Origin of the sequence: Paenibacillus sp. FSL H8-0548 (assembly GCF_038630985.1) — a bacterium.
Taxonomy (GTDB): Bacteria; Bacillota; Bacilli; order Paenibacillales; family Paenibacillaceae; genus Pristimantibacillus.
In genome coordinates this window covers 2,428,344-2,486,014 of sequence record NZ_CP152049.1, presented here as the reverse complement: position 1 = coordinate 2,486,014, position 57,671 = coordinate 2,428,344, and the positions used below count along the sequence as shown (strand labels likewise).

35 protein-coding genes and 2 pseudogenes (2 of these 37 cut by a window edge) are annotated in these 57,671 nt (G+C 46.5%); 8 read left to right on the top strand and 29 right to left on the bottom strand.

What is annotated here, in order from left to right; genetic code table 11:
- Together MHI37_RS10410 and MHI37_RS10405 are read right to left on the bottom strand one after the other, a co-directional pair.
- Positions 1 to 542: the 5' portion of a sugar phosphate isomerase/epimerase family protein gene (locus tag MHI37_RS10410; protein ID WP_076334908.1), read on the bottom strand. The gene continues 307 nt to the left of window position 1, outside the view; the window shows 542 of its 849 coding nt (coding positions 1-542); it begins with the start codon at positions 540 to 542; the stop codon falls past the left edge of the window.
- Between the two features lie 32 nt (positions 543 to 574).
- Complete coding sequence (locus MHI37_RS10405; RefSeq protein WP_076334907.1) at positions 575 to 1,213, bottom strand: carbohydrate-binding family 9-like protein; 639 nt, start codon at positions 1,211 to 1,213, stop codon at positions 575 to 577.
- A gap of 169 nt (positions 1,214 to 1,382) precedes the next feature.
- Here MHI37_RS10405 and MHI37_RS10400 point away from each other — a divergent pair, with 169 nt between their 5' ends.
- A complete protein-coding gene (locus MHI37_RS10400) occupies positions 1,383 to 2,288 on the top strand; it encodes an AraC family transcriptional regulator (RefSeq protein ID WP_256709633.1) in 906 nt (301 codons plus the stop codon).
- 628 nt (positions 2,289 to 2,916) lie between these two features.
- Here the strand turns inward: MHI37_RS10400 and MHI37_RS10395 are convergent.
- Positions 2,917 to 3,082, bottom strand: a pseudogene (locus tag MHI37_RS10395) (sigma factor-like helix-turn-helix DNA-binding protein); the annotation flags it as partial.
- A 327-nt stretch (positions 3,083 to 3,409) separates the two neighbouring features.
- On the opposite strand from MHI37_RS10395, the gene MHI37_RS10390 reads away from it, so the two are divergent.
- Positions 3,410 to 8,332 carry a chondroitinase-B domain-containing protein gene (locus MHI37_RS10390; RefSeq protein WP_076334905.1) on the top strand — a complete coding sequence of 1,641 codons (4,923 nt, stop codon included), beginning with the start codon at positions 3,410 to 3,412 and terminating at the stop codon, positions 8,330 to 8,332.
- 161 nt (positions 8,333 to 8,493) lie between these two features.
- Here MHI37_RS10390 and MHI37_RS10385 read toward each other — a convergent pair whose 3' ends face one another.
- The 16 genes and pseudogenes from MHI37_RS10385 to MHI37_RS10310 form a co-directional block, all read right to left on the bottom strand.
- Positions 8,494 to 9,588: a glycoside hydrolase family 88 protein gene (locus MHI37_RS10385; protein WP_076334904.1), complete on the bottom strand. Its 1,095-nt coding sequence runs from the start codon at positions 9,586 to 9,588 to the stop codon at positions 8,494 to 8,496.
- The gene (locus MHI37_RS10380; RefSeq protein ID WP_076335025.1) at positions 9,561 to 11,804 is read right to left on the bottom strand and encodes a glycoside hydrolase family 95-like protein; all 2,244 of its coding nucleotides are present in this window, start codon (positions 11,802 to 11,804) and stop codon (positions 9,561 to 9,563) included. Before MHI37_RS10380 ends, MHI37_RS10385 begins: the two co-directional genes overlap by 28 nt.
- A gap of 42 nt (positions 11,805 to 11,846) precedes the next feature.
- On the bottom strand, positions 11,847 to 12,728 hold the full coding sequence (locus MHI37_RS10375) for a carbohydrate ABC transporter permease (protein ID WP_076334903.1): 882 nt from the start codon (positions 12,726 to 12,728) through the stop codon (positions 11,847 to 11,849).
- Positions 12,729 to 12,741: 13 nt separating this feature from the next.
- Positions 12,742 to 13,659: an ABC transporter permease subunit gene (locus tag MHI37_RS10370; RefSeq protein ID WP_076334902.1), complete on the bottom strand. Its 918-nt coding sequence runs from the start codon at positions 13,657 to 13,659 to the stop codon at positions 12,742 to 12,744.
- A 110-nt stretch (positions 13,660 to 13,769) separates the two neighbouring features.
- Positions 13,770 to 15,422: an extracellular solute-binding protein gene (locus MHI37_RS10365; protein WP_076334901.1), complete on the bottom strand. Its 1,653-nt coding sequence runs from the start codon at positions 15,420 to 15,422 to the stop codon at positions 13,770 to 13,772.
- Between the two features lie 155 nt (positions 15,423 to 15,577).
- Positions 15,578 to 17,878, bottom strand: coding sequence for a helix-turn-helix domain-containing protein (locus MHI37_RS10360; RefSeq protein ID WP_256709628.1), 2,301 nt, complete (start codon positions 17,876 to 17,878; stop codon positions 15,578 to 15,580).
- A 79-nt stretch (positions 17,879 to 17,957) separates the two neighbouring features.
- Positions 17,958 to 18,590, bottom strand: coding sequence for an SGNH/GDSL hydrolase family protein (locus MHI37_RS10355; protein WP_076334899.1), 633 nt, complete (start codon positions 18,588 to 18,590; stop codon positions 17,958 to 17,960).
- A 238-nt stretch (positions 18,591 to 18,828) separates the two neighbouring features.
- Positions 18,829 to 20,148 (bottom strand): right-handed parallel beta-helix repeat-containing protein, encoded by a 1,320-nt coding sequence (locus MHI37_RS10350; RefSeq protein WP_076334898.1) that lies wholly within the window; start codon positions 20,146 to 20,148, stop codon positions 18,829 to 18,831.
- Between the two features lie 20 nt (positions 20,149 to 20,168).
- A complete protein-coding gene (locus MHI37_RS10345; protein ID WP_076334897.1) occupies positions 20,169 to 22,082 on the bottom strand; it encodes a hypothetical protein in 1,914 nt (637 codons plus the stop codon).
- 47 nt (positions 22,083 to 22,129) lie between these two features.
- Entirely contained in the window at positions 22,130 to 23,050 is a 921-nt protein-coding gene (locus MHI37_RS10340) for a carbohydrate ABC transporter permease (protein ID WP_076334896.1), read from the bottom strand.
- A 12-nt stretch (positions 23,051 to 23,062) separates the two neighbouring features.
- The gene (locus tag MHI37_RS10335; RefSeq protein ID WP_076334895.1) at positions 23,063 to 23,965 is read right to left on the bottom strand and encodes an ABC transporter permease subunit; all 903 of its coding nucleotides are present in this window, start codon (positions 23,963 to 23,965) and stop codon (positions 23,063 to 23,065) included.
- A 77-nt stretch (positions 23,966 to 24,042) separates the two neighbouring features.
- The gene (locus MHI37_RS10330; protein WP_076334894.1) at positions 24,043 to 25,743 is read right to left on the bottom strand and encodes an extracellular solute-binding protein; all 1,701 of its coding nucleotides are present in this window, start codon (positions 25,741 to 25,743) and stop codon (positions 24,043 to 24,045) included.
- 123 nt (positions 25,744 to 25,866) lie between these two features.
- On the bottom strand, positions 25,867 to 27,504 hold the full coding sequence (locus MHI37_RS10325) for a response regulator (RefSeq protein WP_076334893.1): 1,638 nt from the start codon (positions 27,502 to 27,504) through the stop codon (positions 25,867 to 25,869).
- The gene (locus tag MHI37_RS10320) at positions 27,497 to 29,251 is read right to left on the bottom strand and encodes a histidine kinase (RefSeq protein ID WP_076334892.1); all 1,755 of its coding nucleotides are present in this window, start codon (positions 29,249 to 29,251) and stop codon (positions 27,497 to 27,499) included. The genes MHI37_RS10325 and MHI37_RS10320 overlap by 8 nt, the downstream gene beginning before the upstream one ends.
- Before the next feature lie 525 nt (positions 29,252 to 29,776).
- Positions 29,777 to 31,828 carry a hypothetical protein gene (locus tag MHI37_RS10315; protein WP_076334891.1) on the bottom strand — a complete coding sequence of 684 codons (2,052 nt, stop codon included), beginning with the start codon at positions 31,826 to 31,828 and terminating at the stop codon, positions 29,777 to 29,779.
- Positions 31,828 to 33,228 (bottom strand): annotated as a pseudogene (locus tag MHI37_RS10310) (glycoside-pentoside-hexuronide (GPH):cation symporter). Before MHI37_RS10310 ends, MHI37_RS10315 begins: the two are co-directional and overlap by 1 nt.
- A 115-nt stretch (positions 33,229 to 33,343) precedes the next feature.
- On the opposite strand from MHI37_RS10310, the gene MHI37_RS10305 reads away from it, so the two are divergent.
- Positions 33,344 to 34,579 carry a helix-turn-helix domain-containing protein gene (locus MHI37_RS10305; protein WP_076334888.1) on the top strand — a complete coding sequence of 412 codons (1,236 nt, stop codon included), beginning with the start codon at positions 33,344 to 33,346 and terminating at the stop codon, positions 34,577 to 34,579.
- Positions 34,580 to 34,708: 129 nt separating this feature from the next.
- Here MHI37_RS10305 and MHI37_RS10300 read toward each other — a convergent pair whose 3' ends face one another.
- Complete coding sequence (locus MHI37_RS10300; protein ID WP_076334887.1) at positions 34,709 to 35,740, bottom strand: glycoside hydrolase family 88 protein; 1,032 nt, start codon at positions 35,738 to 35,740, stop codon at positions 34,709 to 34,711.
- A 237-nt stretch (positions 35,741 to 35,977) separates the two neighbouring features.
- Between MHI37_RS10300 and MHI37_RS10295 the strand changes: the two genes are divergently transcribed.
- Positions 35,978 to 36,841: an AraC family transcriptional regulator gene (locus MHI37_RS10295; RefSeq protein WP_076334886.1), complete on the top strand. Its 864-nt coding sequence runs from the start codon at positions 35,978 to 35,980 to the stop codon at positions 36,839 to 36,841.
- 244 nt (positions 36,842 to 37,085) lie between these two features.
- Here the strand turns inward: MHI37_RS10295 and MHI37_RS10290 are convergent, their stop codons facing one another.
- The 5 genes from MHI37_RS10290 to MHI37_RS10270 form a co-directional block, all read right to left on the bottom strand.
- Positions 37,086 to 38,312 carry a Ger(x)C family spore germination protein gene (locus MHI37_RS10290; protein ID WP_144023587.1) on the bottom strand — a complete coding sequence of 409 codons (1,227 nt, stop codon included), beginning with the start codon at positions 38,310 to 38,312 and terminating at the stop codon, positions 37,086 to 37,088.
- 45 nt (positions 38,313 to 38,357) lie between these two features.
- Entirely contained in the window at positions 38,358 to 38,570 is a 213-nt protein-coding gene (locus MHI37_RS10285; RefSeq protein ID WP_083676041.1) for a CLC_0170 family protein, read from the bottom strand.
- Positions 38,571 to 38,609: 39 nt separating this feature from the next.
- Positions 38,610 to 39,731, bottom strand: a complete 1,122-nt coding sequence (locus MHI37_RS10280) for an endospore germination permease (protein ID WP_076334885.1) — start codon at positions 39,729 to 39,731, stop codon at positions 38,610 to 38,612.
- Positions 39,679 to 41,301 carry a spore germination protein gene (locus tag MHI37_RS10275; protein WP_256709706.1) on the bottom strand — a complete coding sequence of 541 codons (1,623 nt, stop codon included), beginning with the start codon at positions 41,299 to 41,301 and terminating at the stop codon, positions 39,679 to 39,681. The genes MHI37_RS10280 and MHI37_RS10275 overlap by 53 nt, the downstream gene beginning before the upstream one ends.
- 696 nt (positions 41,302 to 41,997) lie before the next feature.
- The gene (locus tag MHI37_RS10270; RefSeq protein ID WP_256709618.1) at positions 41,998 to 43,278 is read right to left on the bottom strand and encodes a multicopper oxidase domain-containing protein; all 1,281 of its coding nucleotides are present in this window, start codon (positions 43,276 to 43,278) and stop codon (positions 41,998 to 42,000) included.
- 189 nt (positions 43,279 to 43,467) lie between these two features.
- Here MHI37_RS10270 and MHI37_RS10265 point away from each other — a divergent pair, with 189 nt between their 5' ends.
- Genes MHI37_RS10265 through MHI37_RS10255 form a run of 3 tightly spaced genes read left to right on the top strand, consistent with a single transcriptional unit; the run spans position 43,468 to position 44,612 of the window.
- The gene (locus MHI37_RS10265; RefSeq protein ID WP_179090128.1) at positions 43,468 to 43,620 is read left to right on the top strand and encodes a hypothetical protein; all 153 of its coding nucleotides are present in this window, start codon (positions 43,468 to 43,470) and stop codon (positions 43,618 to 43,620) included.
- Positions 43,621 to 44,250, top strand: a complete 630-nt coding sequence (locus MHI37_RS10260) for a HAMP domain-containing protein (protein ID WP_076334882.1) — start codon at positions 43,621 to 43,623, stop codon at positions 44,248 to 44,250. It begins immediately after the preceding gene.
- Positions 44,247 to 44,612, top strand: a complete 366-nt coding sequence (locus MHI37_RS10255) for an ATP-binding protein (protein ID WP_076334881.1) — start codon at positions 44,247 to 44,249, stop codon at positions 44,610 to 44,612. The genes MHI37_RS10260 and MHI37_RS10255 overlap by 4 nt, the downstream gene beginning before the upstream one ends.
- A gap of 963 nt (positions 44,613 to 45,575) precedes the next feature.
- Here the strand turns inward: MHI37_RS10255 and MHI37_RS10250 are convergent.
- On the bottom strand, positions 45,576 to 46,145 hold the full coding sequence (locus tag MHI37_RS10250; protein ID WP_076334880.1) for a YdeI/OmpD-associated family protein: 570 nt from the start codon (positions 46,143 to 46,145) through the stop codon (positions 45,576 to 45,578).
- An 80-nt stretch (positions 46,146 to 46,225) separates the two neighbouring features.
- The gene (locus MHI37_RS10245) at positions 46,226 to 46,690 is read right to left on the bottom strand and encodes a VOC family protein (RefSeq protein ID WP_076334879.1); all 465 of its coding nucleotides are present in this window, start codon (positions 46,688 to 46,690) and stop codon (positions 46,226 to 46,228) included.
- A 102-nt stretch (positions 46,691 to 46,792) separates the two neighbouring features.
- Between MHI37_RS10245 and MHI37_RS10240 the strand changes: the two genes are divergently transcribed.
- Entirely contained in the window at positions 46,793 to 47,704 is a 912-nt protein-coding gene (locus MHI37_RS10240; RefSeq protein WP_076334878.1) for a YafY family protein, read from the top strand.
- A gap of 86 nt (positions 47,705 to 47,790) precedes the next feature.
- On the opposite strand, the gene MHI37_RS10235 is transcribed toward MHI37_RS10240, so the two are convergent.
- On the bottom strand, positions 47,791 to 56,394 hold the full coding sequence (locus MHI37_RS10235) for an immunoglobulin-like domain-containing protein (RefSeq protein WP_076334877.1): 8,604 nt from the start codon (positions 56,392 to 56,394) through the stop codon (positions 47,791 to 47,793).
- Between the two features lie 689 nt (positions 56,395 to 57,083).
- A protein-coding gene (locus MHI37_RS10230) for a YitT family protein (RefSeq protein WP_076334876.1) crosses the window boundary here: on the bottom strand, positions 57,084 to 57,671 show its 3' portion. It continues 282 nt past the right edge of the window; the window shows 588 of its 870 coding nt (coding positions 283-870); its start codon lies beyond the right edge, outside the window; it ends in the stop codon at positions 57,084 to 57,086.

Below are 57,671 nucleotides of genomic sequence, written 5' to 3'. Positions count from 1 at the left end.
CCTACGAAGCTCGACTGATGTGCATCGATAAAGGTGCGCAGCTCAAGCGGCGAGAGCAGGAATTTGTTCCACACATTTTCAATACCGATGGATACGCCAGCGCTTTCTGCATATGGAACCAGCTTACTGATGGATTCTAGCGCACGCTCATAGGCATGCTCATAATCCGTCACCTCACTGCCCGGGATAAAATCTACGCCGACGGCTCCAGGAATGACCAGAATAGTATCCACACCAAGTGCTGCTGCAAGCTCCAACTGCTTCTTGCCCACATCGACTGCTTTCTCACGAATAGCTGCATCCCCACTCGTCATCGGATACGACCAATACAAGCCAGTAGCAAGTCCTGCGATTTCCAGCTCAGAATCCGTGAGTCTAGCTTTTATTTCGTTGATTTCCTTGTCCGTTGCAGCAAGGCTAAGCTCCCCCGTTTCATTCAACGAAAGCTCAATGCCATCAAAGCCGGCCTTTTTGGCCGTTTGGATGCAATCGGCAATCTTCGCGCCGTCTTTGAATGACCAAATATTAATTCCTTTTTTCATAAATAGACCTCCTGTATATTAAAATAACTAGTTCAGACAAATGTCAGCCTGCCAAATTTGCTGGGGAGATGGTAATTAATAGCCCCAGTTGGTTGCCATGCCTGAAATTCCCGAAATCCCTGCTCATCTTCATCTATGCGGTAAAAATTAACTCGCCAGCTTACTCCCGGTTCAATTGGGAGCTTAAAGTTTTCAACCGGAATGTGAATAAAATACATGAGTATGTCCTCGTCAAGCCTCTCGACCGATGTCGTCATTCCCTCAAATCGCCACGCCAAATCCAAATTGGTAACTGCTTCGCCATCATGTGTGACCAACGCGTCAAATACGATGTTATTCGGGCTAATCTCCAGTTCCATGTATCGGGTGCCCGCCCCTGTCTCATCAATAAACATCTCGACGACATCCTGCTCATACAGCGGATCATCCCGCTTCGTAAAGGTAGAATGAGCATATGAGTCGCTGCATCTAAAACGAATATGCAAATGCGACCGACTCCAGCATATCCGCACTTCAGTCCGTTCCTTCGGATGGATACCCGTTACCGTTTCCACCAGCTCCAGCGCCTCAAATGCTTCCCAGTTGATAGCAGAGAGGGACGAATTGCCCGTATCGTCCTGAACCTGCTTGCAAACATACGTTTTATTGTCCTGAACCGTGACATCCTCCATTGGTGAAAAAGCTCCTTTTTAGCTAATTACGTGATATTGAATCTTGACCACTCACATGTGATAATACATATAATAAACGATTTGTTATTCATTTTATTTAGTTAAAAAAGCGATTATTTGGACAATTCCGTGCAGTTATAAATGAATGATCAGGAAGGAATGCTGTCTCTTGGAAAACTCATCCACCTGCTATCCGCAGCAGCGTTCGGCAGCCTTAAGAGAATGGTCGCCAAGCGTGCATTATGCTCAGTTTCAACGCCTGCCTACAGGCAAGCTTCCCGAGCGGAGATTGTATGATTTTGAGCTGCTGTACGTCTGCCAAGGCGAGGCCGCTACGTTCATGGAGGGACAGCGTTATAAGCTCGATGCTGGACAGCTTATCCTACTGCCTTCAGGCGTCTTTCATCAGAATGAAGTCGTGTCTGCCCCTAATACTCGTTTTCTTGGCATTCATTTCGACTTTTTTGATGAATTGGACGTTCAGACCGAGGCGGATATGATCGTTAATGAATCAACCGTTTGGCCCCAAAAGTTTTGCTATGAAGCCATTGCAGAAGGCCAGTCGCCTTTAACGGAACATCCGGTTTATACGCCTCCGCTTGCCTGCGTCCAGCTTATGGAACAGCTTGTCGAAGAATTTACAATGCGCCCGCTGGGATATGAGCTGGCTTGCAAAGGGCTAATGCTGCAAATTCTTACCACGCTGCTTCGCACGCCCTTAGCGCGCACTCTCTCGCAAGCTACCGTACACGGCGCACGTCTAGCGGAGCTGCTGGAACAAATAGAAGCGGCCCCTTCCTTGCAGTGGAGCAACTCCGCCATTGCCAAAAAAATGAATATGAGCGTCGATCATGCAGCAAAGCTGTTCAAGCAAATCGCAGGCATGCCGCCAAGCGAATTCGTGCAATCCGTCCGTCACAGGGAAGCAAGAAAATGGCTGCGCGAATCCGATTTGTCCATTGAGCAGATCGGCGATCTCGTTGGCTACTCGGATATTCACTATTTCAGCCGCATTTTCCGGCGTCATGAGGGCATTTCCCCACGTGAATACAGAAAGCTGTCTAAAATTTTATAACGGTGTTCAAAACCAAACACAGAGACGATCAATAATGGAAGTGGTGGGAGTTTTCATTATTTCGTTCATAAACTTCCCGACGTTCTTGCGAATTTCGGTTGCTGTATGATAAGACACGTGGTTGATCACATGTCGCTGTTTCATCCTCATTTTTGACATATTGAGCGATGTCCACCCAATAATCCATTTGCTTCATTCCTCGGTTATTTGTATGATCAAGTTCTTTATCTCAGCGTAGAACAAAATCACCCTTACGGATGATTGCACATCGCAGACGCGTCAGCTCACACTTCTAACGGAAACCACAGACGCTAAATCGCCTTTATTTTTCGTTTCAAGATTCTAACGGAAGCACAGGCCTCTATTTGCCCCCTACATGCCCGATCTCGCTTCATTTCTGCGGAATAGCGTCTCCCTGTTCCGTTAAAATGTGAGGCTAACCCAAAATGCAACTTTAGCGTCGCTGGCTTCCGTTAGCTTTCGTTATCTCCTCACTGGCTGCTGCCGAAGCATCATGATCAACAGATTCGGAGAATGTATAGTTTCCTATACAACAAAAAAACACGTTGAATTCTAGCGTGTTTAAAGTATTTTTCCTGTGAATGATAAGAAAGCCTTCGCCTTTATCTCATCGCTTCGCCATATAAAACTCATGATACAGCTTCATCAGCGCCCTCTTCTCAATCCGCAACACATAACTCCGCGAGAACCCCCACTCCTTCGCTCTCTCCCGCTACCGTCCGCTCATCCCCGCCAAGTGCTCGCCCAAAGCAGCTAATGACAGCTTCCTTCTCATTGGACATCTGGCGGGCTTCGTGCCTCTATCAATCCGGAAACTCTCAACCGCCTTTACGAAATAACACCTATCTGTTAGCGAACATTCATTCCTCTAAAGCTAGTTTTTGAGTATACATTTCACTTTCTAACGAGCCGGATTTACGGTTGCGAATACTGTTTTTACATTTTGACAATATCACCCTCCAGCTGTATATAAGACAATGGAATGGGCGTGAGTATAGCGTAGAAGGATGGTGATATTCACAGCAGTATAGTTGTAAGCGCATGCTTTTTTTTATTAATGAAAAGAAAAGGTTTGAGAAAGGTGGGCTACTGTGAGAACCATGTTTAAACGAGCACGTGGTCGTTCATTGTCAAAATCAGTTCATATCGGACTCTCTTTATTATTAGTCTTAAGTGTGCTGCCGTTGATGTCGCAACCGTTACAGATTGCGCAGGCTTCCCCTGCAGAGACGGGAACGCCCGGCGGTGTAAACAAAAATGTGAAGCTGTGGCTGAATGCCGATTCGGGCAACGTTACTGCAGCGGAAAATCAAGAAATCAGCAGATGGGAGGATAGCAGCGGCAATGGCAATCATTTTATTAATGACGGTACGATCACAAATATAGCGGATCGACCTAAGCCGCAATATATAACCTCGCATGAAGGGCTCAATTATCAGCCTGCAGTTCAATTTGTACGCAGCGGAGGCAGCATTCTTCAAGACAGCGACGGTATTTTCAGTAATATGGAGGAGGTCGACTCGGCTAATGTTTTTCTAGTGTCTGGCGGGACTCCATCGATCGCCAACTCATCGGTATTCTCCGAATCACTGACATCTGGCTCCTTCAATGCGCATATTCCGCATACATCTGGTTCAACCCTCGGTAAAGGTACCGTGTTTTGGGATGCAGGAACAATGCCCAGCGGCACAGGCATCCCTCGCGCACAAGCGGTTAATCAGGTTCTTCCTTCTGAATACAATCTGTGGGGTCTTCATTTTGAAGCCAATCCGACAATCTCGCAATCCGTCTACCAATCGATCTATCGCGATGGAACAGCCGTACTGCAATCGACATCTCCTCGTCTGCCTATTATAGGAAAATCAAATGGAGAAATGTCTCTCGGATCGGCGGCGGCGGGAGGATCAGGCTACAACGGACTCGTTAGTGAGTTAATCGTCTACGCCTCAGCGCTAACAGAAATTGAACGAAGGCAGGTAGATTCTTACTTAGCTATCAAATACGGTCTTGCACTAGAATCCGGCAGCTACTTATCTGCAGGCAACGCGCCTCTGAGCGTATGGGATTCAACTATTAACGCAGGCTTCACAAATAATGTCGCAGGTATTGCAACGGATCAAGAAGGCGCGCTCAGCCTTGCCCAGAGCCGCAGCAGCAAGGGAGTACCCGGCGAACAAATTATCGTCACTGCAGCCGAGCCCCTATCCGACAAGCAATATTTAATGTGGGGAGATAACGGCGACACTGGTCCGAGAATTCCTTACGGGAACGGCTACTTGCGATTGGCGCGCACATGGAAAGCTCAAAACACTAACAGCACAGGCCAAGTTCAAATCGCTGTGCCCCAAAGCATGGTTCCGCTTGGCGGCGTGCTGATCACAAGCAATGACAGCAGCTTTGCAAATGGAAGCACTGCAATCCTCTCCCCTATTACACTGCATGGCAATTCCTATTACGCTGCTACTATCTCTTTAGCAGACGGACTATATTTTACTTTCGCTGAGATGCTTCCTGAGACTCAGCTATCATCACTAGAGATATGGAATGGCGGTGTTCAAATACCGATGAATAAAACCTTTGATCCAAATGAGACAAGCGGCTACTCAGCTATTGTGACACATGACACAAGCAGCATACGGCTTAATTCAACAACAAGCTCTCCAGCTAGTGTTGCGATCAAGCTTTCCAACTATGAAAACATCAATACAGTGATAGCCGATGCAGCCAATATTCCTTTGCTGCCCGGCGTTAATCGACTATCCATCCAGCTCGATAACGGCAATGGAGCAATGAACCAGTACAGCTTGGAAGTTATTCGCTCGCTTGTGATTGAACCAAGCGGCAAACTTATTTTGCATGCAGGCAGTGTTGCAGCAAGCAGTTTTCAGCCTAATACGAGCTTCGCTCCAACTAACCTAGTTGACGGCATTTGGGGCGAGGATGAAGCTGCCATGGAGAGCCGCTGGTCGGCATCAGGAAGTGGTCAATGGGTCCAATTCGACCTTGGGCAGCCACAGACCATCACTTATGTACAAATCGCATTTCTAAATGCCAGAGAGCGCAACTCCAGCTTTGAGCTGCTGGCTTCCAATGACAGCAGCTTCACGCAAAGCACTGTCGTGATGAAGAAACGTGACAGCAGATTGCTTCAGTCTAACGATTCCATTATGCAGCCTTACGTTGCAGAACAGCCTGTAGCTGCTCGCTATTTTCGGTTAGTTGGCTATGGGAACAATGCCAGCGGCAGCAGCGGGAATTGGAATAGTATGATGGAAATGGAGCTGTATATCGGAACGCCTCCAGAAATTGATGAGCCGGATGAACCGGGAGGGCCTCCTCAAGCGGGAGATAACGATGAGGACGATTTTCCTTTGCCGGATATGACGCATGTATCAGTCAATACGGCAGTTGAATTGCAGCAAGCGCTCGATCAGGCTGCGCCTGGTATGATTATCGAGCTTCAAAACGGTCAATACGAGCAAGCTGGCCCATTTGTAATTTTGAATAAGCACGGAAGCGCTGCTCTTCCAATTAAGATTACCGCCGCAGAAATTGGAGGAGCAGTCATAACCGGAGACAGCTACTTCCATATTGAAGGCTCCAGCTATATTGAAGTGTCTGGTCTTACCTTCAACAACGGAATCGGCTCCGCGGCAGGCGCACAGTCACTGAATGATCGAGGTCTAGGCAGCCGAGTGCTGACAGGCGTTCATCCCGGTGTACAGCTGTACAGCAGCAGCTACACCTCCATCATGCGCAATACATTTGCGCTCAATGACACAGGACAGCCTTATCAATTCACATCGAATGAGGGCAATGTTTGGTGCTTAATCGGCATAGATGGCAGCTGTAGAATAAGCGGCTCCGAGTACAACCCAGAAGCTCCAGTCTATACTGGCGATACACCTTACACGAACGATTCACTTCTTATCACTAATGGAACGCATCGTCATTTTATTCGTGTGGAGGGCGTCAGCAGTCATAATCGAATCAGCTATAATGAAATCGGTCCTAAACGCGGATTTGGAGCCGTTGTTATTTACGACGGAGCAGGCCATAGCGGCGAATCCATTTCTCAATACGATATTATAGAATACAATTACTTTCACAGCATTGGTCCACGAGTCAGCAACGGTCTTGAGGCGATTCGTCTTGGACTTTCGAGCCTTTCGTTAAATTCCGGCTTCGTCACCATTCAACACAATTTATTCGACGGACTGGACGGCGAGGATGAAATCATTTCGGTCAAAAGCAGTGACAATATCGTAAGGTACAATACGATACTTAATTCATACGGCGGTATCGTGTCACGTCACGGCAACCGCAACAGCTTCTACGGCAACTTCATTATCGGCGACGGTATAACGCCAGGACGAAGCGGTTTCCGCATTTACGGCAATGGCCATAAAATATACAACAATTACATGGAGGCATTAACCGACCGGATCATCCGTCTTGACGGCGGCACGCACGACGACAGCGGAGACGGGGGTACTAATCCGATCGTTCGATGGGGAGGCGCTTCCGAGCAATCTGCACGCCTTAACGATCTTCCGGTTGCTGAACGCACAGAGCTGCTGCGCGGCCATTGGCGGCAATACAATGTCGAGATCTATCACAATACGATCGTCAACGTAGGCAATGGCACGACAGGCATAGCGCTTGGAGGACGAACCTATCAGCCTGTCGGCACCAAAATTTACAATAATATTGTATTTAGCAACGCAGGCAATATTTTTAACGAAACTAATGCAGTCATGGGAATGTCGCCTAATGAGCGTCCGCAATATGCAGGAAATATTGTAGACGGAATTGCTGCCGTCTCCAATAATGCGCTTGTGACAAACGCTGTTCGTCATGAGGCGCTGAAGCTTATCCGCAGCAATGATGGTCTAATCCGACTCTCGGCGCTTAGCCCTGCGGTTGATGCGGCAGTCGCTCCTCATTATGCATGGGAGGATATCGACGGGCAGCCTAGATATATTCCTGACGCAGGTGCAGATGAATATAACCCAGGCCTCCGTGTGATGAACAGGCCGTTGACGGCAGCAGACGTCGGACCGCAAGCTTCGACTACACCGCCAGTCGTCATCGAGAAAACAGGTCTTAGCAGCATAACCATTCATTCTAGCGCAGCGCTTCAACCGAGCTTCGACAGCGACACTGCCTATTATACGATGACATTGCCTGCTGAGATCAGCAGCTTGTCTATCACCCCGACCGCTGTTTCCGCAACAGCACAAATAACGGTCAGCGTGGACGGAAGCCAGCCTAAACCTGTCATCAGCGGACAGCCAAGCGAGCAGCTCACTATTGCCCAGAATGGCAGCGTCATTACGATTCAAGTATCAGTCCCGATTTCTGGAAGCAAGCTCTATACGATTATGGTTAAGCGCCCAGTATCAACCGGCGGCGGTAGCGGTAATCCAGGTGGCAGCATCCCCACCCTTCCGGATTCTGGTGAATCAGCAGAAGAAGAAGAGACAGCTAGCCATCTGAACGATATCAGCAAGCATTGGGCTGAAGCAGCGATAATAAAAGCCGCTGCGCTAGGTATTTCAAGCGGATTTCCAGATGGAGCCTTTAAGCCAGACGAGCCAATTACACGAGCTCAATTCGCAGTATTTCTAGTGAGAGCCTTAGGTTTGGAACCGACAGCATCAGCAGTGAAATTTGCGGATCAGCAGGACATTCCAAGCTGGGCAGCAGAGCAGCTGCTGACTGCGGTTGAAGCAGGCATTTTAAAGGGCTATGAGGATCAGACCCTTCGTCCTCATGCAAAGATCAGCCGTGCTGAAATGGCCGTGATGATGATGCGCGCTTATCCTGCAGACACCGCATCTAACCCTACGCCTAATTTCAGCGATACAGCCGACATTCCAAGCTGGGCTTTAGAAGCAGTAGGTATTTTACAAGAGCTGAAGCTATTCGTGGGACGTAATCATAACAGCTTTGCCCCTAACGAAACCGCTACACGTGCCGAGGCCATTACTGTTCTCATCCGTCTGCTCGAGCTTCAATGAATCAAAGGGAGGCCATCCCGCAGCAGCATTCGAATGCTTGCTCGGGATGGCCTCCCTTTCTTTTGAAACGGATGGACTGTTTATTTTTCCATTGTTGCTAAGGTATCCGTTGATTCTACGTGTTCTTCGCATCGGCGAAGCCTTGTGTCCCATTCGCTCCTTCAGAAGATTCGGTTTCTCCAGCCATTCTGTTTCGCGAGTGCTTCTACATAAAAATAATCGCCGTATATTAAGGAAACATTTACGTTTTGACCGGCAGGCCGATGGCCTGTCCCCTGTCTCAGCAGCCCTTGCTCATCCTCCTGCGTCCATGTCGTATATCGTGAAGTCAATGATTGCAATATGCGATCTGCCGCATCCGCATAAAGCAGCGCTTCAGGCTCCTGCAGGCATGCCGCGATTTCCAGCAAGCCAGAGGCAGCACAGGCTGCCGCCGAAGTATCCTTCGGCTCTCGGTCAGTATCAGGCACTCGAAAATCCCAGGGCGGAACATGATCCCCCGGCAACGCAGCTAGAAAATAATGGGCGATTCTTTGAGCAGCATGCAAAAACCTCTGCTCACCCGTGTAACGATAGCTATTCGCCAAACCGTGCAAAGCCCATGCCTGCCCTCTGCTCCAAGCTGATTGAGGAGCATAGCCCTGGCCGCCAAGCTCTTCCACAAATGCGCCTGACTCCGCATCAAAGCTTGCGATATGACAGACGGAGCCATCCGCCCGCATAAATTTTTCAAGCACGGTATCTGCATGAGCGACCGCAATATGTCTGTATCTTGGATCTCCTGTTTGCTCGGAGGCCCAGAATAATAACGATAGATTCATCGTGGAGTCGATAATCGCCCAGCCTGTAAACTCTTGATTCCACGCCTTTAAGTACCGCCCGGCCAAGTTAAACCTTCCCGCTAAGAAGTTCGCGGCCGCCAGCCCTCTTCGAAGCGCATCCGCATCTCCGGTAAGCTTATATTTAATCACAGCTGTCGGCAAAAATTGAAAGCCAACATCATGATGCAAATTGGATTCCGTTACAAAGCATTGCTCCAGCTTCCCGTCCCATCCCCATGCATGCTCGCGATACCGCTCATCGCCAGTCATATCATACATAATCCATAGAATGCCAGGCCAAAATCCAGAAGTCCACCAATCCAGCCGCATATGATCATATACGCCATCAATTGTTTTATGCGGAGACTTGTCTCCGATCTGCTCCATCATTCTCTCTACCCGCGGAATTAGAAGACTATCCCATATTGCCGCCATGGCGTACGCCCCCCATAATAATTGTAAATTGGCTTGCTGTGTTTTACCGCCGCAATCGTCAACTGAGGCATCTGATCGCCGCTATATAGAACGATCTCATCTCCTGCTTGCATGTGCAGACGAACGAGCTTATTGTCCTCGCAGTCCATCACATAGGCATCACCAAGCGCTGTCCCGTTTACCACTCGAATCGCCCTCACGGCACCTTGCTCCGGCAAATCTGATTGAATCAAACACGGCTCTCCCGCCAAGCTCTTTACTCGAACGAAGCTGGTCTTCCCTTCTTTTCTAACCGCGCTGACTAGAAATCCGCCTTCAGCCCGTAAATTATGAAAGGCTGCATCCTGCCATTCCTTTGGCACAGCTGGAAATACGCGAATGCGATCCCCCCAGCTTTGCAGCAGCATATCCTGTAATGCTTCCGCTCCTGCAAGCGGTGTCTCAATTACGGGTCCCGCTTCCTTATACATCGTGTTCGGCGTAATCATGAGCAGCAGCGTCTGCAAACATTGCAGCGCCACATCCCCAAGTCCCAATGTCGCTGCAATAGAAGCTGCGCCGGTGAAGCTAAAGCCGCGCAGATCCCCCTCTAGACTTAGCCAATGCTGCAGCGACCTGTAAATAAGCTCCCATTCCCCTTCCTTCTCGCCCGAGACGAGATGGAGCGGAAATACGGCCAGCATATGGCTGAAATGTCGATGCCCGAAGGCCATTGGCATATCCTTGCCCACTTGAAAGCCGGTATCGTCGATCGGCAGCGGCGCTAATCGATCGAGCACATCTCTCCAGCAATCTGCTCTGCTGTCCTCTAGCTGCAGCCGCTCACAAGCAGCAAGCAGCGTCGTGCAGCCCCAGCGCAGAAGAGCAAGATCATAATGACAATCTGCAGCTTTTAAACTTTTGAAGGAGCCGTACTCCGGTGATATTGTCGGCGGCAGATGCAGCTTGCCGTCCTCGCCTTCCTTAAGCAGATGCAAATAATAATTAACGCTTCTCTTTAGCAGGGGATACAGCATATCCCGCAGCAGCGACTCATCCATCGAATAACGGTAATGCCGCCATATATTATGACAAATCCAGGTCAAATTGCCGATCTCATCATCAACTTCACTTCTCATATCAGGACCGCTGCTTCTGCCCAGACCAGCGCTGTCGAATCGATAAGGCTCTGCTACATTCGCAATCAAGCTCTCTTCATTGCGTTTCAGTGCTCCGATAAGCGATTCGCCCAGCTCTAGACGATTAGCCGTATATACCGGAGAATAGCTCATCTGCACATTCATATTGAACCAAGCGCCCGGCCAAGGTGTAGTCGTCAGCCATGGACCTGTATTATCAAGCAGCGGCGCATCCGCCCTCACAGCTGACGCAAGCTTATACATTTGAATCCAATAGAAGCTCTCCAGCTGCGCATCGGGAATAGACAGAAAGCTCTGCTCATAATACCGATGCCACCAATCGCGATGCGTGCCTATCCAATTTTCAAATGTGCAGGCTGCCGCAGCTTGAACCTCCTGCACAGCTCGCAAGCAATCCGATTCCTCGCAGCCGTTCACTAAGGAGAACCATGCAACCTTGCAAGCATCAGAGAGCGTCTGCTCCTTCCATGCCGTGACGCAGCCTGTTCCGCTGCCATAGCGCTGAAGCCCCACTTCCACGTCATGCAGTTGCAGCCGCTCCACCTCTGTATCTGGTTTATATTGATTCACATTAATACCGTCAGAATGCTTCAGAACTGCAGGCAGCTCTGTGTGCGGAACCCATTTAATGACGGTATTCCGCTCACCCTCTGACATTTCAAGCTCGATACACAGCACCGGTTTTTCACTATGGACGAAAGCGCGCAGCCGCACCTCGCCCTTCGTCGTCGTGATGTCAGCACGAAGCTCAGCATTCCATAAATCAAGCCTCATAGCAGTCGGCTGATAAACCCATCCTTCAAGCTTAAGATGAAGCTCTCCGACAGGCACACGAGGATCAAAGCTCATGCTGCCGCCAGTATCATTCGTAGTTACATCTGTACGGCCCAGCACAAACCGCAGCAGCCCCCTCTGACTTGAATGCTCCTCCCCATAAACCATTCCACCGATTGTCCCATTTCCTAGGAAAGCTCCTGTCTCCCAAGACAGAGGCCTGACAACCCAATCCATATCATGCTTGTCAAGAAAACTTTCCCAATCCTGAATAAGCCGCACAGCGCTGGTTTCTTGGCTCATATGTTCCAAACCGAAATCCCTCCTCCCGGTGGCACGCTCTATTTAACCTTTAATCGCACCGATCATCGCACCCTTAACAAAATATTTTTGCAAGAATGGGTAGACCAGCAATATCGGCACCGTCGCCACCATAATCGTTGCATACTTCAACGTTGCCGAGAGCATCGCCACATCCTCCATCGCTGCTCCTTCCGCCATTGCGCTTGCCTCGCCCTGCAGCAAAATTTCACGCATAATTAATTGCAGTGGATATTGATCGCGATCCTGCAGGAAGATGGAAGCATTGAACCAAGCATTCCAATGACTGACCCCGTAATAAAGCAGAATAACAGCTACAACCGGCAGCGAGAGCGGTAAAATAATTCGAAACAAGATAACGAAATCGTTAGCGCCGTCCATTTTCGCTGACTCCTCCAGACTTACCGGAATCCCCTCAAACGCCGTCCGCATAATGATGAGATTAAACGTATTGACTGCAACTGGGATTATGAGCGCCCAAAGCGAGTTCCGAAGACCAAGATTCATAACAGCAAAATAAAATGGAATGAGTCCCCCGCTGAAAAACATCGTAAATACGAAAAACAGCATAATTTGCTTGCGATAAGCAAGCGTTCGGCGCGACAGCGCATATGCCCCGAAGGACGTTAATAAAATGTTAACGCCCAAGCCAAAGACGAGTATAAACAAAGTGTTCAAATAACCAGAGCTTATCATCGGATTTCGAAAAACATTCTTATATGCCTCGAAGGAGAAACCAAGCGGTCTCCACAGCATTCCTTTATGAGCCATCAGTTGAGAAGCATCGCTGACCGACGCGAAAGCGACATACATTAATGGATATACCGTTACAACCATTAGCATAATTAGAAAGATATAGTTTCCAATATCAAACAGCCTGTTGCCCCAAGATTCTGTTCTCACCATCCAAACCTCCCTGTTACCATAGACTTGTATCATTATGCTTGCGGCTAATCCAATTAGAAGAAATAACGAGAATAAATCCGATTGCTGAATTGAATAAACCAACTGCCGAGCTGAAGCTATAATTGAAATCTTGCAGCCCTACCCGGTAAACATAAGATGAAATAACGTCAGCAGTCTCGTACACGCCGGGATTGTACAGCAAAATAATTTTTTCAAAGCCGAGATTCATCATACGTCCCAAATTTAAAATTAACAGCACCATAATAGTCGGCATAATGCCCGGAATCGTAATGTGCATCATCTGCTTCCATCTTCCCGCTCCATCGATCTTCGCGGCCTCATATTGCTCTTGATCGATGCCTGTCAGCGCCGCTAAATAGATGATCGTTCCCCAGCCGATACTCTGCCATATATCTGTAGACACGTAAATCGTTCTGAACAAGCTCGGCTCCAGAAGCAAAGAAATGCGCTCGCCACCGAAAAAAGCAATGATGTCATTAATAACGCCGCTGCTTGACGTAAAATCCTTAATCATACCGCAAATGACGACAAGCGATATAAAATGGGGCAAATAAGTAATCGTTTGAACGGTCCTTTTGAACAGCTGCGCTTTAACCTCATTGAGCAGAAGCGCCAATATAATCGGTGCAGGAAAGCCGAAAATCAAATCGTAGAAGCTGATCATAAACGTATTGCGAATCGTTCTCCAAAAATAAGCACCCTGGAAAAAATCAACAAAATGCCCCAAGCCTGACCACGGGCTTCCTATAATGCCTAGCCGCGGTGAAAAATCTTTAAAAGCAATAATAGCGCCATACATCGGCTGGTAATGAAATAAAAGATAATAGGCGATCAACGGGAGAAGCATCATATATAAATATTTGTTTTTACGTACATCGAATAGTACGTGCATGATAACGTTAGCCTTCATAATAGCTCCTCTCCATCCTGGGCAATTAGGCTGTGGATGACGCAGCGGCACTAGCGCAAACATCAGCACCAGTACCGCCAGCGCTCTTCATCCACAGTCTTGCCGATTCATTATCTTGCTTCGTAACGATCGAGTGCCGATTGATAAATTTCTGTTACGCGGTCAATGCCCATCGTTTTAATGCGCGCTGTATAGTCATCAAATTTCTCCAGCGGCTCTCTCCCCATTACAAACTTCATGAACATTTCTTCCTTATAGCTCGTTACTGCAGTTAAAATTTTTGCAATCTCTTGGCTCTCCTCAATCGTTGGTGTAAGGAAGCCTGGAAGCATATGTTTCAGAGCGTCAGTCTCCCCCCATACGACAGCTGCGTCATCCATCTCAGGGAAGGTATTGAAGCTTTTTCTTGAATCACCAAGGAAAGGCCCGTTCGGCTTCGTAAATTGCGACACCATTTGCTGTAAATTATATTGAGGATCTTTAACAATTTTATCTGTAAATGTTGGAACGCCATTCGCCATCGTGTAGCTTTCGCCCTCAATTCCGAAGTTGAACAATAATGCGCCCTGCTCGCTGTAGGCATAATCAAGCCATTTTACGACAAGCTCCGGGTTTTTCGCAGCACTTGTAATCGCTTTGCTTGCAGAAGGATTAAATTCAAAGCTGCGTTGACCGATAAATGCTCGCTCACCTTTATTCAAGGTTGGATAAGGAGCAGGAACCAGGTGATAGCTCTCGTTGCTCTTCTTGCCGGTCTCCATCCATCTGCCGAGACCACCGGAAATAAGATGAACCGTTGCACCGGACTCTCCGCTCAGCATTTTTGCATCAAGCGCCTTCGTTTCTGTATTCAATGAAAAATCTTTATCGAACAGTCCTTCCTCATACCACTTACGCAGCAAAACCAGCGCATCCTTGAATTGAGGGTCAATCGGACCATATTGCACCTTGCCGCTATCGTCAATGTAATGACGATTCGCCGTTCCGTAAGCACCAATGAAAGCATCCTGCAAATTGACTTCATTATTGTACAAAGCCGTCAACGGAGCCGTTGCTCCCTTCTCTTGCTTAAACGCTTTCAAAACGGTGTACCATTCGTCAATGGTCGTCGGAACCTCCAGCTTCAGATCATCAAGCCAGTCCTTGCGGATAATTGGACCGCGGAACACGAGGCCGTTGTCCGGGCGAATCATCGGAAATACGTAATAGGTGCCGTTATCCGTCTTCATCATCTTATCAAGGTCAGGATTTTCATTAAGCAGTTTCTTCAAGTTAGGAGCGTGCTGATCAATCAAATCGTTTAACGGTATGATGGCTTCGTCGTTAATCGCTTTCTCAGGACCGCCTGGATATTCCTTCGTCCAGTCCACTTCAATGACATCCGTCAAATTATTCGAAGCGATCATCAGGTTGAATTGCTCTTTGCGTTGTCCGCTGGCAGGGTGCGTATATTTCACCTTAATGCCTGTTTCCTTCTCTAATTGCTGGCCGAACGGCGAATCTGCTAAATTGGAATAAAAGGTAATCAAATTATCATTGACCTCTTCCCAAGAAGTGATCGATTCCTTCGTATCCACTGGATATACGCCTGCCGGCTCACCCGAAGGTGCTGTTGTTGCAGGCTGACTTGTTTCCTTCGGAGACTTATTGCCGCTATTTGTAGACTGATTCGAGTTTGAGCATGCTGCTAATATACCGAAAACAAGAACAATAGAAATTAGGATGCTGCTGCTTTTCTTTAACGAGCTGGACTGTACTTTCATTGAAATCCCCCTTGATCATTATTGGTGAGTGCACTCTACGACAATTATTAGCCATTTCACAGCGATAAATAAATCATCAAAACGTAAAACAACCGTTAAAAGCTTAAATGAACGATCATTAAATTCATAACATAGGTGTAAAAGAGAAAGCCGCTCTAGCGAACTGGAGCGGCTTCGTTCATCTCTCTATATTTACCTGGGGTAACGCCTTCAAACTTTTTAAATATACGATTAAAGGTGTTGATGTCGCCGTAGCCAACCGCTCGGGATATTTCATTAACAGGGCATTTATTCGACAACAGCATCTGCTTCGCGTCCATTAAACGCGTCTTATTGATGAAATCCAGAAGCGTCTCCCCTGTCGCATCCCGGAATTGTCTGGATAAATAAGAAGGAGTAAGCTCGAAGCGATCCCCGATCATCGAAATGTTCAGCCCTTCATTACTGTACTCCGCCTTCACAAATTCAACGACCTGAGAAATCAGCTGATTCTCCTGCTTGCGGCCGCTCTCAATCATGGCGCACACCTGCTGAAGCACGTCCATCAGCTGCTGCTTCATTTCTTTAATCGTACGGCAGTTCATTAATTTATCTACTGGATTACTCTGATCAAGGAAGATCGATTTGCTTATCGCATTCATATCCTCGATCGTCTTCATCATCGTACTGATGAGATCGAACATCAAGCATTTGGCGAGCGGTGCTGACAGCGGCGTATGACCAAAGTTTTTATTGAAAATCATTTCAACCAGCTGCTCCGACTTTTCAAAATCCCCTGTCTTCATAAAGTTAATGAGCTGTTGCTCGATCGTTAATGGATAATAGTAACCGCTCATTGTGCTATCATGCTCGGATTGCTTTAAAGCTGCATAGGGTATCGTCTCGCCATTACCAAGAACAATGCTGTATTCCAGCGCTTCCATCGCCTCTTGATAAGCATTAGCGATCCCGAATATTTCCCTTTGTATATCGCTCACGGCAATGGTGAGATGCACCTGCAAATGTCTAAGCAGAAATGACTTGACGCAATCAGCGATTCTCAGGAGCTCGCTTCGATTCAATTCCTCATTATCTCCGCGGAAATTAATAATACAAGCTAAAGAGTCATCCATATCAACCATATAGGCATCATTATTTTCTCTTGAGGTCTCTTCCACCACATTCGTTATAAAAAAATGGAGCAGCCGTTTTTTCGAAGAGCCTTCAAGCGTCCCTTCATCACTGCCATATTTCCCATAATCTTCAATGTAAAAGAGAATCACCGCGTACAATGGACTGCTGAAATCTATCGCATGAGCTGAAAGCGAATCATGGAGCGGCACGCTAGTTTCCACTCGCCCCTTGAGCAGACCGGATAGAAAATGCGAGCGGACCACATCGTTATGACGCTTCAAGCGCTTGCTGATTTCTTCCTTTTCATTAAAGGCGCTATTAATCGTCTCTTCCAGAAATAAATATTCATTAGAGCTGCCATCAAATGCGACACCCGCCTTGTTGGAAAACCGGCTGATAAGCAGGCTGATTGGATTATAGTTCATACGCATGAATACATAAGAAACAACGCCGCCGACAACGAGGCATAAAAATACGCTTAAATAAATTAAACGCTTCATGTCCTCCATCTTCTGATTGAACACCTTAGCCGGCGTCAGTGTTATATACTTCCAGCCTGTCACGGACGAGGTCGTATAGGAAACAGCCAGCTCATTATTTCCTTCATTATTATACAGCACGCCTCTATCCGCATTTAAGAGATCATACCTAAGGTTTGCCGTTAATCCGCTGCTCGCGCTTGATGCGATAATCCGATTGTTCTCATCCAATATAACGACAGAGGAGCCCTCCGCAGGCGTAAAATTTTCGAGCAGCTTGGCATCGTTGATGATAATCAGAATAAGATCGCTTGGCTGACCAGGATTGTGCAAAGCAATGGACCTGGCAAATAACACCGAATTTAGCTTTTTATCGTCTGACTCATACTGTACAGGCGTGTAGCTTTGGATATAGCGAGAATTGAATATGTTTTGCCACTCCGTTGCGCTCATATCTTCTCGTTGCTTTAATAAGGCAAACAATGTTTCGCTGTCTATGCGCTCTTGAGGAGAGATGACCGTATCGCTGTTCTCATATCGAATATAAATTTGCTCAATAAATTCATTAGCCAGCTTATACACGCGCAAGCTATTCGCAATTAAAAACAACTCGTAATGATCGCTGTCTGTAAGCTCGCGCTCAGCATGGGTGAAATCGGCGATCGACTTGTTCAACGATATTTCCACGCTTATTCGCTCGATACCTCGAAGCTTGCTGTCAATCGCCTGCTCCATCTGAACAAGAGTTGACTCATTTGCGCGATTTATCTCATTCTTGACAATATCCATGGTAGATACATAAATAACCCCGCTGATCACGATCGGAACAAATAAAACCGCTACATAGGAAATCAACCAATTCACAATGATGCTGCGATTGCTAGGCCATATTCGTCTGAGAATGGCGGTTTCCTCCCCTCTTTCGAGCTTCTGCCTACTAATTCTAAGTCTTTTCTATTGCACGAAGCCAAGCATCGGAGATTAGCGCATGGCCTGCAGCCGAAGGATGTACACCATCTCCCGCCCAGTAAGAGGAATGCGCTTTCATGGATGCTTGCGCGAATAATCCGTCAAGTGGAACAAGCAGCGCATTGAACTCTCTGGCAAGCTTGCGAACAATCGTTATTTTCGGATCAAGATCCTCTCTCCACGCCTCGCGGTCAGCTGGATGAGGAAGAACAAACGGTTCTAGCATAATCAAATTGGCTTGAAGCTGCTCTTTCGTGCGTGTCAATATATCCCGATAGCCCGTTTCAAACTGCTCAGCTGACGTAGGATCATTGCGATCATACCTGCGCCAGGTGTCATTGATGCCAATATAGATGGATACCCAGTTCGGTTTAAGCGCAAGACAATCCCGATCCCATCTCTCCTGCAGATTAATTACTCGATTGCCGCTTATTCCGCGATTATAGAATGTCAAATTCATACTAGGATATTGATAAGCTAGCTTGGATGCAATCATATAGGGATAACCTCTTCCTAAATCCTCGCTCTGCTCTCTATTTCGTCCAACATCTGTAATACTATCCCCTTGGAATAAAATGATATCATCTTGCACTAGTTTCAAATTCATCTCTGTCCCACCATTCCTATGTTTGCTCAAATTATATAGGAAGGCTCATTACGAATATATCCTTAATTCCTGAAATCGGTCTTTAAAATGTGAAAACCCTATTGTTAATTCGACAATACGATCCTTTAGTCCTTTTTGTATAAGCTAATAAGTTACATACCAGCTTTGAAGACATACCCTAATAAAGCAAAAACTGCGAACACGGTTACCCGGTTCGCAGTTTCAACAAAAATTCAATTTAGTAGTATTTCCAAAATTTTCTCTTACCTTCCAATTCACTCTTCTGCGGTAAAGGGGCATTAAAGCGCGGCTCCTCCAAACTCGCCGACTTATCATTCGGGTTAGGTTCGCACGGAAAATAACAGTTTTCTTCATATACAGATGATTTCCAGCCGTCAAGCGGTGTACTACGGAAGTAGAAAGTATTTCGCTTGAAGCAATGCGAATGGCCTTCTGCCTGTGCAACAATATCTATTGGGCTCATACCTTCATACTGATAGAATAAATTCTCTTCAAGCAATGATGGAAGACCCGAATCTGCTTGAATAATACATCGTCTATCGTTGACGCTAATATTGTTTCGCAAAATCGTTCCTTTATAGCCTGGATTATAGTTGATTCCAGCACAATCCAACCAAAATCCCCCTTCATTATCATGGGAATAATTGTATTGAAAAATTGTCGTTCCGGAAGTTCCCCAGTCAGTGTCAAATGCTGTACCGTCATTCTCAAAGAGACGGGTTCGTGCGACTTCGTTGTATTGAATCAGTGCATCCGAAGTGGCACACACCCATATCCCTGCAATCAGTCTTGTATCTTCCAGATTGCCCAATGCACCAGCGTCGAAACAACGGTTGAATTCAATGAGCGGAGATATACTATTAGCTACGATAATGCCATCGCTGCCTGTACGCCGAATGGTATTGTTGCGCACAACGATGCCTGTATGATAAATATCTGTAATAAAATCTTCAAGCTGATTAACGCGTATGCCGCTGGTTAGTACGTCATGTATATAGTTTCCAGAAATCACGACGTTGTCTAAATAACTAGTCTCCGAGGAACGGCCCGGAATACTGACATAAATCCCCGAATTCCAGTACATGCTTCGGTAAGGATCAAGATTACGACGATTTTCACCCGTGACATTAAACACCTCACAGCTTTCAATGCGAATTCCTGATGTTACAGCATTCGCTTTTCCGTATACGGCAATGCCGCTGCGAAGAGCCCGCTCATCTGCATGATTGGTCACTCTAATATTGCGGATCGTCCAGTAGCTGAAACCGTCAAGTTTGACGGCTGCTTCTGCACCATTGCCGGCGATTAATGGATTATCACCTTCTCCGTAACGATCCACCTCGATAGACAATCCCTCTACGCCGGAACCGGTTGGGCATAACATGCCGTTCCAAAGTCCTCCCGCTCGAAACAAAATTCGATCACCGGGAAGAAATAAAGTTTCATTAACTTTATTTAACGATTTCCAAGGCTCCTGTTCGGATCGTCCGTCTTGACGGTCGTCACCCTCTATGTCGTTAATATAAAATGATCGCATATACACCCCTCACTCTCTGCTTAAAATATTCGCCTCTCGTACTCGGAATTTTCCGGCAAAATCTTGCGTAACGCCTCTAAACGGAACGCTGCTGGCCAAGCAACAAGCCACTGAGTAGGTTTGTTTTCACTCTTCCCATAGGTGTAATTGCATGATTCATCTTGGCTACCGACGGGTCGAGGCGATTTGCCGTCAAGCCTCAGGTCTCCATCAGATATGCCCTGTTGACCGTGCCGCCAAATAGCCCCTGCGCGTTGCTGCCATTGCGAACGCCCTGTCAAAGCCGCCAGATCGCACAATTCGTGTACGTAACAAAGCGCGAAAGGATCCATGCCGCCGTGAATGGATACCGCCGTTCCCCCGAATGTATCATAACCTAATTGCCCAAGTAGGCTTTCCTCCGGGAAGGGCTTTGTGAAATGCCACTGCCAAGTGGACAGATACCATGCTGCACGCTCCGCACAAGCCAGGTAAGAAGGATCGCCTGTTATGTCGTGCAGCAGCATACTGCTTTTCAGCAATGGAATACAAGATTCCTTATCAATCGAAAATATATCCAGAGCACCAGCTGTCGTATATCCGCTCTGTTGCAGCTCTGCCATATAATAAGCATGGCTTCGCTTAGCTTCCAACAGATAACGATCACTTCCAGTCGCTTTTGCCCCTTCACAGAGTGCCATCGTAAGGAATGCGCCTGTGCCCCCCTCCTTCACAGCCGGAGAAAGGTCCAATTCAAGCCAACTCTTTCCTATGCGTCCGGAATTGTCCATAACCTTCAGAGCGAAGTCGCAAATTCGTATTGCCATTTGACCATATGCTGGCCGATCAATGCCCAATATCCTGGCGTTTCGTTCTGCCTCGAATAGTTGAACTGCGGCCGTGCCTAGATTACAAGCATCGACCGTCTTGGCATGTCCGTTCGTATAGATATTGTTGTCGTAGTGCGTCGGAAGAAGACCGTTAGGAGCAGCAGCGGCAAGCCATGAATCTAGTACAGCAATCGCCATCTCTGCAGCTTCCTTGTCTCCCCCCATCGCGGAGTGGATCAACAAGGAATTCGCAAGTGAGGCATTTTGCCCACACCATCCAATTTCATATTTTTGCACGGATCTTTTTACCCATGCCTCGTTCTCCCAAGTGAAGCCTATACTGAATCCCTTGAATCCGTCAGCTTCCTCGGTATAGAGCAGCTTCGCATATTGAATGCCCAGCTCCCACAGGTTATCATAAGAGCGCTTAGGTGCGTGCAATACGTAGTTCTGCTTCCAGGCTGCATCCAGCAGCTTGCTCCAGGACTCGCGAGGACGTTCGGCTGCGGCGAACACCAACATGACGCTGAACTCATTTCGCGGAAAAATCGGTTTACAGTATTGCTGGGCTAGCTTGCCTTCCGTGTATACGGGAAGTGGACCATCTTGTTCTGGCCACAGCCATTCGTGAATGGTTCCCCCGTTCTCCTCATAAAGCGAGCAAGCTCCATCCAGCTGTCCTGTAGGAAGAAAACCGGCTAGTGACATCTGTTTCCCTTCCGAATAACTCGCTCCAGGGACGCTCATTCGATGCCAGCCAAATCGCCACGGAAGACCGGAATCCGCTTCCCTTTGATTAGCAAAGTACGTCGGTTCTTCCTTTTTCTCTGCTTGCTCGACAGTCGTTGCCGCATTTCGGACATCGATAAAGTCTTGGATAGCATATTTATTTCCGTTGTATTGCAACGCGGGAATTAGATCATATTCTGTAGCGTAATCCGCTTCGAACCTCATCGTCATCTCTGTCGTTGGCTTCTTCGTGCTTCTCGTCCAACAAACAACGCCCTCCTCCGTCAGGACAAAAGTATCCTTCGAGCCTTCATCGAAGACAGCGACACCTACCTTGCGTCCATTCATGTAAAACTCCGTTCCGCGCTCGCTTTCACGCCAATGAAGCAATGTCATTCAGAATCCTCCTTTTGAATGAAGATGATGTTGTCTTTCAAACGCCGCTAGCCTTTAACACTCCCGACTACGATACCCTTCACGAAGTATTTTTGCAGAAATGGATAAGCCATAATAATCGGCAATGTTCCCAAGAAAATCTGCGAAGCTTTCAGCGTACGGTCAGATATTTGAGACAAATTCATTAAATCCTCGCGGGTCATGGCACCAAAATCGCTCTGAACCACAATAGTCTGAATATAGCTCTGAAGCGGATAATTCATCGGGTTGTTCATGAGAATCAGTCCATCGAACCAACTGTTCCAGTTATCAACCATCGAAAACAGCGCAAGTGTAGCTAGTGCTGGCATCGAAATAGGGATGAATACGCGCCATAGAATCAACCATTGACCAGCCCCGTCCATAACGGCCGCTTCTTCCAGTTCTTTTGGTGTTTGGCGAAAGAAATTAAGCATTAAAACGACACTGAATATGGGGACAGCTCCCGGTAAAACTAGCGCCCATATGCTGTCGAGCAGACCGAACTGTTTGATCGTGATATACCACGGTATCAGTCCTCCGCTAAATAAGAGAGGAATGAAGAAAACCCAAGCATATACGCTCCGGAAGGCAAATTGGTTAGGCTCTTTCGATAGAGGGTATGCGACCAGCAAAATAAGCAATAGATTAAGTGGCGTCCCTATTGCAATACGCTGCAATGATACGAGCATCGCTCTCCAAAACTCCTCGCGCCCGCCAACGTAGGCATAGGACTTTAGCGTGAATTCGACCGGCCACAGCTTTACCAAACCGGTAGAAGCAGCAGAACTGGAACTGAATGAAACAGCTGCAATGTGTACTAATGGCAAGATACAAAGCAGTGATACCAGTATAAGCAGCACAGCGTTTAAGATCTCGAACCAGTCGATTCGCTTGAGAGAAGAAGCGGTGTCTGAGGGATAATTCCCAGTTGTCGTGTTCTTGGACATTTCCGTTCCTCCTTAAAATATCCGATACTTTGCAAATCGGTAAGCACAGAAATAGGACACCGAAATGAGCAGCAGTGATATGATCGATTTGAATAGCCCAACAGCGGTTGCGACCCCAAACTGGGCATCAAGCAAACCGATCCGATAAACGAATGTATCCAGGATATCTCCGCTTTTGTATACGGGAAGACTATAGAGATTGAATACTTGATCGAAACCAGCATTCAGTAATTGTCCTAAACTTAGAACGGACAGAAGCACAATGACCATGCGCATGCCCGGAATAGTGATATACCATGCTTTATGCCACCTATTTGCACCATCGATGGTCGCCGCCTCGTATTGAGCGGGGTCAATACCCATAATAGCTGCTAAATAAACGATCGTCCCATATCCGAAGTTTTTCCATACATCCGAAACGACTAGTGTCGTGGGGAACCAGCGATTATCCCCAAGAAAAAAGATAGGTTCTAATCCAATTGACTGCAAAATGGAGTTTACGATACCGCCTGATGGCGACAACATGTCAACCAGAATGCCTCCTAAAATGACCCAGGACAAGAAATGGGGTAAATAAATGGCTGTCTGAATAGATCGTTTCAAAAATTTTCCTCGAAGCTCATTCAGCAATATAGCAAAAACGATGGGCACGATAAGGCCAAACAGCAATTTTAAACTGGAAATATAAAACGTATTCCAAAGCACCTGATAGAAACCGGGTAAATCCATAACGTACTTGAAATTATCCAAGCCAATCCATTTTTGATCACCGAACAATCCCTTTGCGGGAATGAATTTTTGAAACGCCAGCACAATTCCCGCCATAGGTATATAGGAGAATGCGATAATAAATGCGAGTCCAGGTAAAATCATTGTGTGCAGCGGGAGTTCTTGTCGCCATTTGCGTTTAAGCATATTTCTCTCCTCCATGAAAACCTTCTGAGAAAAAAAGGGAGGACGGACTACGCCATTCTCTCCCCCGATATTTCAGCCTACTTGATTCGTGCTGCATTTACCTCTTGAGTAATGTCGTCGCCGCCAAGCCTTTTCCAATCCGTGACGAATTTATCGAAGCTTTCAATGGAATCCCCAAGAATGATGTTGATGAATGTTTCATTCTGAAGCTTATCCAGCGTTGATTTTCTTTCGATCATGGTCGGTGTTGGCACAGTAGTGAAGGCGTCCATCAGAAACTGGCCATTTTTATCGTACTGGTCAATGACTGCATAGGAACTTTCCGGACCATAAATCCGTTCCCAGCCCCACAATGCGAACCCATCCTTGCTGCCTGACGCGAATTCATCCAACTTTGCTTGAATACTTTTAGCTTCTCCCTGCAGAACTGAGGTGTCCCCAGATTGACGCGCCTCATTTATTTCCCGGTATGCAGCAAGATTCTTGATCGCCGGTGCTGGAGTTACAGGTGACAGCTTCCATACCCCTTCCGCCTCTGGCGGCGCATAATACTTGTCATTTTCCGCGCTTTCTCCCCAGTTCTTTTCTAAGTGCAAATTATACATCTTAATAACAGCCTCAGGATTCGAAGTCCCTTTACGAACCGCATACGCCAATCGAGTATTCGACTGATGTGGAACTTTCGCTAATTCTCCGCTTTCATTCACAAGTGAGAATGGCTGCCACTGAGCGTTGGGATCATTATCACGGCTTGCCTGCAATGGCCAAAGAGAATTCCATTGTTGGCCATACTGCATGCCAATCTTGCCGGACGCGAACTGTTCAGCTACTTTACCAGAATCCTTGATGCCAAATTCTTTTTCAATCTGCTGAGCCTTCAACATATTCTGAAGGATCTGCAAAGTCTTCTTTATTTCCGGCTGGATGCCGCCATATACGATGCTGCCCGTTGCATCTTCTATCCACATGTTGGGAAAGGCATCGTAACCAGCCATGAAGCCCTCCAGTGCCATTGCCCCTCCCCATAGTTCCTTCGATAACCCAAGACCAAATGTATCCTGCTTGCCATTTCCATCTGGATCACCTTCTGTAAAAGCCTTCGAAATAGCTAGTACATCGTCCATTGACTTAGGAGGCTGCAATCCCAGTTGTTCTAGCCAGTCCATTCTAATCCATAGCAGTTGTGAACGATCAATCGCACTATCGGTTAATGGCAGTCCCATCAATTTGCCATCGATGATCGTGCTGTCAAACGGAGCTGTCCCTTCCTGAGCAAGTGTATCCTTCGTAAGCTGTGAAGCGAATTTATCGTAATAATCAGTTAGGTCCTCAATCATATCGGAATCTGCCAGCTGCTTAAGCTGGATGGCGTCTACTAGGATAACATTTGGTAGCTCTCCTGATGCCAGCGTAACGTTCAGCTTCTGGTTATATTGATCGTTGCCTTTAACGACCCAATCGTATTTGAGTTTGATGCCAAGCGTCTCTTCGTACAAACGCGTCCACCGGTTGTCCACCAACGTCTCTCCTGTCAGGTTGCCGAGGACGTTCGTCTCGAGCGTGTCGTCCGTGGACCTTACAAACGAAATTTCAATAGGCGGATCATATTTGCTGAGCGGGCCTTGCTCTGCGCTCGCCGAGGCATTATTTGCGTTTGTCGCCTCTTCCCCATTCTTGTTATCGCTTTCATTTTTGCTGCAAGCCGACAACACCAACACAATGATCATAATTGCAATCACCGGCAGGATAGTGATCCGTTTGCGTTTCTGCATGTTCATAGCGATTCCCCCTTCTTGATTCAATTTAGCTGCGATTGTAAGACTACAACCTCCGCTACCACTATTATGACTTGTAGGAACCTACCAATCCATGTACTTGTTTTGACATTCCTTACCCTTCGTCTACTTATTTGATAGCGCTTTCCTAAACTCCTGAGGGGTAACACCAATCGCTTTCTTGAAGAAACGAGTGAATGAATGAGCGGTCTCATACCCTACTAAAGCTCCGACTTCATGAATCTTTTCCTCGCCTCTTCCCAGCAAATCTTTGGCCTTTCGCAGCCGTATTTCCTCGATGTAGGTAGAAAGATTAACACCACATTCTTGCTTAAACAGCCTCGATAGATAGGCAGGATTGAAGTGAACCAGCTCTGACAGACGCACTAGGGATAAATCGCCTGAAAGATGCTCCTCAATATAGACCTGTACTCGTTCGATGATATCCTGGGCTCTGCGTCTTTCTTCAGTATGACGATCCAAAAACAACGTGCGTGCCGTCTCCTTTACGTAAGCCATAGCCTCGCTCCGGGAAACATGATCGTCGAATCGAATAAGACGACCAAACTCAACCTTAATATTTGCTGGCCGCCAACGATTAATGTGAGATAGAAGCGCGAGTGTAATTGCATAATAGGACTCCAACGCCTGCAGGCCATCCGCATCTTCAGCAAGTAGTTCCTGCTCGCATTCTTCCAGCAGAGCTTCGAACTGGGGCTTGCGGCCAAATTCTAGATAACCCATCAACAACTCGGCTTTTTGTATAGGTGTGCGCTCTTGGTTGGATGGCCTACTATCCGCTTCTCCCCATTCCAAATGATCCTTGACGATCATCGATACCCCATCTCCGATTCGAAGCCATAATAGCTGTTGCAGCCTTTCGTAGCATTCTACAACCTCCTCCCAGCTTCTCAATGATTCGTTGATTGCAAAAGCTACTGATAATTCTAGAGATTCCATACAAGCCTTCTGAACGAGCTCAAGTGTTCCTTGGACGATTCGGCTAGTCTCACTCAGCTCCAAGACTGGAGAGTCCTCATCTGTTCTCATCGGTTGGATGAACCAAACCAAGTTGCCGCGCCTATCTGTCACACAAACAGATCTAACTTGTTCTGACAAGAAAGAATTGGTCAAGTAGTGAACAGCACTAAGCGATTCCTTCCTTGCTGCGTGCAATGATTCGGAATCCACCTCCATAATTTGGCACACCGTCATCAGAATCGGCTTATCCGAATCAAGCTGCAGGCTCATTTCCTCAAAATCGAAAGCTAGATTGGCAAATGGAATCTTACCAGCTAAGAGATCTCTCAAATAGTCGCCATGAAGATGAGACTTCAGTTCTTGTTCGAGTTCCAGCGATCGCTGTTGCAAATCGGTAATCCGCAGACCTTCCTCCAGCTCTCGTACGGTATCTGTAATTTTTGCAATCAATTTGTCGTAGCCTTCCGTCTTTAGCAGGTAACTAACACCTGGGGACTGGATAGCCTGATAGACATACCCGAACTCCGGATATCCCGTAAGAAAAATAGTACGACATCGTGGCCAATTTGCCTTGATTCGCTCGAACAACTCCAGTCCATCAATATCAGGCATGCGAATATCCGTCAACACAATATCTATGCGCGTACGACCAAGCCAGTCCAGTGCTTCGCTGGCCGAATAGGCCTTGCACACGTCCAGATCAGGCTCGTCCAGCCCACTGATCACCTCATACAATCCATCGGTGATATATTCTTCGTCATCGACGATGAGTAATCTAAACATGTTTCATTCTCCTCTCTTTAGGGATGCAAAGGTCAACTCGAAGGCCACCTAGTCCACTTCGAACCACTCGAAGCCCACTCTGATCGCCAAAACTCAATACGAGCCTGCGATGAATGTTAATCAAACCTGTCGTTTCTGCTCCAGGCTCACTGCTGCTCATCGCACGTGACAATTGCATCAAATTCTGATCATTCATACTGTTGCCGTTATCCTCCACAACAATATTCCACGCTTCTTCAGTTGATTCAAAACGTATGCAGAGTTGGCCGCCATTCTTCATTTTTTCCAGACTATGCTCAAAGCTATTCTCAATAATTGGCTGAACGATCAGACGGGGAACCGCAAGAAATTCCATATCCTCTGGCAGCGGGTCAAACAGAACCTTAATGCGACGGGAAAATCGGAAAGCCTGAATATTCGTATAAATACGGGCATGATGGATCTCTTCACGAAGACTAATGTCGTCCGATGCATTCCTTGTTATAAACTGAAAGTACTCACCCAACTGCATCGTGAACTGTTCGACACTCTCAAAGTCTTTCGTTCTTGCCATCGTATTTAGAATAAAGAAGCTGTTGTAAAGAAAATGTGGATTGATCTGTGATTGCAGTTGTTTCAATTCAGCACGCTGCGTCATAATCTCTTGCTTATATACGCGATCAATCAAATTACGCAGGTTCTCCACCATGTGGTTAAAACGGCTGTAAAGGTAACGGAATTCATCGTTATGCGCATGCTTAATTTCGATGTTGAAATCCCCGTTCTCCATACGACGAAAACTCTTGACCAGCGTGAGTAGCGGCTTATGAATGAACTTGTACGTCGATAATGTGTATACCACAATAATAAGAACTGCAGTCAGCACGAACACCCAAGCCCAAATATAAAAACGATCAATCGGCTGTAAAATGACATGTTCCGGAATATATTTACCAATAGTAAGCTCCAATAATTCAGATGTTGATTGCGTAAAGAGATAACTGTTTCCTTTAATATTTATTGATGCTGTGCTAGCGCCATCATATGCACCTAATCTTAGTGCAATATCACTATAGTCGAAGTCATTTTCAATATCGCTTCCTGTCCGAAGCGAGAAGCTTGTATCTTTTACCATAAGATAAGATCCGCTTCCAGGGTATGCATTAAACTGACCTAATGCTTCCCATAGCTTACCCGTTTCCAGTTCAATCTCTACTACAAATAATGGACTCACTCCTTTAGTACCGCTAAGCCTCGAAGCGCTGATGTGGAGGCCATCATGCCAAACAATCAATTTTGCACCTTGTCCAAATACAGTCTGCAGACTGTAATAACGCTCTTCATCAAAGGTATAGGCGCCATCTTTAGATGAAATCGATTTGCCTGTTGATGGAACATGAGCAGACACATTACGAATATAAGCGCTGCTATTTTGTATCGTAGTCAACCGGTCTTGAACCAAGTTAATGCTCTCGGTTCGCTTGACATTTCCCATCGCCGACCATGTAACGGACAGCTTATTCAAATTACTGTCATTGATCGAATCATACAAAAGGAGCTTCATCCGTTCGAGTTCGTTTTCGAGATCTGATTGATAGGTGGAAACTTGCGTCTCTGCCGATTTAGTGATGTCTTCTTTGGCTGTCTTGACACTCCAATTATAAATATAAAGACCCAGCAAAAATATGGGGATCATGATGAGCAAAAAAGTTGTAATCAGCCGGATGAAGATTGAATTGGGGAATGAAATGTCTTGCCAGGGTCTCATGGGTAGTCCTCCGTCATGAAGTATGTTCACGCATTGTTACGAGATATTGATCTTCGAATTGGAAAATAACCATTAGAAAAAAGAAGACACAGTATTTAAAACGATTACAAGTTCGCACCTCCCTACTCTTTGCCTTGGAATGGAGCATGAGTTTCATTATTCTATCACACTCGCTGGATTCAAAAAGTATAATATTTTGAGATATTGGGGAATTAAAAAATAATACACATTACGTTATCAGTAGATAAATAAGGAGCTTGCTTGTTTGTAGGAAGAGTTATTCGCATATCATGCTTCCTTCTTCTAAAATAGTAATAGCGATATGTATGTTTTACAGCGTTATCTAGATAACTTATAACTATTAAAAAAACACGTCATATTTGACGTGTTTTTACTATCGTAAGAACGATCTTCTCGCGCAGCGCCCTTAACGTTACTCAAGTTTGATAATCCTGAGACAAACAAAGACCGTTAATGTAGGTATTCACCACAGAGTTAACGGTCTATCGTTATAACTTTATCCTTTTACTTCACGACGACCCGTACTCGGCATAAGTTCGGCACCTGCGTATAGAAGTCTCCGCTTCCGCTATTCCTGTTCGACGCTGCCCGCAATACGACATAATACGTACCGGGCTTGGAGAATGCGTACGTCCCCTCAACCACGGCTTGCGATCCCTCTTCATTCAGATGACGAATGGCCGCTTTTACCGGGAAGTCAGCCTCCCCTTCAAAATCCCACTCTGCAGCCACGATCCTCCCCGTATTCGGTGGAACTTCGATCACTGCTTCGAAATGAACGGATTCTAGAACGGAGACTTCTGCGCGTTTACTGCTATTGGTCGTAAGGGCTATGACAGGTTGAATGCCTTTGCGGTCGGCCGCACTAGGGGGAACAACAACTTGTCCGTCTACAACTTCATAATTCGTGCTGACTGGAGGCACAATGCCCCGCTCCACCCAATCGCTCAAATCCAGAAGCGCCTGATGCAGCGCAGGTACATACGTCACAATATGAAGCTCATTGAGCGCACCATTCGAGCTTGTATCCGCGTGCAAAGCGTGATCAACATACCAGAGCCTGAAGCGTTCATCCAAGTTCTCGCCTAGATGTTCTTGCACTTTTCTGCGATACCAATCTGCTTGCCAAGGGAATGCGCTCTCATCCATAAGCGTCTGCACGACGATCATTTTCCCTTGAAACCGCCCGCTTTGAACGGAGCCGGCTCCTCCGAAAGCAACAGCCGGTCCCACTAGCAACGGACGCTGCGGATACAACGGCTCACCGTTTGCATCTCGGAATTGGTCCCATACTTCGTAGTCACTGGACGGAACCTGATGCCGATGATAGGTTTGAATGGCGATGTAATCCGAATTGTCGAGCACAATCTCGTCGCCCGCTTTCACGGATTCCAGACTTTGAAGCGATGCGAAGAAACCGAATGCCGACCCGATCGTGACAACGTTCCCGTCGATCCGTCCGAGCGGAATTTTCAAACCTGCCGCCTCACCGCTAACGACTCGGATGAATGCTCCATCCAGATAAGCTTCCCCTCCCGGTAATCTCTCCACTTTAAAATAAGGAATGCTCTCTTCCGCTTCCGTCAGCATTTTCCAAGCTTCATCAACTCCCATATTGTTCGCTGAAGTTGACTCCGAAGTCCCTTGCCTGCGCGGCCACACAACCTCCGATATCGTCGTCCGATATTGAAGTCGGGCCTTCGATGCCGAGCTTTCGGGATCGGCGCCAAGGTACCCGGGAATGGTCCAGAACTCCTCGAAATAGTCGGAATCCATCTTCATCACAGCAGGTGTCAGAACCGTAAGAGCACCGTCGCCTATCTCTTTGTAAGCAAACCATGCCTTCGGTGGAAAGCCCAACCGCGTCACTTCTTCAAGGGCTTGTCGTTCTTCCTCGTTCAATCCGGCATACATGTCCCCGCTGCCTCCAGGCTCAAGCGCATCGATAATGCCAGTGAATTTATCCTTAAGAATTCTCATGGCATGGACGCGAGCTGTAAACACGTTGGGAATCGCCATAGGTGTACCGATAACGAACGGCACGGCACCGTCCCAAATGCCGGTCGTATTTTCCAAGAAGCTCATCGTCTTGAATCCGCCGCCGCTCCCGCCATAAATATAACCGTATGGACGATGCGGTCCGAACAGCTCTACCGCTTTCACCCGTGAGAATAGCGCCACTGCAGCGCTAGCCCGATATACGAGCGTAAAGTCGGAGGATGCGCCGCCCATATTGGTTTCCACCAGATAAGAGCCGCTGGTTATGGCAAAGCCGATTTTGTTGTCGATGCCTTCAACCTGGAATTGAGCCGCATTCTCGCTGCCTTGCACAGGGTTGACCGGTTGAAAGAAGCGTTCATTGTAATTCTCTTCAAGCGGAAAATAAAACGAAAACCTCGTTTCGGTGCCTGTGAATCCGCCATGCATATACCGATGACGCACGGGCTCCTCTCTCCACTCGTCTATATCGATATAAGGACTCTGAAATTGAGCGTCCTGTTGACCGTCATATAACGTATTTACGTTGTTTGCTTGATTCGTATCGTGAGTCGACATTAGGCATTTCTCCTTCTTTCTGCTAGTTCTTTTGAAATACGGGACTGCTTTTCTTCCGTCAGATCAAACCAAATCATGCATATGGCGAATGCGCCGAATACCGCGGGTAGAACCCCGATTATCACTTTAAGTCCGAACAATGTTCCGTCGCTTTGCTCCACGCCCGGCACATATCCGATCACAGTCAGCGCTCCTGCCGCAATCGCTCCGGATAACGCTGTCGCAAAGGTTTGGATGAAGCCGTTGAACGAGCTCATAAACGCGTTCAAGTTCAGTCCGCTCTTCCATTCGGTGTAATCGATTGCTGCGGGCATCATCACTCCCTGGGCAGGACTTGCGAAGCCGCCAATTAGACTGGTGAGAACAGATACCGCTATAAGCATCACGAGACCGGTCGTATCGGGAGAGAGAAATAAAAAGATTGGGCATGTCATGAGATTGACGATTACACCTGCAAGCACCGTATTTCTCAATCCGAACCGTCTGATTACCCTTTAACTGAAGGCTACGCCAATAAGCGTGGGGATTAGGACAACTATGCCAATAAGCGCCATTAAGCCTTCATTGTTGAAAAAATATTTATAAAAATGGATCTGAACACCGGAACGAATACCGGAAGATATAGCGCTTGAGAACAAATACACATATAAAATAATGGCGTATTTGTTCGAGAAAGTAGCAGCAAACATCTGCCTGAAAGAAGGCGACTTCTTATCTTTTTTTGCAGCTACAATATATCGTTCCTTCACTCGTACCGATTGATAAACGGATATCACAATAGTTATGACTGCCGCTGCAGCCATAAAGATGGAAAAGCCCTTGCCATCATCTCCTCCTCCTAACGCTTTGTACAAAGGAACCGTGCCAACCTGTACAACTAGAGCACCAAATAGAATGAACAGAAAGCCAAGCTGAGCGATCGTTATTCGCTCTTCAATTCTCTTCGTCACCGCCGGCACCACTGCTTGGCTCGGGATCGTGATGATGGAAGCGAACAAACTATAAATCGCGTAGGTCACGACGGCATAAACCATCTTGCCGGATTCGCCTAAGTCGGGAACCGTGAAGGTTAGCCAGCCGGAGATAGCGAAAGGAACGCCTAGGATGAGAAACCAAGGGGTGTATTTCCCCCAAGGCGTGGTGATTTTATCCAGCATCGCGCCAAAAATCGGAGCCAACAACGCATCGACGATGCGAGTAATGAGAAATAAGGCTGCTATAAAAGCTGGACTGATTTTCATAAAATCCGTATAGAAAAACAATAAATACATTTGAATAATTTGGTAATGAAACGTATTCGGCGCATTCCCGATAACAAGCCCAATCTTTTCGCTTAATTTAAGCCTCGGCCGCTCGCCTTCATCGTTAACCTCTTCTCTAATTACCTCTGCAGATGCCATAAATCTCCCCCTCCAAGTTGTACATGTGTAAGCCTTTACATTTGAATTATGGCACACGTTAATCTCTAAGTATGGTATGTTACGTATATTAATTGTACGAAAAGAGGATGAATGGATGGATTCTGGAGGAGAATTAACCGAACTGGACTATTTGTGCAAATACGTTCATGAAAGCTTGCAGCTGCCTATTTTCTGCAAATGGAATGCTGCCATGCAGCAGGAATCCATCTGGAGTGCCGAGCTTGCCGCTCATCCAACGATTACAGATCCGGCTGAACTCTTACGTTCGGCAGCTGCGAAGGGAACGGAATTGAACCTCCCGATTATTTACGAGATCAATGATTTGGAGCAGTTTGCCGTAGTGCCGGTGAAGCGCAATGGACAATGTCAGGCTGTTATCGTCATCGGCCCGACTACCAGGCGGGATTCCAATGAGTTGAACCGCGAATGGTTGATAGAGCATGGTATCCAGGTCCAGGATCAGCCGAAATGGACGGAATACGGGGATAGCCTTCCGTTTGTCGACCGCTTTCGGTTCCTTCATATTTGCGTTTTGGCGAATTGGATCGTGAATCAGGAGGCTCTCGACATTACGGACGTTCTCCAATCCACTTTGCAATTCGGACTAGCTAATCAACAGCAGGAGAAGGAGCTGGAGCTGGCCGACCGGCGGGAATATTCTATTTTTCATGATGGAATCGTTGGAGTGAATCAAATGCTTGCGCTCATTAAGCGCGGGGACAAGAAAGAGTTGATGAAACAACTGGTGAAAATGACCAGCGGGAACAACCCTGTTGGAGTTCAGTCGAAACGAAGTCATATTCGCAGCGTCAAAAATCTTGCGATTTGTGGAATCGCCTTAAGCAGCCGTGCAGCCACTGAAGGAGGCGTGTATCAAGAGCTGGCCATGACGTTATGCGACCTGCATGTTCAGCATATCGAGGAGTTGAACGATTTAGGAGCGATAGAGACGACCGTGTTCACTGCCATTTCGGATTTTGCCGACCGAGTCAACCAGTGCCAAAATAACAACCATTCTAAAGCGGTCCAGAAAAGCAAGGAGTATATCTACCTTCACCTCTTCGGGGAAATCACCCTGCAGCTGCTGTCTGAAGTATCCGGACTTAATCCTCATTATTTGTCCCAGCTGTTCAAGAAGGAAACCGGTCTGACTCTGATGAACTACATCCAGCGCGAACGAATCGAGGAAGCTAAGAAGCTGCTTGACCACTCGAGCGACACGATTTCGAGAATCGGCGAGCGGCTTACCTTCTATGATCAAGCTCATTTCGTGAAGGCATTCAAGAAGCACGCGGGAATGACGCCGAAGCAGTACCGGAACCGCCAGTGATTGAACAGCTAAGGAGGATGGCACCTTTATCCTCACAACCCGAGACATCTTCAAACGACAACAAGCCCTGCGCATTACGCAGGGCTCTCTTCCTTGCTAACCGAGATATCTCATCGTTCCCGCAAAATCCTACTCTTGTTTGATTTCGTCGATAACCGTGGCCAAGAAAGCAAGGCCTAGCCCCTGCCCCCAGCCCTGCGCCCATTTCCGGTCGATGCGGAGGTAACCAGCGATGTCGTTCATGACGGCGGTGCCTCCCGATACGTTCCTAACGCGGCCGTTGTCTGCAATGTTCGCTAGCAGGCCGTCAAGCGCCTTCTGCACATGCTTCCCGTGCAGCGGGTTTCCTTGCGTGACCATAGCCGCCGCGATGCCCGCGGTAGCTGACACTTCACCATAGGCTTCCGGAAAATCAAGCACGGTGCCCCAGAGACCGTCTTCCTGCTGCAGCTTCTTGATTGCGGCGAGCTGATCGCGCAATGAACTCCATATATGCATCATCGGTGGATACAGATAGGCCTCCGGCAATATTTTGGCAGCTCTGGACATCGTATAGGCCGCCCAGCCGTTGGCACGCGCCCAATAAATGCCGGACATGTGATCCTTCTTGATATGATTGTAGCCGTGATACCACAGCCCGTCGTTCTCGTCCTGCAAGTAATTGATATGCCAGAAAAATTGATGCAAAGCGTCTTCTACGAGATGTTTTTTGTCAAACATAATGCCCGCGCGCAGCATGAAATACGCCGCCATGAACAAAGTATCCGCCCAGCACTGCTCCGGAAAATCATTTTTGGCCGACACTGTATGCTGAAGCACTCGGTCGCCGAAACGTAGTGCTTTGTTCTCCAAATAATCGAGCTTGCTGAAAATAAGCTCCGCATACCGCTCGTCCTTCGTCTGCTCGTACAAGGTGAGCAGCATATGCCCCATCGCGCATGTATTGACCGTCCAAACCGGAAGTCCCGCCTCTATGTATTCGTCTACCCAAGCGATCATTCGATCCAGATATACTTGCTCGCCCGTCACTTCGTAAGCCCGACTGACGCCGTAGTAGGCAACTCCTCCCGGCCAGTCCCAAGTTAGATCCATGCCGAACGTGTACTCCGCCACACGTCCGACGACTTGCTTCAAGTCGCTTTCTTTTGCGCTAATTTTCATCTCAATCGTCCCCTCTTGTCAGATTCACATACTTAAAAAGATACAGCTGGGATAACCAATCTTGAAGGAATGCCGCCTTCTGGGCTCAAGGTGTGATAGAGGTCCATTCCGTCCCACATGAAGTCACTCCTTGAATTATATGATAAAATCGCAGTATACCTCTTCATTGTAAAACTTAATTTTATAAGGTCCCATATAATAATATAGAAATCGCATATAAGAATATGGAGGTTCACTATGAAACGACGCATCGTTCCCGCTTCGCCTGCAGAATTGCTGCCGCTGCAGCTCGAATCGATCGGAGTGAGTCCCGAGCAAGAGACGATAGAGCGGCCGAATGGCTACCCCTATTTCCACTGGCTCCAGACACTCGCAGGCGAAGGCGAGCTATCGACGAATGGTCAAATCTGGAAAATGACCGAGCACTCAGGGGTATTGTTATCCCCAGGAACGCCTCATCGTTACGAAGCAAAGAACGGCTCTTGGCATACTGGGTTTATCACGTTTCACGGGAGCATGGCGGCAAGCTTCATCCAATCATTCGGATGGAACATGGCGGAGCGCTTCCAGTGGGAAGTCGGCAATGCTCGGATATCGAAAAAATTAGCAGACATGCTGACGCTCGCCGAGTCTGGAGGCGATCCGTCAGGATGGCAGTTTTCATCGGATTTGTACCAATTCCTAACGCTGCTTCGAACCGATGCGCGAACGGACAACCGGCCATCGATATCGAAACGGCTGGAGCGAATTCAACTTCTGCTAGACTTTCTCGAAGCGGAATTCGCAGATCCCGGAATTGGACTTACGGAGATGGCATCCTTGCTTGATATCGGTGAGAGACAACTGAACGAGAAGTTTCGAGAGCTGTTCGGCCAGACGGCATATGCTTACTTAATTCAACTGAGGATCCGGAAAGCGAAGGAATGGCTTCCGTCCCGGCCGGACTGGACGGTACGGAGAATCGGCGAAGCAGTCGGATTCCGCGACGCGAGCCACTTCGTGGCCACGTTTCGCCGGAAGGAAGGCATGACGCCGGAAACTTACCGTAGGTTGCATGGTACGGGCGCAGTTACCCGCGAGTTTAAAATCCTTCCAATGTAGGGGGTGGTAATGAATAGCGACGTCTCAAAAACTAAAGGCCTTACCGCAAATTATGTGAAATCGAGTGAAGACGTGGCCAACTGCTCTTTGTTCTAGAACTCAAGGTTGCGGATGGCACAATCACCGAGATCGATATGATTGCCGATCAGGCGCGCATTCGCCAGCTCGATTTGGCAGTTTTGAACGAGGTGGATCTATATTGACTACGGAACCCCACATAAGTCTAGAAGCCTTTTTTTATTGACTATTTCGCTTTCATGCCAACCCGACGGACTCTTGTATTTACGCTCACTTCAACTACGACATCCTTGTAGGCCTCTTGCCAGCGCTCCTTAGTCCGGATCTCCCTGTCCCAGTACCGGGGGTTTTTGGCCCGTAAATACTCGCCGAAGCCGAATATGTCGGATCCTTTTCGCTGCGTTTGTTTGATCAAACTTTCATATGATTTCTTGAGCGACTTTATGTTTTCATCTTCGATATCCTTTATGATCTTCTCATTCACGACAAGAAACTGGCCACTAATTATTTCCTCCAGATTGATCTCGGTTTGGACATATATTTTAAAATGTGGACGGCCACCCTCGATCCGTACGTCGAATTTCGATTCGCGATGGGTAGCGACGATCATTATTGCCCCCTCATCTAAGTTGGCAACTCCCCGATAACCTGCGGGATTAAGACCTTTAATTCCCATATAGCCTGCAATTTCAAACGGTTTCGTTGTCCCTACCATCTTGTCGTCTTTAAAATAAGCCATTCCCAACAGATTAATGTTCTGTTCTTTCATCAACTCAACATACGGAAGAAAGCCTTCCTGCCCTTTCTTAGAGGAATTGCTCCAGAACAGGCCGACATAATCATTCGGAAATTTGCCTAGCTTAACGGCATTGTCCAACGTTGACAGCAGGTAGAGACTCGGAACGCGTTCCAGTTTCGGGGAAGCGGTCATGATTTTTTTCGCATTTCCTTTTGATATTATCATCCACATCATTCTACGCACTTCCGAATTGCGCCTGAGGACATCATTCACATTCTGCAAACCACTCTTGGCTACCGCTTCGGAAACGACGATAACGCGCAAATGTCCGTAAAACAGTTTGCTGGAAAGTTGCTGCTGCAAGTTCATGAGCGCATCATCGACGGAATGGCCTACCACGTCTATGACCCACACCGTTTCTCCCGACCCTTCACTACTGCCGCCTCCTTCCCCTGGCCCGAGCGGAATCCTTCCGGGAAGTGCAATCTGTGCAGCAACGCGAATCATCGCTTCTTCCGGAGTGGGAAAGCTGCCTCTGAGGTGGGAGACCTCGTCCTCCTCTTGCTCTGCCTCGGATCCTGCCAAGTCTATAGAAATCCCCAATATGACAGCGCGTTCCTCGATTTCAAGACGATCCCAACAGCCAGTCAAGAAGGGAACGGTGAGAAGAATGATACATGACAGCTTGACCGATTTTGTCCATTGGCATGACACGATGACGATACCTCGCTTTAATTAAGATGCTCCTCAGACTGACGATCACCCCCACTTTTTAAGAATCCAACTCCCTACGAAAAGGAAACATGCGATCATAATATTTAGCCATCCCAAGAAACGGGAAACTTTCTTTTCTTTGATCATTTTCGTTAGTTCAAAGTGTTTGATGTCCAGTGCTAATATCAGCAATCCGCTCACAAGCAATAGAGGGATTGCATATTTCAAATAACTGGCGAAAAAAACGTCCATTCCCATACATCGTAAGCCTCCTCAAATCACGAATAATCCTGCTATTTATCGGGCATCCTTTTCCCCTTGAATACGAACGGATTGCCCTCTTTTCTTGCGCAAGAGGGCAATGACAAGCAACAGTCCGGGATAAGCGATCGTAATGGCAAGCCCAATACGGCCGAAGTTTTGAATAATGGAATACATTTGCAAGATGTTCTGGGGAAGCATTGCCATGACAAATACAAACGCAAGGAGAAAAAATGAAAACATGCGATGATCACTCAAGCGAAACAGCTTGCTTATGGAGTGAATCGTCAGAAAATAACTGGAGTACAAGGTCGTGAACACGGCTGTGACCCAAACCGCAAGGAATGCTGCATCCAGACGTTCCAGAATATTCGCGGGTAATGACGTTGCTTTGGCGAGCTCCAATGTCGGCCAAAGCAGCTTCTTAATCTCTTCTGAGCCAAATACGCTAACCGTTGCCGCGACGATTGTAATATACAGACCACCGGCAAAAAGCATCCCCACCATGCTGGCTTTCATCGCCTTCTCGGGTTGACGCATCGCCGGGATGACAATGGTTAAGATGAACGACCCTTGAAACAAGGCGGCAATCGTCAATATACCCGGCAGCATATTGCCGGTTGCATTCCCCCATATAGGTTGTAAATTGATCAAGTCCGAATTCTTTAATGCAAGAGCGACGATTAACAAGACAGGAACTAACAAAATCGGTGTGTAAAAGACATGGATGTAAGCAAACGTCGTAATATCGTTGCGTGTCGTGATAGCCGCAAGTAGCAGCATGACAATAACCGTCACTTCCACTGGCGTCGTCTTCAGAACCGAAGTAACGACCACTTCTCCAAATTCTCGCGCCGTTAGGGACGTCAATATGGCAAAGAATACGATGATAAGGATATTGCCAAGCAAAGCGAGCCATTTGCCAAGTATATCCTCACTGTATTGAATGATCGATTTGTTCGGAAACCGCATGCCAAGCAGGGTAATGATCCCAAGTCCCACAAAGCCGAGAAGCATTCCAAGCAGCGTGACGAGCGGAGCTCCCGAATTCGCCACGCGAACGGCGAAGAGAGGCAGCGGAAGAACCCCTACTCCGATGATAGTGCTAAACAGTATTGCCGCGGCTTGGATCACCGTTATCTGGCGGGGATTCTCCATCGACTGACGCTCCTTTCGATTTCTTTTCATTCATCGGATCCAGTACGTTCTCAGTCTGATTGTGGAGATTTTCCATCACGTCAAAACCAGATTCAGCTTCTGTTCCCAATCGGTTTTTCTCGATCGTTTGCAAGAATGAAGGCCTATCGCTCATCCACCATAAAGGGCCACGTATGAGCACATCCTTCATTCCTTGAAAGTTGCCGGGAACTAACGGGCTCATGTAAGGGACCCCAAACGATTTCAGAGAAAGCAAATGATTCAGAATAAGAATCAATCCGATCATAACGCCGTAAAGACCGAAGATGCCGGCCATTATTATGAGTGGAAACCGCAGGAGACGTAAGGCAAGCGCAGCATTATAGGCCGGCGTTGCGAAGGATCCGATTGTCGTTAACGCAATGATAACGACGGTGATCGGACTGGCGAATCCGGCTGCTACCGCGGCCTGCCCGACAACAAGGACACCGACGATGGATAGCGCCCCGCCGACTTGCTGTGGTAACCGAATCGTCGCTTCCCGAAGCACCTCCATCGAGATTTCAATGACCAGCACCTCGATAATGGCGGGGAACGGAACGCCCGCTCGTCCGCCAGCCACCGCTACGGCAAACTCGGTAGGTATCAGCTCCGGGTTGAAGGAAATGATCGCCACGTACAGAGAAGGAAATATCAACGAAAATACCAAGGCCACCAGCCTCGCCATCCGGATCGCGCTCATGAGCAGAAATCGCTCTGTGTAGTCCTCAACCGTTTGGTAGAATTGGTTGAACACCGTTGGTACGACCAGTGCTAGAGGAGAACCATCGACAATAATAGCCACCCTTCCCTCCAGCAGGTTAGCCACTACTTTATCTGGTCGTTCCGTATATTGAACTTGCGGAAACGGGGATAAATGATTATCCTCGATATACTGCTCCAGATACCCCGAATCCAACACCGCGTCTATATCAATGTTAGAAAGGCGCTTATTGACTTCTTTCAACAGATCCAGGTTTGTAACCCCATCCAAATAGCAAACAGCTACTTTCGATTTGCTTCTACGACCGATCTCCATCGTTTCAATGTGAAAATCAATGGTTGGCAGCCGATAGCGAAGCAGTGAGATATTCGTATCCAGCATCTCAATGAACCCTTCACGCGGACCACGGATGACTTGCTCCGTCGCCGGCTGATCGATGGCCCTTTTGTCCAGACTCCGCGTGTGAACCAGGAATGCTTCGTCCAATTTGTCAACCACTACAATGGTTTTCCCAAGTAGAATGCCATCGACTAGGATTGAAATGCTACTTTCCAACTGCCCTCCGCTATGATACAGAGAATCGTTGAACAGTATACTCTTTAACTGATCTTCCGCGATGGATTCGCTTTCTAGACTGGGAGGCGGATACATGAGCGGTTTTAAAATCTCCGAGTTAATCATGGTTGAATTCGTCATGCTGGAATAGTAAAACACGGCAGCTGGGTATTGTCCGAATACATGAAAGCGTCGCTTCAGAAAATCCGCATTCATACCAAGAAGGCTATCTATAATCGTAATCGTATCCTCTAGATTTCCGCTTATTTTCATATTTTTAAGGTCTTTCAAGGCTTGATCCGAAACGGGGAGTTGCTGTTGTTTCTCCGATGTGTTACGTTTGGACATCTTCTACCCCTCCGATCATGATCTTTCGAACTTTGAATACCTCACAATAAAGATTTCGCTACTATCTTTGACGTATCACCTGCTCCTTAAACGAAAATGGATTGCATCAGGGCAATCCATTTTGTCAAAACTGACTTTTATAGCGCTAACATTAACTTTACCGGCACATACACTTTTTATACCAATCAACTATGTCATTAAGACGACCGTGAATCGTTCAGCTGATTTAAATTTAATTAGGCTATGTTAAATCATAATATTGATATTTGACCAAAAGAAAACCGCCCTAATAAAAAGGCGGCATATTGAACTCCCATCGTATCTGTCTGTTTTATGGGTAAGTCGCATCCTACTTCCGAACATCAGGTTTTTTTACAGGGAATCTTAACACAGCTTTCAACCTTGACGATTCAGTCTTACGGGGAAACCTTTGGTACTGCACATCGCCTCTTCTTACCTATAGATGAGCGAAGACAATGGGTTGCTAAAATGTAACATCTAAGGCCACACCGCAATTTCATTTATCACAAGATGGTCTAAAATTGAAAAAGCCGCAAACGATGCGACTTTATCGATGGATCTTAGTGGCACAGGGCAGTATTCAGTTCCGCTATTCTGATATTAATGGTCATGATTTCCTTTGGGCAGCTGTTGCGATACCTGGGATTCCGTGCCTGGTTCGACAATGACGAACTGCCCCATCATTCCACTATCTTCATGATACAACAAATGACAATGATACATGTAAGGCGTATTGGGATCAGGATAGCTTCCAAATTCCACGGCTAGTCTGACCGTAGTGCCATTCGGGATAAAAACCGTATCCTTTCTTCCTCGCTCATATATTGGCGGCGCTTCCCTATTTTTGTCCATTACAGTGAATGCCGCATCATGGATATGGAAGTTATGGTCCCATCCCGTATTCGTGATTTCCCAAATTTCACGTGCTCCAGCCGGAACAACCTCATCGATACGATTCATGTCCATTTCCTTACCGTTGATTGCCGATGCGGTTGTCATTTCAAATTTACGAACCTTTGCATTCTCGGGCACATCAATGGGCGGCTCAGCGGTGAGTTGATTCGGGAGCTGCGATGACTTCAATAGACTAGTTTCTGCGATAATCTTAACGAGATCAAACTCTCCATTTTCAATCCCGCCTTTGCCTGCAAAGCTGTGCAGGATCGTTTCTTCGCCAGCTTCAAACTCGACCACGATTTCTGCTCGTTCACCTGGACTTAATAACAAACGATCTAATTTAACCGGCTCGGGTAAAAGTCCCGCATCGCTGCTAACCAGATAAAATGTTCGATTATCCGCAAAGCCGAGATTATAAGCTCTGGCATTCGACCCGTTCACTAATCGAAATCGAATCTGGCTAGTCGTCACCTTTAGGTAAGGATCATAGGTCCCATTAATGAGGATTTGATTCCCTAATAATCCAAATGGAGTTAGACCCATATTCTCCTTAAAAGAACCGTCACTCTTAACCAACTTATCTTGGATAATAATCGGAATATCATTAACCCCATACTCTGAAGGTAATGCTGTAGAGTCTTCATCCTCGATGATAAATAACCCAGCAAGTCCTCGATAAACATGCAGAGCTGTTTTTCCATGCAGGTGAGGATGATACCATGTCGTCGCTGCTGGCTGCTCGATTGTCCAATATGGCTTCCAAACCGATCCTGCTTCCATCATTTGATGCGGGCCGCCATCCATCACTGCGGGTAATCGCATCCCATGCCAATGCAAGGTTGAGGTTTCTTCCAAATTGTTCACGATATCGAAAGATACTTGATCGCCACGCGAAGCTCGGATGGTCGGCCCTAAATAAGATCCATTGATCCCCCAAGTCGGTGTCTGTTTTCCAGCGAAAAACTCGGTTGAGCTTGACTTCATGGTTAAGGTATAGTGCTTCTTACCATCGGAATCCGTGGTTGGTTCAAGTATTGGTGGTATTTGTAATGTATTCTTAAACTCAAGCTTACCGACGTTTGTGGTCGTATCCCCATCGCATCCGGCTAAACTGAGTGCTAACCATACACACAATAACATCAGCAGTTTATCATATCGTTTCGGAGATCGACTATGAGCGTAAGGCGCCAGCTATTTTGGACCTTGACGGCGTTTATTACGGCCATGGCTGCAGCGTTTGTGGGGGTTACGTTATTTGTGGTAAGACCAACCATCGAGCATATCCCGGTGGCAGACAGGAGCAGTGAAATCAAGGAAATCACCTAGATGATCGTTGATCATTATGAACAAAGCGGAGCCTTGGACGGCATCCAGCTGAAGCTGGAATCAATGACTTCTGTGGGACGTCCCGATTCGAGCATAATGCTAATGACGCCTCAAAAAAGAACGCTGTTCTCCAAGGGAGACGCCTCAACTAGGAGCGTACAAAGGCTCGGTATACAGAAGCGTATCAAATTCAAGGATAAGGAAATCGCAATCTTATATTATTCCGATCCGGAAGTAGCCAATCTCTCTACCATCCAGCTGGGTATCGGCAGCTCGGTAACTGTTCTGCTGCTCATGAGCAGCGCAATCTTGGTTCTCATCTCGCTAATAGCCGCCTACTGGCTGGCCAATCGTCTAACAAGACCACTAAGGGAGATCATTCCGGTTATTGACCTTATAAGAAAAGGAGATTTGACCGCCGCGGCACCGGTTTATTCCGACAATGAGTATGGTAAGATTGCTAAATCATTGAACGCGATGACGCGTCAATTGGTGCAGTCGGAGAAAGTTCGCCGGAATCTGGTCGCGGATGTCGCACATGAACTCAGGACTCCGAAGCGAAAAACATATCGATTTCGTTTACCGCCGAACCGGATATACCGCAAGTCCGGATCGATCAACACCGTATGATACAGGTGTTGATCAACGTCATTGGGAATGCGGTCCGATATACACCGGCGGGTGGAACGGTTTCAATAGCGGTCGAATCTTCAGCTTCGACCGATTCTCCTTTCTTACAGATTGAGATCGCAGACACCGGACAAGGAATCGCCCCCGAACATATTCCTTTTGTTTTCAACCGTTTCTATAGGACGGATGAAGCTAGAAACCGGAACAATGGCGGCATGGGACTCGGTCTTGCGATTGCGAAAGAATATGTGGCGTCTCATCAAGGTTCGATCGAAGTGCACAGCGTCATCGGAGTTGGTTCCGTCTTCACGATCAAATTGCCCGTTGGTCATACAGCACAAACTGATCTTGAGGAACAATGAACCATGTGGTCAATTTATACTGTACCTATTGGCCGATAAGCCAAAATTCTTGATTTTTATTCCAAACATCTCGTCCAAAAAACTATTAATTGGGAATACAAATAAAGAAGAGGAATTCACACACAACGTGCGAGAAGTTCGTTCCGGAGAAACAAAGTGTTCGCCTTTGCAGCCTATATTCTTACCTTTAAATGTCTTAGGAAATCAAAGAATCTGGCTGCAACCGCGTCCCTTTAGAATGATCTACTCGCGCAGCGCCCAAAACGTAAATCTGTAGTTCAACTTATCTCGTTAGGTTACTTTAGCTTTCTTTCTCCGGTTCTTAGATTGGTCGCGCTAGCGCGATGGGTTCAGCGCTATAGGAAGAGGCTACGTTGCAGTTTGTACAACGTAATCGACGTTACTCGCCTAACAAGGCACGTACACGGAAGTTTGTGCAATAGATTGCCGATTCTAGGGTGTTATTCGTTGGTTTGGAGTTAATTCTAGTGCAATAGTACACTGTAGCCGTCTGAAACAGCTCTCATGTGAGGTTTTCATTGTAGTTAGTGCAGTGTAGGCGCTTCTCCTTAATCTAGCGGAGGCTTGTACTGGAGAAATGAAGTGTTCGCCTTAGGAGCCTTTATTCTATCTGGAAATATCTAGGTAAATCAAACGATCTAGATGTAACCGCGCGCCTTCAGAATGATCTACTCGCGCAGCGCCCAAAACGTAAATGTTTAGTTCAACTTATATATTTAAAGTTATCAGTTATGGTTTTTGTCAAAAATTATTGACAAACTCGTTCTGTCATTCAACCATTACCTACACTCTCCGCTGTACCAGTATGTGCGATACTCATCTCCGCACTTTTGTAACTAAAAATTCAGAAAGGAATCCATCCCGTAATGGAAGGAGGCCAATGGTAGCTCGCCTAGTTAAGCAATCTCCTCCATTGGATTACCTCTATGTTCTGCGGTTGACTTAATAATCTAGCAGACGTCCGTTATCATTCCATTGACCGTACATTTTATTTTCTCTAGTGTTTGTTATGAATTTTTCTAATCTACTCCTGAACAATTTCGGCTGATTCTTATTGCTTTGTATCGTGTCGATCCGAACTCTTTTATAAAGATCTGGAAATGACATGAAATTGTCGTATACTTGCTTTTCCTCTTTTAGCCTTCGCTCTATATCTTCATCAATTCTAAAAGAATGGTGATCCATATCGGGAAGAACCATTCTTCCTTCATCTCTCATTAACCCTAACTTTCCGAGGCGGCGAACACGCTCTTTATTTAATTCGGTCCATGAACTTTTTTTACTCCTAGGAGACAGCCTCTGAGCCAGCTCCGTTTCAGAAATTTTCTTTTTGACTCCATCGATCCATCCAAAGCACAAAGCTTCCTCGACCGCGTCCAAATATAACAACATATCAGGGGTGGCTGTCATACTAACCAAGACCCAGCAAGACTTTTTAGTCTTACCATTTTCCTGCAGCCACTCCCTCAGAGCTTCTCTCGATTTTGCTGGAATCAGGTTTTCAATTTCCATAGATAAACTACATCCTCCTTTTCAAGACAAACATACATAAAAAAAATGGTCTTCAATTGCAAGACCATTTTTAAAATGCGTTACATTTTGTTGGAAATGACTTTATCAAGAAACTTATCAGCGTCACTATTAAATTTCCAATAAACCCCAAACTTATCAACTAACATTCCAAAGCACGAAGACCAAGGAGTATTGGATAACGGCATCAGAACATTGCCACCAACAGATAAATTATTAAAGTATTCTTCCAGTTTTTGTTTATCCTCGATGACTAGACTAATCAGTACATTATTTCCTTTCACTAGCTCACCTGTTACCATCTTCATTGAAGGCAAAATATCCGACATCATAATTTTCCCGCCTGCGAATTCCAATGAAGACTCCATGATCATATTTAATTCATTTTCTGGCAGGGGATAGTTTGGATCTTGTGAAAAATCCTTGAATTTAACTTTTTTCACTTCATTCGCATTTAAAGCGTCCGAATAAAATCCAATCACTTGTTCTGTAATTCCATCAAAGTTTAAGTATGCAATAGCTGACATAGGGTAATACCTCCTTCTTGTGATAAATGTAGTATAATCTAAGAACGGTGACAGCAGTATGTCACCGTTCTTAGATTAAGTAGAGAAAGAAGAGGGAGAAATATGGACAAGGTTGAGAGACTTATTTCTATAATAATGATATTGCTGAAAAAAGATGTTGTTTCTACAAGAGAATTCGCACAATTATTTAATGTTTCCAAAAGAACTATTCTTCGCGATATGGAGACACTGAGCATATCAAATATCCCGATCTACTCTATCCATGGAGTTAATGGCGGCTACCGTATTATGGATGAATACAAGGTTGATAAACGTCTTTTAAACAGCTCCGACTTAGTGAATATATTAACTGCACTCGGTGGATTGGAACAAATTCTAATTAGCGAAGAAGTTGAAATTACGATAAAAAAAATAGAAGCGATGGTTAGCCCATTGTCTCTGAAAAGTTCAATTCATCTGTCATTCTATGATTGGGAGGGTCGGTCTGAGATTCTTCAAACCCTGAAGACATGTCAAGAATCAATAGTAAAGAGAAGGTTAGTTTCATTTGATTATATAGATAAAAATGGCACCACGACGAACAGAATTGTCGAGCCATATCAGCTTCATTTTAGCGAAACGAGTTGGTATCTGAAAGGATTCTGTTTACATCGTATGAAATATAGAACGTTTAAATTATCTCGGATCGATAATCTTAATATGGATAAAAAAACATTTAACCCTAGAGATTATTTATTAGAACAAGAACGCGAAGCAAGTTATCAACCGCAACTAGTCGCTATTAAGGCATTGATTTCGCCTAGCATAAAAGATCATTTCATTGAAAGGCACGGTCAAAAAAGTATTGAAAACTATAATTCCGAATTATTATTAGCAACCATTTCTGTCCCTCAAAACAGTACGGGATTTCAATTTTTAGCAAGTTTCGGCACAAATCTAAAAATCGTAGAGCCCAAAACATATGTTGAAGACTTTCGAAATTACTTAAATGAAATGATGAAGAGATATTCTTGAATAGGTTAAGATCAATTCATTGATAAAACTTAGTAAGAAATGAAGAAGAAGCCAGGGAACGCTCCCTGGCTTCTTCTTTAAATTCCTTAGTGTGATTGCGTATAGATTCGATACAAGATAACCGCTGCTTCTGCGCGAGTTAGGTTGCCCTTCGGATTCAAGGTGTTGTCACTGTTTCCTTGGAGCAAACCGACGCTAAGCAGATATGCCAAGCCTTCTCTTGCATATGACGCTGTCTTCGCACCGTCCTTGAATTCGTCGATTGACTTGGACGATACTTTCGGCAGCTTGTTCTGCCATTGATCAAGTGCACGCTTAATGATTACGGCGACATCTTCTCTGCTGATTTCCGTATCAGGCAAGAACTTGTTCCCGCCAACGCCTTCAACTATGCCAAGTGCGCGGCCCATTCCAAGCTCTTTGTAATATGGCGAGCTTGTTGGAACATCAGCAAAGTTGTCAGTGAATTCAACGTCCAGCTCAAGGAGTCTGATCAATTGCGCGAGGAATTCCCCTCTGCTGATTGCAGTACCTGGATCAAAGGTCGTTGCTGAAGTTCCTTCAACTACGCCTCTAGCAGCCAACGCTTCGATTTCCTTGGCTGCCCAAGCTACACGCGACAAGTCGCTGAACTTAGGCGCTGCATATACGACTGCATACTGGCTAAAGTGCGAAGTTTGGAACACAATTTGGCCAGTTGCACTGTCAAATCTGCCGTTAGGAACAGGCGTTACGTTACCTTCACTGTCTACGAACCAGACAACGAGCTGATCGGCATTTTGCTTCTCAGAAGCTGTCGGTGTATACGGTATCATGATTGTTACCGGCGCTTCGCTATTGCTCCATGTTATTGGTTTTTCGTTGGTCATGACAGATAGATCCAATACCGGACGATCGCCGATTTCATCGATTAGTTGTTGGCTCCATCCTCTCTTATCCGCTTGACGAACAACGATGGTTACAGTATTTCCAGCTCCGTTCAATTGATCTGCGTTAAACATCACGCTCGACACTATAACCGTGCCTAACGGTGTTTCTATAACGACCGATCGATCGGAGTCTCCTTTGAAAAAGGAGGTCGGAAGCTCTAATCCGTATCCGCCCGCATTCTGGATGCTGGATACTTGTACTTTAATCCGTTTTGCCCCTTTTGCAGCGCGACTGAACGCATTGTCAATATCGTTTTGAGACACGCTGGATTGCGCAATATTTAACCTGAAATTCATCATTGGATTTGTTTTAATACTAACGTTGCCATCGTTATCTACATTGACCTCTTTAGATGCTGGCGGTGCATTGTAACCTCCACCAGGATTTTCTCCGCCTGGATTTTCTCCACCGGGTTCTTCTTCACCTGGTTCTTCTTCACCAGGATTCTCTTTGTCAATTGCTTCGATCTGGTTCTGAAGATCCGTCTTAGCTTCGCCGTCTGCCATAATAGTGACAAAGTTGCGAGCCATAGCGATATCCGCAGCTGATCCAGACGCGATAGCTTTTGAAACGGCAGCCTCTGCCGATGCTTCAAGCATTTCATTGTATTCGCCTGCGTCTAACAGATATACGTCAGTAAATGAATTTGAATTTTTCAATTGTCCACTTTCAACTTCAAAGGTGGATCTGGTGCTGTCTGATTCACGTGAGTCATCAGATTCATTGAGCATAATTGATATTCCGATTCTTCCGTTCGCGAGCTCCGATGCAGGATTATTATGAACGGTATTAAACGGAATTTTTAAATCATAAATCGTCGTTTTCGTATCTTCATCTCTCGTAATCTTTGCCGCTATATCCGTTGTCGGAGCAGTCGGTGCATTAGCTCCTGTAGGACGAGTCCAAGCCCATTTGATCACTTCATTGTCATTGGTGAGCGCGAATCCTAACTCATTCCGCGTAGTACTGTCGGTTGCAGGATTGCGTAAATCAATGCCTAACTGCAAATTATCCTCTCTCCATATATTTCCGCCAGTCTGGCTATTGAAGTGCACGTCGTCTGTAACGACAATGTACGCGTATAAATTGCTGTCGTCCCATGCGAAATGCGATCCTACGCTGAGGTCTTGCGGACCATCCCACGTTCCCGAAGTTACATAATCTTTTATGTCCATTACAAACGCCGGAGTTGCGGCACTCTTTGCCGGATTTTCCGCGCCTGCAGAACTTACCTTTTCAGCGTAAGCCGCGTCAAATTTTGCCGTATAGGTGTATGCTTTTCCGTCCTCGAGTTGAAGCTTGAATGTGATCAGACCTGCAACATAATACGGTAAATCTATTGTTACGGATTCGCCTGCCTCAAGCGCGTTAAATTTAATGGGAGTGAGATCTTCAGCATAGGCAGCCGGGGAAACAATTGTCAATGTCCCGGGTGCAGAGGCTTTTCCTCCAACATTATACTTAACGATGAATTGTTGTTTATCTCCGTTTTTGGTTAGGTTAAATACAAACGGTTCCGCCAATAAATCCGAGCCGTAAATACCGTAAGGATTGCCCACTGGGGTGCTGTTTCTCAAACCGGATGCGTAATAATTGTTGCTAAGTTCTATCGATGTGCCTCCCTCGCGCAGCATCGCATACACATTATTATTCTGGCCGTTCTTCGACGGCTGGAAGTAAGAAGTGTATACATGCGCCTTACCGCCTTGGACATCTATACCCGGATTGTTGCCGGGCAGCTGAGTGAAGTTGGCTTGCTGTAAACGAACGATACCGTTATTCACGATCGCTCCCGCTACGGTTGGGCTTCCCCAGAACGCGCTGTTGTACAGAACAAGTTCAGCGTCTTGGTGGATTTTTGCGGTATTAGCTGCATCACCCATTCTGACATACGCTCTGTTTGGCTCCGTCGTGATGTTCGTATTAACCAATTCTGAGTTGATCGCGATTATTTTGGTGTGTTCGTCCGCGTCTTCCACATAGAGAGCGTACGTGGTTCCGTCCGAACCGTGACCAATCATCGTCATTTTTCCGGGGTATGCAAATTCTCCGTTCCCCAAGTCTCTTTTCAGGAAGTGTATGCCGTATACCGAACCGAAAACGAAATTGTTGAAAATCGTCTGGTCTTCCACATCGGCGAATTTGAGCGCACTCATGTATCTTTGCACGAATCCGTACAAATCGCCGGTAGGTGCCGAATATCCTTGACCTCCCGGAAGTCTCAGAGCATAATGCGGATTGAATTGCATATTTCTGATAAATCCGCCTTCTGCGCCTCCTCCGACCCAGATGCCTGCTCTGAGGAGCGTGCCGCCTAAATAGTCTACATAGTGACCATCGGTTTTATAAGAAGCCAGGTCTATGCCTTTATCTCCTAACGGGATCGTTAAGTTGATTGCATATACGCCTGCTCCTTGTCCCTGTACCAAAAACGGAGCTTTGAGCGTTTGGTCAGGGTTATTGAGGTTGACGCTGGTTATATTCGTTTGCGTGATGTTAAGTCCTCTGAGACCCGCGTTTGCCTTAAGCTGTATGAGAGAAGCTCCGTCTTCTCCCTGAGCGCCGCCGGTGTAAGCAGTAAATATCGCCGTGCCGCCGCCTTGTGTATGGTGCTGTACATCCCATGTGCCTCTGAGCTCGACACCTTCGGGAACGATAACGGGACTATTCAGTCTATACCTTCCACCCGGTAAATAGATCGTGCCGCCGCCGTGATTATTTTTAATATAGTCAAGAGCTTCCTGCAATTTTGCAGATATATCCACGGTCGGTGCGTTGCCTGTTAACGAGCGCGGGAAGTCAAGTCTAAGCACTGCGCTTGATGTCGGTCTAGGGTGTACGTCAATATCTGTTTTTACGTCTTTCGGAATAGATTCAAATAGATAATCAACATCATTAACGATTTGTACCGTGGTGTTATTCCCGTCAGCCTTAACATCAAGTTCAAGGTTATCGATGTGAGCGGCAAGGTTAGCGCTCTCGATGTTAAGGTTAAATCCAGAATTTACCGATTTGAATGTTCCGAAGTTAGTTCCGAAATGTGCATGTTTGTCTGCCTGTTTGAAGTTGCTCTGACTGACTAATGCGTTGCCTTTGCCTAGGAAGTTCAGCGCATAATTGTCATATTCGTCGAACGTACAATCCTCAAAGGATATAACTCCGCCTCTGGCGCTGCTTACAATCGGACCTTTGAAGTCAACTCCGTTGAATTGAACAGAAGTGTCGAAACGTTCGTTGAAATATACTGCCGTGTCGCCTCCGAATTCCGAGTTCGAGAGAAGCAGACCGAAACCGTTAACGTTGTCAATATAGATACCCGTCTGACTGTCTTCGATTTTCAATCCGTAGAACTGCGCGTTCGGAGCTTCGTCGCCGCCTGGTTCTCTTCCGATCCACATTCCCGTTTTATACCCGGAAATATTCAATCCCGAGACATATTCCCAGTCCGAACGATGCATCATGAATCCGGTAGCGTTCGCTCTTGTGTACGCTCTCGCGTCCGAAAGAGACGGTGCGCCGTCAAGTCCTGAATTCGCCCAGTATTTCGGGTCAATGCCAACGTTCTCGATACGTCCGATGTCTGTACAGGTGTGAACCACGATGCCCTTGTAGAGAGCCGTCATATTGCTGTTCAAAACATAATGCATTTCGCTCGGCAGGGAAATGAATCCTCCCCAAGCGTTTACGAGAGTAACGTTATCAAGCGTCACACTGTTTCCAGTTCTCTGATAGAACGTCCACGGATACGGAATTCCTTTTATGTCTTCAAATTCCCCTGTTTTCTGACCATCCGCGTTCCTCTTTTCAACAGTGGTTGTAGCATTAATGTCTTGATTCGGATACCATACTGAAAGGTTCGTTACGCCCGTGCCTTGTTCCATGTCTATGAATCTATCGGACACGTTAGCTACTTTTTTGCCGCCTGTTTGATTTTCTCTCTCGTCAGAATCAACATACGTGTCATAATTGGCGGAATTATGTCCGGTATAGACTGCGAGAATCGTTCCGTCGATTTTACCGTCGTAACCATCCGCATCCGGGTTATCCCATTCGCCACGGAGCTGTACACCTGCGCGCAAATTTAAAACTTGTTTATATTCGTAGGTTGTACTGCCGGTCGTGCTTTGAACGTTTATTGTGCCGGTAGTTTCCGTATGGAAAGCATAGGTTCCCGCCGGAATATACACTACGCCGCCGCCGTCATTATAAGCCGCATCAATCGCCGCCTGGAAAGCTTCTCTGTTATCGAAATTAACTAAGCCTTCCGCCGCTGCCATCTCTGCTGTTTTCGCACCGAAAGCGAGTACGTTAAAGTCCGATATCGCCCAATCTTTCGCATCATTTTCCTGAACGATTGCCGTTCTTATATGTTTTGCATAATCATATCTATCCGGAACTGTGAGCACAAATGTTTTAGTCTCGGTTACAGGAGCGGCTACCGGACCTCTTTTTACCGTCGCCGTGAGCGTTACCTCGCCGCCGCTGTCCGGACGGTTTGTCGGTATTACGCCTGCAGCGGTTATGAGGGTAGCAGCGGATGTCGACCATGTAATATCCGTCATATTATCACCCATGGACGGGAGAACTAAGTTCGTCGTCACATTAGCCTCAGAAGCATTCACGCCTTTGATTAAATCCCATGTCAGTTTATTCAACATATCGTTTACCGCTTCCTCGTCGGTTCCGGTACCCGTTCCGCGAACGACGATATTAAATGTTTTAACAACCGGTGTTGCCGTTCCTTTGCTTACTGTCGCAGTGAGGGTTACGGCTGTATTCACTCCTTGACGATCTACTGCGCCGGTGTTGCTGTTTATCACCGTGTTATTGGTAGATGTCCATACAATGTTCGTACTCGCCGAACCCGCCGTAGCAAGATTCAAATTGGTTTCAACCAGATCCTGTCTGGTATTCGTGCCCTTGATAGCGTCCCAAGTCAGCGCATCCGAAACAAGTTTTACCGCTTCTTCATCCGTTGGAGGAATTTCGGTAATTCGTATGCTCTGTATGATTGCTCCGGCTGCACCGATACGGAAGTGCGCTCCTTGATTTTGTGCTCCTACCGCAAAATTAGCTCCGTTAAGCACAACCTTTGAAGTCACCCAAGCGTTTCCGCTTCCTGTCGCCGGAAGGCTCGCTGATCTATACGCATCAAATCCAGAGAAATTGCCGGGATATATGGTGTTATACTGTAACGGAATACCACCCGTTGCGCTCGGTCTCCAGTATGTGACCGCTAATTCGACCTTGTTTGCTTGTTTAAGTTTAAGGTCGTCTACAATTACGTACATAAAGTTGCCAATCTTCACAGCGTCTACGCCGCTTTGAGTGACTACATCCACTGCGGTACCGCCGTCTCCGATAAAGCTTATGCCTATGCCGTTGCCTTGAAGTCCTTGATACGGTCCAGCCGGATCTCCACCGTCGCCGAGACCGCTTCCAATTTCATCAACTGCATCAAATGATTCAGGATCGTTGAAGTCAATGAACACTTCAGCAAGTTCGTTAGTCGTACTGGCTACTGTCAGATTAAAAATGACATCAACAGGTGCCGCATTACCTTTGGTTATTGTCGCCGTAAGGGTTACGGCTTTTCCTACGTCAGGGTCGCGAGTTACACTGCCAGTTGCGGTATCTATGATACCTGCCGGTTCAGCAGACCATGCTATAGCAGTATCGTTCGCTCCCGTTGCATTAAGAGTCAACCCCGTTCTTACTTCGGATTGAATAGCGTTCGAATTCCTGATCGTGTCCCAGGTCAGCTTAGTTTTCGCGTCCGCTATTGCCTGATTGTCGTCAAGATGTTCCACTTTAACTCTTGTATGCGTTCCTGCGAAAGGATATTGCGTATTTTGAGCCGTGCGTGCGAATGTATAATATATGTTGCCTGTTGGTTTTGTAAATGTCGCAGTATACGCGCCTGCACCTAGAGTACCTGTCGTCCAATCGCCGACTTCAGGAGCGTTACCGGTGGTGTTGATCGCGAACTGTACAGCCTGACCGTTTGTCGGCGCTGCTGAAGATAATGCAATGTTGTCGGTTGTTTCAACAGCTGTGGGAATGGGTTTCGGCGAATCCACGGTATTCTGGAAACGCGGGTTCTTGATATAGATGTCGCCTTGGGGCACGGCAGACCATTGCATTTGCAATCTCCCTGCCTGTACCGTGTCCAAATGAACGGGATTGAAACCATTCGGAGAATTGGCTGCTGATAATTGCGCATAAACGGTAATCCATTCATTAACTTTTCCATTTTTGATTTCATTAACATTAAGATGAAGACGCGAATTGATGTCAAGATTGTTACCGCCACTTTCCATGGCGATCCAGTTATTACCACTGAGTTTTAAAAGATCCGTATGCGTAACATACATATCAAAAACAAAATATTGATTCGCGTAAGCGGATAAATCCTGATTGCCGCTGCTATTAACAAAGCGGGCATCCCAAAGCCGTTCAACGCCGGCGCCTATTTTTCCAGCTCCCAACTTAACTGCACTATTTCCGTCCGGCGCAATAGCGCTGCTCGTCCCCTCTTCTATATTGGGAAAATACGTCGCAGCTAGAGCGTTGACCTCCGCCGGCACGGCTTTCACCGTCACAGAAATCGTTTGCGTAGCACTTGCATTGCCCTTGGTTATTGTTGCCGTGAGTACTACGGTTTTGTCTACTTCTCTATTCAATAAACGATTTACGCTTCCGGTGTTGCTTATTGCCGCATTGTCCGAAGACCATGCTACGTTAGTTGTTCCTATTGCCGTCGGGAGACTAAGCTGTGATTTCACATCGTTATTCGAAGTATTACTACCTTTAATGGTATCCCATGTCAGAGACGCCGCCGCCTCATTTACCAATGTTTGTTCGTCAATAGACGTTATAGTAATTCTTGAAGATGCCCCGATGAAGTTGTAACTACTGTCTGATTTCGCGCGTGCGAATACATAGTAGGTGTCTGCTGAAGGTAATGTGGCAAATTGATGAGTATAAACATTATCATTTTCACTTCCGTCCACCCAACCGGATGCGGGAGCGATACCATCTTCGCTTATTGCGAATTCCACAGCTTGCCCGCTCGCCGGTGCATTCGCGCTAACTATTTTTGTTGCTACGTCAAGTGCGAGAGCCGTTGACGGCGAAACCGGAACGCCTAACGCACTTTTCTGGAAACGCGGGTTTTTTATAAAAACGTCAGTGCTAGGAACGCTCGTATCCCATTGCAGATGCATGGCCAGTCTGGTAACTTGGTCTAGCCAGGCATCATCGAAATTCCCGGCTACTGCACTTGACGTTGATAACTTCGTATAGACCGTCGCCCATGTGCCCACCGCTGCATTTGCGACCCCGCTTACATCAAGTTGGAGACGTGAATCGGCGTTAAACTTATCTTCGGCAGGATTACTGTCGCTTACGATGACGAGCCAGTTATTTCCTTGTATATTTTTAAAGCTCGCATTTGGAATATACATCTCGAAAACGAAGTAGCCGTCTTTGTAAGCGGATACATCTTTAATAGGCGCCACGCTTGGCGTGAAGAGGTTATCCCAAGGCCCCCCGCCCTTTGAGGTTCCAGTGTTTAAGCTCCACGCTTTCTGTCCGTCCGGCGCATCGGCGTATGTCGCCGTATTGCCATCTGCACCTGCGTTTACGGTCAAAAGAGATACGGTATCCCCCCATGCCGCGCTGACTGTCATAAGCGGAGAAGCCAAAGTGAATAGCATCGACATCACAAGTGAAAATGCTAAAAGCCGTCTTTTTATCATTCTAAAATTCCCTCCATATATCATGTATTTAGGTTTAGAAGAGATCCCGTATCTAAATCTACTTTTTATCGCGTTAAGCACAAGCATCCATAACAGCATCAGAGTCCGGAGTTTCGACCAGAATAATGACAACACTTTCCCGCTTTTGTGCTCGCCGCCGCATCACCTCTACTATTTCATATGTCCAATCTTGTAAAAGCACATCCGTCCACAATCGACCCATTGTTAGCGTTTTCATGGGCTATAAAAAATAACAGGATTCAAAAGCGATACGCGTACGTGCAAATAACGTAATCTTACCACCTCTTTTAACCCTGTAATAATTCCCCAGAACAATACTCTGTATATTTTGTGGACTTATCTTATCATACGAGTTTTGCAATAGAGTTCCTATGAGGCAGTCTTATCCTTTACAGGGGCAATATTACCTTAATGAAAGCAGACTACGAATTCGCGAAATAATAATTCCGGAGAAATATAGAGATAGTATGGCGAAATGATATACTTTACTATATTTAAAAAAAGCGGGCTGATCATGAGTCGGCACGGGCATCCCATCTTAGCCGACCCAAGCAAACACCAAAAACCACGCAAATATTTGGCGTGGTTTTTGGTGTTTGGAGCCTAGAGGACACGACTCGCACAAGATCTATCTAATTTAGGATGTCAGAATTAGTAATTGAAATATTTTAATGAATGTCCTTCTTCTTAAAGCTTCCTCCCTTTACTTCTGCAACCTCATACACCATTATGAAAGCATTCTCGTCAATTTCACGAATAATTTCTTTCATTTTTTGTTCTTCCAATCGGTTAATGACGCATGTAATTTCTTTGAAATGCTCATTCGAGTATCCGCCTTGCACCAAACTATATGTGGTGCCGCGACCCAAGCGATTGCGAATGCTGTCAATCATGAGTTCAGGATGTTTGGTAATGATTTTAAACGTTTTAGCTCCGCTCAAGCCTTCCTCGACGATATGTATTACCTTCGAGGCTATAAAATAAGCAATACCCGATAATATGGCGCCTTGCAAGCCGAATACGGTCGAGACGACAATAAATACGAATACGTTCAGAAATAAGATAAGATCGCTAGTACCAAAAGGCAGCTTTCGGGAAAGCAATACTGCCAGCATATCAATGCCATCCAGCGCGCCGCCGTTCCGCAGAGCAAGTCCCATTCCCAATCCGATAATAATGCCTCCGACAACGGTAACGAGTAGCGTATCGCCTTCTACGATCGGAGTAATATGATGCATGAAGATGGTGCCCACGGC

Coding starts and splice junctions, on each gene's coding strand:
- MHI37_RS10355 (WP_076334899.1), bottom strand. CDS start 18,590: ATGAATTTGAAACTAGTGCAAGATGATATCATTTTATTCCAAGGGGAT.
- MHI37_RS10365 (WP_076334901.1), bottom strand. CDS start 15,422: ATGAAAGTACAGTCCAGCTCGTTAAAGAAAAGCAGCAGCATCCTAATT.
- MHI37_RS10275 (WP_256709706.1), bottom strand. CDS start 41,301: ATGAAAATAAGCGGAAATCTAGAGGATACGATTACGATTATAGATAGC.
- MHI37_RS10380 (WP_076335025.1), bottom strand. CDS start 11,804: ATGAGCCAAGAAACCAGCGCTGTGCGGCTTATTCAGGATTGGGAAAGT.
- MHI37_RS10245 (WP_076334879.1), bottom strand. CDS start 46,690: ATGTCAGCTATTGCATACTTAAACTTTGATGGAATTACAGAACAAGTG.
- MHI37_RS10325 (WP_076334893.1), bottom strand. CDS start 27,504: ATGTTTAGATTACTCATCGTCGATGACGAAGAATATATCACCGATGGA.
- MHI37_RS10235 (WP_076334877.1), bottom strand. CDS start 56,394: ATGATAAAAAGACGGCTTTTAGCATTTTCACTTGTGATGTCGATGCTA.
- MHI37_RS10300 (WP_076334887.1), bottom strand. CDS start 35,740: ATGAAAATTAGCGCAAAAGAAAGCGACTTGAAGCAAGTCGTCGGACGT.
- MHI37_RS10305 (WP_076334888.1), top strand. CDS start 33,344: ATGGATTCTGGAGGAGAATTAACCGAACTGGACTATTTGTGCAAATAC.
- MHI37_RS10280 (WP_076334885.1), bottom strand. CDS start 39,731: ATGGAGAATCCCCGCCAGATAACGGTGATCCAAGCCGCGGCAATACTG.
- MHI37_RS10260 (WP_076334882.1), top strand. CDS start 43,621: ATGATCGTTGATCATTATGAACAAAGCGGAGCCTTGGACGGCATCCAG.
- MHI37_RS10250 (WP_076334880.1), bottom strand. CDS start 46,145: ATGGAAATTGAAAACCTGATTCCAGCAAAATCGAGAGAAGCTCTGAGG.
- MHI37_RS10270 (WP_256709618.1), bottom strand. CDS start 43,278: ATGAAGTCAAGCTCAACCGAGTTTTTCGCTGGAAAACAGACACCGACT.
- MHI37_RS10330 (WP_076334894.1), bottom strand. CDS start 25,743: ATGAACATGCAGAAACGCAAACGGATCACTATCCTGCCGGTGATTGCA.
- MHI37_RS10295 (WP_076334886.1), top strand. CDS start 35,978: ATGAAACGACGCATCGTTCCCGCTTCGCCTGCAGAATTGCTGCCGCTG.
- MHI37_RS10255 (WP_076334881.1), top strand. CDS start 44,247: ATGATACAGGTGTTGATCAACGTCATTGGGAATGCGGTCCGATATACA.
- MHI37_RS10370 (WP_076334902.1), bottom strand. CDS start 13,659: ATGAAGGCTAACGTTATCATGCACGTACTATTCGATGTACGTAAAAAC.
- MHI37_RS10390 (WP_076334905.1), top strand. CDS start 3,410: ATGTTTAAACGAGCACGTGGTCGTTCATTGTCAAAATCAGTTCATATC.
- MHI37_RS10240 (WP_076334878.1), top strand. CDS start 46,793: ATGGACAAGGTTGAGAGACTTATTTCTATAATAATGATATTGCTGAAA.
- MHI37_RS10350 (WP_076334898.1), bottom strand. CDS start 20,148: ATGCGATCATTTTATATTAACGACATAGAGGGTGACGACCGTCAAGAC.
- MHI37_RS10335 (WP_076334895.1), bottom strand. CDS start 23,965: ATGCTTAAACGCAAATGGCGACAAGAACTCCCGCTGCACACAATGATT.
- MHI37_RS10285 (WP_083676041.1), bottom strand. CDS start 38,570: ATGGGAATGGACGTTTTTTTCGCCAGTTATTTGAAATATGCAATCCCT.
- MHI37_RS10320 (WP_076334892.1), bottom strand. CDS start 29,251: ATGAGACCCTGGCAAGACATTTCATTCCCCAATTCAATCTTCATCCGG.
- MHI37_RS10265 (WP_179090128.1), top strand. CDS start 43,468: ATGAGCGTAAGGCGCCAGCTATTTTGGACCTTGACGGCGTTTATTACG.
- MHI37_RS10385 (WP_076334904.1), bottom strand. CDS start 9,588: ATGGCGGCAATATGGGATAGTCTTCTAATTCCGCGGGTAGAGAGAATG.
- MHI37_RS10345 (WP_076334897.1), bottom strand. CDS start 22,082: ATGACATTGCTTCATTGGCGTGAAAGCGAGCGCGGAACGGAGTTTTAC.
- MHI37_RS10405 (WP_076334907.1), bottom strand. CDS start 1,213: ATGGAGGATGTCACGGTTCAGGACAATAAAACGTATGTTTGCAAGCAG.
- MHI37_RS10375 (WP_076334903.1), bottom strand. CDS start 12,728: ATGGTGAGAACAGAATCTTGGGGCAACAGGCTGTTTGATATTGGAAAC.
- MHI37_RS10340 (WP_076334896.1), bottom strand. CDS start 23,050: ATGTCCAAGAACACGACAACTGGGAATTATCCCTCAGACACCGCTTCT.
- MHI37_RS10315 (WP_076334891.1), bottom strand. CDS start 31,828: ATGTCGACTCACGATACGAATCAAGCAAACAACGTAAATACGTTATAT.